Source organism: Verrucomicrobiota bacterium (assembly GCA_027622555.1).
Lineage (GTDB): Bacteria > Verrucomicrobiota > Verrucomicrobiia > Opitutales > UBA2995 > UBA2995.
Genome location: JAQBYJ010000025.1, coordinates 1 through 57,671, shown reverse-complemented (window position 1 = coordinate 57,671; position 57,671 = coordinate 1). Strand labels below are relative to the sequence as shown.

Genomic DNA, 57,671 nt, shown 5'->3' with positions numbered 1-57,671 from the left:
ACCAGATTGAGCCAGATAAACGCCATCTACGCGAACACCTGCACTCTCCTCAGCTGCCATAATCGCTGCATGAGTGCAGTCACTGGCCGCATTGAAGTCGATTATTTCACCCTTCTTAACACCGCGACTTGAGGAGACTCCCATGCCGACAATATTAAGAGTTTTTTCGTTTACGATCTCGCCGATGAGTACGACGGTTTTACTGGTACCAATCTCTATGGCTCCTATGATTTTGGAGTTCACGATAGGAAGAAAAGGGAAGGATTAATATGAGTTGTTAGGATAAGAAGGACTGGCGAATTCAACAGTTGGCTGGTCCAAAACGGAGAGGTTCACCCGGGAGACAAAAGATACAGATGGCCCACCCTGGCTGTCGAGAATGTAATCAAGTTTTTCTAACTGATCAGCAAATTGTTTAGGACTGAATAATATCTCCGGAACACTTAGAGAATGCACCCGGATATACCCTTTAGTAAAATTCTTGCCCCTGATCAATCGATCGGCAAATAAGATACTCCACTCTCGGGCGAGTTCAGGATATTCAGAGCAAGCAACCTTGTATAATTCCGCCAAACAGGGGACAGAAGTAATGGGATGATATCCACTATCGTTCCGTTGAAGATCTACGCCTGCAATAAAGGGTAAATGATTGATCGCTTGATCAGGAAAACGAATATTTTTAAACACAAACCCCTCTTCATCGACCATGTAAATCTGTGATTCACCGATCTCATCCTTAACCTTTATTCGAAAAACGGGCATCCGTTCACGGACCCGAACGTGGAGTTTACTAGGAAACTCCCTTTCGACGGAGGCCTCTTTGATCTGCGGGTAGCTTTCAAGTGCAGATTTTACGGAAGTCATATCGATCTGCAGTAACCCCAAATTATTCTCAAGGGCCATCCGATATTCAATCCAGGACGGGGGAAGCACACCATCCGTTTCGATTTCGATTTCAACAAAAGAAGAGGCAACATCATGAAGAGCCTGTTTTGGGGGAGTATTTACAAAGTAATACCCGAGTAACGATAATCCCAGTACAAGTGAACCTGTTCCCAAACTTATGGCGCTGAGTCGCAAAAGCCGGCGTATGCGCATAATGCGCGATTCTCTTGTAATTGATTGTTTTCCAGCTCTTTGAGGTATTCTTTGCCAGGTTGATTCCGGGGTTTTTTTATTGTTATTCTTTGGCATGATTGGTCAGCAGGTAATTGGGATATCAAGGTTGGGAAACAGGAAGCGAAGTACAAGACTCTTTTGGCAGCGAATCTAAATAATTCTCCCATTTATCACCGAACAAAATGACCTCGGGTTCAAGCTCATATCCGGTTTTCTGGTACACTTTTTTGCGTAATTCGTTTATTAGGGATATAACATCGGATGCAGTCGCAGTTCCGCGGTTCACAATAAAGTTCGCGTGCACATCCGAGACTTCGGCTCCGCCTACTGAAAATCCTTTTAGCCCTGATTGGTCAATCAGCTTTCCCGCAGCAGAACCCTCCGGGTTTTTAAAACTGCAACCAGCGCTCGGCAATCGAGGTTGGGACTCTTTACGTGAATTTTGATAGGCGTCCATAGTGTGCTGAATCGTTTGGACCGAAGACGCTTCACCCGTTTTACAAACAATGGCTAGTCCGATAGCATCATTGAGTTCATGACAATGACGGTAACCAAAATGGAGGTCCTCAACGGAAATGTTCGAAATGTCCCCGCGGTAATTCATAAGAACAACTTCCGAAATTACCTCAGAAACCCAGCCCCCCATTGCACCGGCATTCATGCGCAATGCACCGCCAACGTTACCTGGAATTCCTTCAAGAAATTCGAAACCAGCCACTCCGAGTTTGCGCATAAAGCCACAGAGTTCTTTCAGCCTCACTCCTGCACCCGCTCGAACGCGCCCGTCTTCCATGACTTCTATTTTTTGAAAGAAGGGTTTCGATAGGCGAATAACCAACCCACGCACACCTGAATCGGGAATCACCACATTGGATCCTCTTCCTAGAAAGTGGATTTTCACCCCATATTTCGCTGCTTTGCGCAACAGAACCTGTAAATCGGTTTCACTTGCCGGTTCGGCATAGTAATCAGCGAACCCGCCTACACGAAGCGTCGTTTTGAACGCCAAAGGCTCATTGGATTTAAGCAAAGAATCACGGCCAAGACGTCCCTTTAAATCGGACAGAAATTCATCGTTGGAAATCGCCTCATTATTGTTGAGATTTGATACATACTCGGCAGCAACATTATGAATATTTCCCGCACCTAAAAACAATAAAACGCCAGAGGCTTGTTTCAACTTCGCGAGTTGTTCCAAAACGGCCTTTTGATCTTTGCAGAAATACGATTCTCGATCCGGGGCAATTTCGGAGTAGGCATTAAACAGATCTGTGCCAGTCCCACCTGGAATTGGGTCTTCACCAGCTCCATAAACTTCCATCATAAGTAATCGATCTGCCTGAGAAAGGACCTCCGCAAATTCAGATTTGAACTGGAGTGTTCGGGAATATCGGTGGGGCTGAAAAACCACGCTTATTGAACCACCCTTTAAATGGAATGCTTCAAAGAGTTTTCGAATTTCTGTAGGATGATGACCGTAATCCTCTACTACTGAAAATCCGTTTTTTTCGAAAAGAACTTCCTGACGTCTCCATAGCCCTGGAAATGCGGCTAGCAACGAATCATTTAGTTTTCCTTTTAATAAATGAACAACACTGAGGGCGGCCAATGCGTTTTGAGCATTGAAAGGTTCGTCAAAGGGAACTTTCAATGTACAACTTGGCAATGACCCACTGACTTCCATGGTGCCATTCGAAAAACGGGTAAGTTGAGCTTCACCATTTTCACCAAAGGTATGAATCGCGGCATCGATTCCACTGAGATCCAAGCCCCTTGATAATTCGCAAGAACGGTTCAAGAACACGTGCTCGGACGTGCGTTTTATTAGCTGACGAAAGGTTTCCGTACATTTGTTTTTCGTTTGGTAATAGTCAGCATGGTCCCAATCGACATTTACCAACAAACAAATCGCTGGAACAAAGGACTCTATACTGCCATCGCTTTCATCCACTTCAATTACCAACCACAGACTTTCCTTGTTAGAATGCCCAGGTAGGAGCCTGTCTTCAGAAAAGAGTCCGCCCAGGATGTAGTTGAAGTCGATCCCAGATTGAGTCAGCGCGTAAATCAAAAGACCACAAGTAGTGGTTTTCCCATGAGATCCGGCTATCGCAATTGTTTTAAAACACTTACTGAGTGCCGCCAGGAATTCACCGCGACGCATAGATGGAACTTTTTGAGCCAACGCACTTTTTAATCCCGGGTGGTTCAAACCGATCGCATTTGAATAGATTATACCATCTGCGGATCCCCAATCGGGTTTGTTACTTATTTCAACCCCATTGCCCAAAAGCATTTGATGTACTCTTGGATGAAAATTATCGTCTTCCCCGGTAACCCGACAACCGGCTTGCTTCAGAAATATCGCAAGTGGTGCCATTCCCATACCGCCAACTCCGATCATGTGGAAATGCTTTGAAGCAAGATCTGATTCAATCGTGATCATACTTCTCGAGACGGAAGGGTTGTAGCCGTGGATCTTTCCAACTTTACCGGAATTAAATCCTCAAGGGCATCGGCGATCAGAATTGCCTCTTCAGGTAGATCCATGGAATTAAGATTCTCCTTCAAACGCTTGTTTTCTGATTCTTCAAATAAAAGTCGAATAACTAAATCAAACAGAGAATCGAGTTGGGAATCTTCCAGAACATGTGCGGCATCCTGGCGGGCGACATACTCAGCGTTGGCGCTTTGATGATCATCACGAGCAAAAGGATATGGAACAAGTACTGAAGGAACTCGACAGCGAATAATTTCCCCAATACTTCCGGCGCCAGCTCGAGAAACAACAAGATCGGCTGCAGACAACACAGCAGGCATGTTATCGGAAAAAGGAACGTACCAAGCTTTAACCACACCCCAAGATGCCGTATCGAAATCTGTTTCGATTGGAATATCCTTGTTCATTCCAATCAGGCAATAAATAGAAATGCCACGCTCCGCCAATGCCTTGGCGTTGTCTTTCGCCCAATTGTTAAGCGAACTCGCACCTTGGCTACCTCCAAAAACAACCAACAGTTTTCCAGACGGACTAATTCCAAGAAGCTCACGCGCCGTTTCTTTAATCATAGGTACAAACTCTTTACGAAGAGGCAGACCTGCATATTGAATTTTGCTGATTTGGATACCTCGAAATACAACTCCCTTTGGAAGAAATATCTTACTTGCAAATCGACTCAGTAAACGATTCGATCGACCAACGACCCGGTTAGCCTCATGCAAAGCGAAAGGTATTCCTTTCATACAACCAGGCAATGCAATACCTGCGGAAACGAAACCACCAAACCCAAGAATAAGATCCGGTTTTTTTTGTGACAATAATCGTAGAGCAAAAATGAATGCTGTAATTTGTACCCAGATAAATCTGACAAGCGCAACGGGACGCCATGCAAATGGTGCACCCGGTGCTTCGATAAACTCCATCATCGGGTAGTTCCGGATGAGTCTTGAATCTACTTTTTTTCGAGAGACAACCAAGGTACAATGATGCCTTCGAAGCGTGAGCTCTTCAGCAATGGCGATACCCGGAGTAAGGTGCCCACCGGTACCTCCACATACTATTAGTATCTTGGCCATTAGCCCCGAATCTCAACAAGTTTCCGCCGCTCTGTCCGTATGGGAAGACTTTCCCAACTTCGAAGACAGTTGATCAGCACTCCAGTAAACACACACATGACCACAAGGTTTGATCCACCATAACTAATAAACGGAAGAGACATTCCTTTGGTGGGCAAAAGCCCGGTAACTACACCCATATTGATCAATGCCTGCATGGCAATCATCAGCAACGAACCCAACACAAGTAAGCCTTGGAAGAGATTCGGCGCACGTCTCATCGAGAAAATGATAGTGCAAAAAATGATCATAAATAGTACGACTATAAGGCAGGTGACCATAAAGCCGAATTCTTCACCGATGATAGAAAAAATAAAATCGGTATGCGCTTCAGGCAAAAAGCTGTTTTGAAAACGTCCGTCTCCGGCACCTACTCCCGTCATGCCACCATTTCCCATAGCCATCCGGCCCTGATGGAGTTGATAAGCTCCACCGAGCTTATTAGCTTCCACATCCAGGAACGACATCAGGCGACGCAATCGTACTGCATCCTGGAATATCAAATACACGAATAAAGTTCCACCTCCGATAACGCTAGGAATCAGATAAGTGAGACGAGTTCCGGCTAAAAACAATAGCATCACTCCGACTGCACCATAGAGCGCACACGTACCAAAGTCAGGCTCCAGAATAACTAGTACACAAAACACTCCGATCATTCCAAGGGGAATGGCAAAACCACGCATCAACGTCTTCAAATACCGCTGGTTCGTACTCAGGTAATAGGCTATCAAAAATACAAACGGAATCTTGGCAAATTCGGATGGTTGAAAACCAATCGAACCAAAGGTTATCCAACGGCGACTTCCATTTACCAAATGTCCAATCTTGGGTATGAGCACCGCAATCAATACAACTACGGCAAACAAGGCTGCCAAGGGAACCAACTTTTTCAAACGATCGAGATCCACCAGGGAAACAAACACTCCACTTACGACAGAAATGCCAAGCCACATGATTTGACGTTCGAGGAATTTGTAGGAACCCGCATCCAGTGATTGGGTTGCACTAAAGATGGATATCAATCCAATTAATATGAGCGTAGAAACACTGATAATGATCAGTAATCGTTGATAGAAAGAATGACCAGGATTAGGTGCTTCTTTTTTGGCTTTACTCATTCAGAGCGGTGTGGGAGAGCTTTGGAATTGGTTAGGATCGTGGAACAACTTCGACTTCCGGAAAGTTTTCAAGGTCGCCGAAAACGGAATCTTCAAATTGGTTGGGAGTCGCAACTGGTTGCGTATTGCTTGGCCGGCTCGATGGAGGAACCGCCAGACTCGGTTGTGCAACGCCTAAACGAATCTCCAACTTTTGACCCACTTGAAGTGAACGGGCATTCTGGATACCGTTATCTTTCATGAGTTGGCTCGTGGTTATCCCATACATTTTCGCGATAGCTCCGGGAGTTTCACCGGATTGAACAACATGGATAATTCCATCAAAATTCGACTGTCTGGTTTGAGGAGTCGGAGCTACGGCAGGAGTGCTGTAGGTTTGAGTGGGGGTCGCACTTACTCCGCGTGTGGAAACACTATTAACCGGGATGGTCAGACGCTGACCCAGTTGAATCACATCGGACTTTAAAGCATTGGCAATTTTGATATCATTAACCGTTGTGTTAAATTGCTTGGCGATACGAGAAAGCGTGTCTCCTTTGGTAATGGTATACACCTCGGATTGGCTGTCTTGTTCGGCGACGAAACGTTGAATAGGAGGTCCAGATGTTTCAGATGGGATCACCAGGCTCTGGCCTATATTTATTGTTGAATTTTCGCTAAGCCCATTGGCTGCCAACAAATCTTTTAGAGCGATACTGAAATCTCGCGAAATTTTCCAAAGATTATCGCCCTTTTTAACCGAGTACTGAACAGCTGGAGTCGTAGTATCAAAACCGGTTAAAGGTTGGAGAACCTCTTCGTCTTGTAAATCAGGGTTCAAGACTGGTTGTTGATACGAATCGTACGGACCGCTACCTGGGCGGGTCGGTTGCGCACGGTTCTCGCGCGAGTTAGTCGGCGAAGTTGAGTAAGCATTCGATCCACTATTAAATGCAGAATCAATTCCTCGATTCGACTGAGGCTGATTGTATTCAGTTACGACAATGTCATCATTTTCAGTGGGACGATTAGGTGCTGAATAGCCATCGTAAGTAGAACCTCCGGTTGATGGGGAATTTGTTTGCTCGGGAGACGGTGCGGGTCCACTGCTGCTGGAACAGGCTGACAGCAGGTATAACCCTGCGATAACCACTACGTGGAATGCTAAAACTGAAATAAATACGTGAGCTTTCATGATAAATTATGTCGTTGGCTGTATGCTAACCTGGATGTCTGATATGACTCTCTCAAAACTTTTCCCTCGTTCCGAGTAATTTCTAAAAGGTTTTTGGCTGGCAAAACCCGGACTAAACAGGACGATGGATCCTTCGGTAGCCTGTTGATAGGCGGCTTTAACTGAATTTTCCAAAGAATCAAATGACTCACAAGGGACCTGGATACTTTGAAAAATGGTGCAAAGGTCCTCAGATGTATCACCAGACAGGAATGCTTTCTTGAAACGATGACCGATTCTTTGAGCAAATGCTTCGATTCGCCCGCCCTTGGTTCGTCCACCACCAACCCAATAAATAGGTTTTTGGAAGTGCTTTAGGGCTGCCTCCGCGGATGAGAAATTCGTGGCCTTGGAGTCGTTCCAAAATTCCACTCCATTAATCGTGGCAACTGGGGCAAGGCGATGTGGACTTTGCTTAAAACTTCGAACTGAATCGTGAAGCATTTCCGGATCATAACCCCAGGAACGAAATAAAAGAGCAGCAAATTGGAAATTCTCCCGTTGTGGCCGTAAACTGAAAATCGAACCTTCAGGAACACGAATGAACGACCGGTCCAAAACATACGTTTCCTTGGGAACCGCTAAGCCAATCTCGCGAAATTGGGCATCCACATCCTTGCCAATAAAAACCGTCCTGGCTTTTGCGACATCAAGTAGTCGCACTTTCGCAAGGAAATAGTCTTTCATATTTCCATAACGGTCGAGGTGATCTTCCGAAAAATTTGACCAGACGATACTATCGGCTCTAAAGTATTTCATGAGCTCCGCTTGAAACGAGCTCACTTCGACAACGGCCCACGCATCCGCTGAATTATGTTTTTGAATCAAACTCGCAAATGGAAATCCGATATTGCCGACAGCGTAACCGTCCAAACCGGCGAAAATCAACGAGTGGGTTATAAATTCAACCAAGGTAGTTTTTCCATTGGTTCCAGTTACTGCCACAATTTTCCCTTTCCAAAAAAGACAGGCCAAATCAAGTTCGCCCATAACCTCGCACCCAGCTGCCAGTGCTTTTGCAATCCAGGGATGTTTAGCTGAAAAACCAGGGCTGGCGATTACCAGCGCATGTTTCTCTGCATCCTCTTTTTCAAAACAAAGCGGAAAGTCAGAATTTACCTCATCGTAAACAATCGAATGACCACCTTTGAATTCTACCAACTCAGCAGCAGCCTTGCCGCTGATTCCAGCACCAAAGATAGCGACAGGTTTTTTAAACCAGGATTCAATATCAAAAGACGGATGCATGAGATTAACGTAATTTCAGGGTCCCCAATCCTGCCAAAGCAAATGCCAGTGATAAAATCCAAAACCGGATTACCACTTTAGATTCCGGCCATCCCTTTAATTCAAAATGATGATGAATAGGTGCCATTTTAAACACCCGTTTTTTCCGGATTTTGTACGAAAATACCTGAATGATCACAGAAAGGGCCTCCATAACAAAAATGCCACCCACGATAACCAAGGTAAGAGGTTGATGGACCATAAAAGCAACCACGCCGATCAAACCACCAAGCGCAAGCGATCCGGTATCCCCCATAAAAACTTCGGCTGGATGCGAGTTGTACCAAAGAAAGGCCAGCCCCGCCCCTACCAGACAACCACAAATAATACTCAACTCACCAACTCCTGGGACGAAACTGATAAACAGATAGTCGGCAATCAGTGCATTACCGGCAGCATAGGCCATAATTGAATATACGAGCGCAACCGAAATGGTGCAGCCAATCGCCAGGCCATCGATGCCATCCGTGAGATTAATTGCGTTTGAGGAACCGACCAAAATAAAAAATAGGAAGACAAACAGCACGGGAATTGGAAGCATCAAAAAGAGGGGATTCTTGAAAAACGGCACCCAAAATTCTCGAACCTTATTGGCACTATCTGGATGAAGCAAAAGAAGAGTCAAAGCAGCGAGAGTGATAAGCGTCTGCCAAAGGAGTTTTTGCTTTTTGTTCAACCCTGCGCTGTTTTTCTTGGTCACTTTAGCATAGTCATCCATAAACCCCAACGCAGTTAGCCCAGTGTATACGGCCAAAGCGGTAATAACAAAAATATTAGGGATGGCCCAAAGAATGGTGCTAATGGTAACAGAAAAATAAATCATTAATCCGCCCATGGTGGGAGTATCTTTTTTCCCTGCATGAAGTGCCGCCAATGAACCCACTTCAGATTGGTCTCTCAGCGCTTGGTGGAGTTTAAATTGCCGCAGGTAACTCAACAAAGGTCCGGCAATAAGAAATCCGAAAATTAATGCGGTCGCAGAACCAAACAGCGCCCGAAACGTTATGTAACGAAACAGTCGGAGCGGTCCCCAGTAATTCTCGAAATCTGCCAGATAACTCAGCATGTTGTCTCCACCGGTCGGTGTATTTCTTTCAGTTGATTGTAAATGGTTTCAAGGGCGTAAGCTCTGCTGCCTTTTAAAAAAACGGAGCCTTCCAAATGACGAAGCTCTTTGATCACATCGGTTTGAGAATTAAATAATCGGACACGTTCTTCGTCGCGGCCTGCTGCTCGAAACCCGGCGAGAAATCCTTGCATCTCCTCACCAATCATAAATAGACGATCCACCGACCTGAGTTTAAAAGAACGACCTAACTCATGGTGGTATTCTTCCGTGTACTCGCCCAGATCTTTCATCCCGCCAATGACATAAAAACGGGGCAGATCAGCGGAAGTGGTCGCGTTGAAAAATTCCAGGGAGTCTCGCATGCTCGCGGGATTCGCATTGTAGCAATCGACAAAGAAATCGAGATCACCAACACGGTCCCTTTGACAGCGAAGTTCGGCTGATTCCCAACCGTCCAGGCGCGTTTGCAAAGCATGAGGGTCGAGTCCTAGTTCAAGCCCTAAAAGAAGAGACAAGACCATGTTCCTCGCCATGCCATTACTCGTACGGTCAACGGAGAAACTAAGCACCGAGCCCCCTTTCGGACGAAGCACAATGTCTGTCTTTTTGGCCTGCTGATCCAAACTAAAATCGACAAAGCAAGACCCGCTCGGATAAGAGCGGCCAGGCTCGGGTTTCCCGGCAATCAGGCACGGAGTCTTCAGTTTGGTAAAGGGAGAAAATCGAAAACATTCCACCGGCAAAATAGTAAGTTTACTGGATGCTTCCGCTAAAGCGGCTTTCTCTACTGCAACACCTTCAAGCGAAGGCACTCCTTGCAAATGGACAGGAGCAACCGTGGTTATGATTGAATATTTGGGTTGAAGAATTTTTGCCAATGAAGCGATTTCTCCGGGCGTACTCATACCGACTTCAATCACTGCGTTCGAATACTCATCGCGCAATTGAAGTAATGTTAATGGAACGCCCAATCGATTATTGAAATTTCCTGGAGTCTTCAATGTGTGTTCGCCCAAAAGCACGGCTAACAATTCTTTGGTCGATGTCTTTCCACAACTTCCTGTTACGCCAATAACAGTACCGGAATATTCAATCCGAACTTGAATCGCCAGTTCACGTAACGCTTGTGGCGCATCCTTTACGACCAACTGGGGCAGATCCACCTGCGGCTGATGTTTTGAAACTAACGCAGCACTTGCTCCATTAGCCTTGGCAGCCTCAATAAAATCGTGTCCATCGCGCAGGTCCGTTTTTATAGCTACAAAAACCTCGCCGGGATTGAGTGTGCGCGTGTCTATGTTAAATCCTACTATCTCCTTCGGAGGATCCCCCATCCATTGACCACCGGTCCAGCTTGAAAAATGTTTAGTCGATAAGGGTTTCACTTTTTTCTGTTAACCAATTGTTTGAATTCAAGAAGTTCTCTGGCAACGACACGGTCATCAAAAGGGACGATCCGGTCTTTAAATTCTTGCATGGTTTCATGCCCCTTACCGGCAATCAAAACCGTATCACCCGGCTGGGCGATGTCCAGCACATGGCTGATGGCTGCTCTTCGATCGGCAATAAACGCAACTCCGCTGGGTTTCGTAACGCCTTGTTTCATGTCGGATAAGATATTTTCGACGGATTCACCTCGAGGATTGTCAGAGGTTGCACAAACAAAGTCAGCGTGTTTCTGAGCCACTTCCATCATGGACTTGCGCTTGTCCTTATCCCGATTTCCACCACAGCCAAAGGCAACAATCAATTTGCCACGGGTAATTCCTCGCAACATGCCAAGCGCTTTATCCAGAGCATCGTCGGTATGAGCGTAATCCACGAAAACATCAAAGTCTGTCGCTCCTGGAATTCGCTCCATTCGACCAGGAACTCCAGCAAAGGAATTGAGACGATAAAGAATGGTTTCTATATTCAGACCGAGGCCTTCACATACCGCGAGAGCAGCCAAAATATTACTCAAATTGTATTCTCCCGGTAAACGCGTGCGAACCGTTTGACTGCCTCCGGGTCCTTCCAAAACAAATCGGGAACCTGAGTGGTCACATTCAAATTGTGAAAGATAAAAATCCGCATCAGGGTTCGAAATTGAAAAGGTCACCACCCGACTGATCCCACTTAATTCATCGACCAGTCGTTTTCCAAAAGCATCGTCTAAATTGACCACAGAAACTTTGGGCACTGTGCCAATTTCACCAGTAAAAAGTCTACGCTTTACCTGATAATAAGATTCAAGGTCCTTGTGGTAATCGAGGTGATCTCGGGTGAGGTTTAGAAAAACGGCTACATCGAAGTTTGTACCAAAGATGCGTTGTTGATCAATGCCATGGCTACTGACCTCCATAACGCCCCTTCGACAACCGGCATCTTTCATTTGTTTTAAAAGAGCAAACGTATCAATAGCTTCTGGTGTAGTCTTAAAAGAGGGCAAAGTCCTTTCGCCCAAATCATACTGCACGGTACCAATGAGACCTGTTTTCGATCCGCCAACCAACCCATTTAAAAGATTTTGCACCAAATAGGAAACGGTCGTTTTTCCATTTGTCCCGGTAATGCCGATCAATTCCAAATTTTCATCAGGAGATCCATAGTAGCTTCTCGCCACCTGGGCGACAACTCGACGAATGTTTTCAACCTGAATGGTGGTTATTTGTGGATAGATACGGTCGCTTTCAGAAACGACCGCAACAGCTCCACGGTCAATCGCTTCTTCGACAAAATATGTTCCATTCGTCCGTAGACCGGGAATGGCAAAGAACACAGCTCCAGGGATCACCCTTCGACTATCCGTCACCAAGGCGGATACTTGGTGCTTCAAGTTTCCCGTATGCTTGAGCCGAAGTGCTTCAGGGAAAAGGGTCTCTAGTGTAGCGATCATATGTTTAGTTAAAGACCTCTTTCCGGGTATACCAGTTCCCCAGCGTCTTTGTGTCCGATAATAAATACTAAATGTGTGTGTTTCAAGGTCTGCAAATCCGATCATGTATTATTTACTCCTGTTCGCCCATGGCTAGAAAGCCACGGATCGGGGCTGTAGGTGAAATGCCCAATAAATGTATTAATTGTTCAGCCACTCTTTTAAAAGAGGGGCCCGCTAATTGACCGCCGTAACGTAACCCTTCCTGAGGATCGTAAATGATCACAGAAATTACTAACCTGGGATCACTGGCAGGGAAATAGCCGATAAAGGAAACATCCACGTCGGTCGCCGAATACCCCCCCGTTTCAAGAACTCTTTGGGCGGTACCCGTTTTGCCAGCGACCTCCATCCCCGGAATCTGCGCTTGAGGAGCCGTTCCCTCAGGACTCACCGTTTTTACAAGCATCCGTGAAAGAGATCGTGCTGCGACTGAGGAGATGACCTGGCGAATCGGTTTTGGTTGGTAGTTCGATATAACGTTTCCCTCCGAATCCTCTACTCTAGACAACACCTGAGGAGTCATGAGCACGCCATCATTGGCTAAAACAGACATAGCATAATGCGCCTGCAGTGGCGTGACGGCTATTGCATGACCCATAGGCAACCGAGAGATTGTCAAACCATCCCAATCTGCAGGTTTGTTGAGAATCCCTTCACGTTCGGGACCCAGGAGAATCCCTGTTTTTTCACCAAAACCAAAAGCTTTTGCGTAATTATAAAGTCGCTGTTCGCCTAACATAATCCCAATTTGGGCAGCACCGCGATTACTGGAGTGGGCAATAACATCTTCAATGGAGAGCACGCCATAGTCCTTCCCTCCATGATCTGCAGGTAGATGAACGACCCGACCGAGGTACGGAACGCGAGTGAGCGAACAATTGATCTCCATCATGGGATTGATGATTTCCTCAGACAGTCCAGCCCCGATAGGTACTATTTTAAAAGTAGACCCAGGTTCATAAATATCAGATATTGCCAAATTGCGCTGTTGGGAAACCGGATATTTAATTGTATTAAAATATTCGTTCGGGTCGAAAGTCGGCCAATTAGCCAAGCCCAAAATATTACCGGTGGATGGATCGCTCACAATAATTGATGCTCCCATAGGTCTGAGCTTCGCAATCTCCTTTAGTTCTAATTCAAGCACATGCTGAACCATCATATCCAAGGTGAGAGCAACGTGAAATCCATCTGTAGCTTCTACCTGACGTTTACGGTATTGATACATTTCTTGACGCTTCCCGTCCCACTCCGTTTCAATCCAGCCAGTCTGACCTTTCAGATAGAAATCCATGGCCTTCTCGATACCGGCCACAGCTGTCTCCTCTTTATTCACGTAGCCAAGAACATGAGCGGCGAGAGAAGCTTGAGGATAAACACGTTTGAAGTGCCGGTTGCCGTACACTCCATCGACGCCGAGATTTAATATTTCTCGATAAACCTTTTCATCAATATTATCAGCCAACACACGCCATCGAACCGGCTTAGATGAATCATCCAATACTCGGGTCTCACCCTTCAATTTTTGATAAACTTCTGAATAAGAGATTTCCAAAAGCTTGGCTAATTTATGCCAATTGGGTTTATCCTCAGGTTTTAACGCCTGCGGATCCACACCCACCTGGCGTACAGTGTGGGTGGTGGCAATCAGGTTGTGGTTCCGGTCATAAATGTTACCTCGACGGGCCTCTATCTTTTCAAACTTTGTCCGAATTCTTTCACTCTCTTTGACAAGATCGTCACGCTCCAACACCTGAAGGTCTACCAATTGTACGAGTACGGCACCAAACCCGATCATAAAAGCGACGAAAATCCAAACGAGCCTACTAACAGGTATACAGCCGCGAGTCATAGCTATTGATTTTCCCCGGGATCGTTGTTAGCTAACTCTAAGCGAGTCTGGTACGGATTAGATGGATCAGGTACATTGGTAGAAAATGATCCTTGGTGGTTAATATCCATGGAACGAACCACGATGACCCTATCCTCGCTTGGAGGACCAAGCTGGAGATTAGTTAAGGCAACAAGTTGTTTTAAATAATCGGGATTGAGAGAACTGGCAAGGTCCGTATCGAGAATATCTTGACGTCGCCCCAACTCGGCCAACTCAGATTCCTTTCGGTCCAGACTCGCAGCGATATCACGAATGGTGCGCTTCGAATGAACTGTCATCATCCCAAAAGCAAGCAGGCCCATAAGACTGAAAAAAGTCATGGTCAACAACCAGCGTGTATAAATAAAACCCGATTTCATCCCTCAGGCGAGTCCTACTAGCTTGCGGACGGCCCGCAACTTAGCGGATCGCGACCTGGGGTTCTGAGCAATCTCTTCTGCTGAGGCAGTAACAGGCTTTCGAGTAAGCGCCTTTGCAACAACGGTTCGCAACTGTTGGGGGGTATTATCTTTTCGATCTATAGGCTGCCCGCACAGTTTACGAAAATATCGTTTAACAATCCGGTCTTCCAACGAGTGGAAGCTGATAGCAGCAAGGACCCCATCCGGAGCAAGTAAATTAAAAGCCTTAGGTAAGGCAGCCTCGATAACATCGAGCTCACGGTTAACCGCGATCCGCACACCTTGAAAGGTTTTGGTAGCAGGATTTAATTTACTCCGCCTCCGGATGGGAGCTGGGATTGTATTGGATATTAGCGTAGCTAAAGTTGTCGTATTTTGAAGTGTTTCAGTGCCACGGGCGTCAATGATAGCATCGACGATGCGCCTCCAAGAGGTTTCTTCTCCGTACACTTTGACGGCACGAATGAGGTCTTCCCGGCTTGCGGTTTCTAAAAACTCAGCGGCGGTCTCCCCTTCTCGCGGATTCATTCGCATATCGGGGAGTGCATTCGCACGAAAAGAAAATCCACGACCCGGTTGATCAAAATGGTAGGAAGATACTCCGTAGTCAAAAAGGACTCCGTCGAACTTGCCTTCCTCGACTCGATCAAGCTCCGAGAAATTCAAGTCATAAAAGCGGAAACGACCAGGGAACATTTCGGAAAGTGCGTGAGCTCTTTCCGCAGCTTCAGGATCGCAGTCAATAGCAACGACAGAAACGGTGGGACCGGACTCTAACAGCGCTCGAGTGTGCCCTCCTCCTCCAAAGGTAGCGTCGAGGTAGGTTTTTCGATCGGATGACGCAAAAAGCCCAAGCACCTCCCGGAGTAGTACCGGGAGGTGACCTTTGCCAAATTCGTTACTTTTGGCAGGGCTATCCGATCCGCAAAACATTTTTAACGATTTTCCACCTTGATGGCTTTTCTATCTTTTTAGGTTCCGTAGGTGCCTCCCAACGCTGTTGAGCAATTTGAACGAGACGCGACGCAATATTTCTATCTGTTCGGTAATCCCCGATATCCCATTCGTTACAATGAAGAACCTTTCCATTGTTTAAAACTCCTGAAGAATATAGTGAATTGACTAGTCTCATATTTGGGCGGCGTGGTTTGGGTTAAATTATTCCTGTTTTCCAAATTTTCTCCATGACGTTAAGGAGGCGGCGACCTTGAGGTCCGATATCGAGCGAAAATGCATCTGCTTTAAATTTTTCGTAACGCTCAGGGTTCCAGATAGCCCATGAACCAAACATGCCGACGAGCTTGGCTTGATTCTCCAGGCCGGCATGCTCGATCAAATCCGGGGTAAGCACCACACGACCACTTTTGTCGCAAGTAACCATCTCCGACTTTTCCATGACGTACATGATGAAGTTTTGTCCCTCCAAATCAGACGGCAGGATGGATTCCATCGTTTCTTCCAACTGTTCCACCTTTCTGGGTGGGCAAAGCCAAATATAGCCAACGGGCTGAGGAATTGCCAGGTACGCAGAGTCGGTATCATCGCCGTCGAACCGCCACTTTCTGGGGACGGTTACACGGTTCTTGGAATCAAGGGAATGAAGATATCCCCCTGCAAATTTCCTGTTATTGGAAGATAGCATTAGTCATCATCTTGTGGGATGAGTCGACATTTCGCGACACTTTGCTCCACAAGTCAAGTTATCAGTCTTTTTTTGGCATTTTTTTTTGCTCTTTGTAGGCGGTTCAATGTGGATTCTCGCTGTGGAGAGAAAAAACCGTCGATTAGATGATATCTTGGTTGAGCTGGGACATTGTGAAACCAGGTCCCGAGCAAAGGGCCTCATACTGGCCGGTAAGGTCCGGAGAGGGACGGAAATACTTGATAAACCTGGGAAAACCTATCCACAGGACATTGAGTTAAATATCATCAAGCCTGCTCAGTTCGTTGGCCGAGGGGGCGAAAAACTGGAAGCCTATCTAAAAAAGTTCCCAACTTCAGTTGAAGGCAGTCGTATTCTGGATATCGGCGCATCCACCGGTGGATTTACAGATTGCTTACTTCAGCGAGGAGCTAAGGCGGCTATTTGCGTCGATGTTGGCAGAGCTCAATTGCACCAAAAAATCCTGCAAGATCCCAGAGTGACGAATATTGAAAAAACAAATGCACGCTACTTGACCCCGGAACAACTACCCTACCCTGACTATGATATAGTTGTAATGGACCTCTCCTTCATTTCATTGAAAAAAGTTCTTCCAGCAATTTGGCCGTTACTAAAAACAGGCGGCAAACTGATAGCGTTGGTAAAACCTCAATTTGAAGCGGACAAAGAAACCGTCGATAAATGTCGAGGAGTGATTCAGGACGATGAAATTCGGGAAGCCTTACTTCAGGAAATTAAGGACTGGATCAATAAACACCTCACTGATGTTTTCATCGAAGCCACTATTGAATCACCCATTTCAGGTGGGGATGGAAATCGAGAATATCTTTTGGGCACGACGAAGAAGGGATAAGAACAACCTCAAGAATCCAAAAAAGCGTCATTGCCAATAGAAGATCGGCTCATTAAATCCGTCTTTCAACAGAACTGATACCATGCATGCCCTTGATTCTATAGCATTTTTTATTAACGAGACAAAATATGGAGCTCCGGAATTGGCGGCTGAGTTGATAAAAATTGCAGATCAACAGTGCCGGCACCATCGCGTCACATCGAAATATCCGCTTGATCGGGATTTCCTGAAAGATGTCAGCGCTTGTTGCGTAATAGGAGGTGATGGAACATTGCTCGGAATTGCAGAAGAATGTGCTACTCAATCGGTCCCGGTAATAGGAATAAATCGGGGTGGTTTGGGATTCCTCACCACCTTTTCTGGTGAAGAAGCCGTTCGACTTTTCCCCGAAGTACTCAAGGGAAATTACAGTATAACCGAACGAAGCATGGTTCAAGCGACCGGCTCCAACGGGAAAACAGCTTCCGCATTAAATGATGCAGTCATTAAGGAGATTCACTCAGGTGCGATTCTAAATCTGAACGTGTGCAACGAAGCGGGCACCATAACTGACTACTTGTGCGATGGCATCATTTTCACCACCCCAACGGGTTCAACCGCTTATAATCTATCTGCCGGCGGACCGCTCGTTGCGCCCAATGCTAAAGTCCTGACAATGACTCCGATTTGTCCTCACACCCTGAGCAACCGGTCCATTATTTTTGATTCAAAAGAACGACTAACAGTCAATGATGCCTCTAAAACTAAAACCCTTAAGGTTATTCTGGATGGGGCAGCCCTGTTGACCATAAAACCGGGAGAAAGTGTCGTTCTCGAACTATCACCCTTGAAATTGTCTTTGATTCATCAAATGGAATTTAACCACTTCGAAGTTGTCAGAACAAAATTGAAGTGGAGCGGAAGCCACAAATCTCAGCTATAATAGTTCATAAGCGCCCAGCCTTGAATACTTTGTAAAAAATGGCAGCTGAGTTGCGAAAGCGGGTGTTTTTTCTTTTTACTGTTTGAATTCCCATTGTTAATTCAAGCGACACACCTCCACCTATCTCATCACCATGTCGGAATATTTTATTCGCTATCCAGACTCGGAAGAGGCCAAAGGGCCCTATAACATCGAGCAACTGCAGTCACTCGCAGAATCAAAAAAAGTAACTCCAAACACGCTTTACTACGACGACGGCAAAGAGGTTTGGATCGCTGTAAAGGGAAATGAAACTCTTGCAGACATCCTTTTCCCTGCTGAAAAAAAGCTGGTTTTAAAAAGAAAAGAGAATGAAGACCTTCATCTTTTAAACAAACCGGAGGACCAGGAGACCGACAAGTTGAGTATTGCAGACATCCTGGCAGCCGCTGAAGGTCATACCGAAGAAACAAAAAATAAAAAGGCCAAAGCAATGTGGCAACACCGCACAGTTGGATGCACCAGTTTTGCGCTTACCCTGACCTTTCTGATATCGACAGTAGGGTTTCTTTATCTGCACCTGGGGACCATTCGAACACAGAATCTGGACCTTATTATAAGCAATCCATTCCTGATTACTGTCGTCATTGATTTATTTCTGACTATTTGCCTGGCACTTTCGGTTACCACGATTTATCCGGTCGTACGCTTCAGAGCAGCCGTTGGATTAGCTTTCCTGGCCCTTTATTTCTACAGCTTTGGCGAGCCGATCATGGCGGCTCTGATTTCGATAAGCATGGTTAGCACCTTTATTAATACCTTCACCACTCGAGCTTCTCTATTCATTCTTACGGGTCCCGGATCCGTGGGAGGCATGGCGGCATTTATGTTTCTCTACTACCTGTATCTCAATCCTCCAGCAGTCTGACGCATCGTTGACTTTGGTCACCGGCTTAAGAAGAGTGGCCTGGCAATCAATTTTTGAGAATGAGTGCGCTAGGAACAATATATAGAACAAAGTGGAAAGATCCCTATCGAAGGTTTCGACGAATCCTGAAAAAAGAGATTTGGGAAACCGGGCATGAAGACAGGAACAAAGCGACCGAGTTCGCCTATTACGTTCTTCGTATCTTGTCGCTGGTTAAAACAGGATTTATTCGAAATAACGTTTTTGTCCGATCGGCAGCACTCTGTTATAGCTCCTTACTAGCATTGGGCCCCCTGGCAGCGATTGTCTTGCTAGTCGCTGGAATAATAATGGAGCAGGTGGAGCGAGCTAAAATGCTCGAACTGATGAATAATTTCGTAATCTTCCTGGCACCTCCATTGGGCGAATATTTCGAATCGAGTTCCAACTTGTCACAGAACACGTTGATCAACGAAAACTTGTTAAATGGGCTGGACGGATTTATTGAAAGTGCAAAATCTGGGGCTTTTGGAGTTATTGGCCTGTTGCTGCTGGTCGTGATCGCCATCCAATTGTTCATGGCAATTGAAAAGGCATTTAACGACATTTGGGGCGTTCGTCGCGGTCGCGGCATGTTTCAAAGCGTAGGGTCTTACTGGATTTTCATTACGCTTGGCGGTTTTGTATTTATTGCCGCACTAGCCGTTTATTCCGCAGGGACTTACGTCCAATTAGTTGAGGGCTTGCCTTTCGGGGAACATATTTTGCGACTTATTCAATGGCTGGCACCGTTGCTTTCCCTACTGATCATCTTGATACTTCTTGCAAGTTTCTATCGTTTCATCCCCAACACCCAGGTTTACTTCCTCCCAGCTTTGAGCGGTGCATTCATAGTATCGATTTTATTGGTACTTAATAAAAAACTCTCATTCCTGTATGTTAAGTACGTGGTAAATCAGGAAAGCCTTTACGGATCGCTCGGTATCATTCCGATTCTGATGATAGCACTTTATGTTTTTTGGGTAATCATATTAATCGGAGGCCAAATAACCTACGCCATCCAGAATGCCAATTTCCTGGCCAATCAACAGGCATGGGAAAACACCAGTCGCTCCACTCGGGAAGTGCTAAGCCTGGCGGCCCTTATACTGGTGGCCCGAAGATTCAAGGCCTGTAAACCCGCCTATTCTTCACCAGAATTAAGCAAAAAACTTCGAGTACCTGGGCAGATCCTAAACGAGTCACTAGCCAACCTCATGGATATGGGGTTCATTACGGTCCTTACATCCGAAGTTGGTAGAGGCAATACTGTTAAACGTTACCAACCAGCCAAGCCACTAACGAAAATTAACCTGTTCGAATTTAAGAAAGCATTGGACGATTACGGAAATTCTGAGGGCAAAGAGTTAATTCTTGATGTTGATCCGCTCATTCGCGAATACAGCAATAAGGCTGAGATGAATATACAAAACGATTGGGAGACAAAAACGCTGGAGGACCTCCTTGAAACGGGAGTTGCCTAAGCCATGATCGAAATTCGCCACGCAAGAACAGCAGATGCGTCAGGAATCAATCGGATCGGCAATCATTATATAAACATTACTCCAGCTAACTTTAAAACTGAGCCTCTTACACTAGAAGAAAGAGAAACCTGGATAAACAGTTTTTCAGAATCTGGCCCATATCAGCTTTTTATTGCCGAAGAGGATAACTCTATTCTGGGCTACGCCGGCTCTACTAAATTCCACGACCGAACGGCTTACGACACCTCGGTGGCTACGGCAATTTATCTAGACCCGAATGCTTGCACCAAAGGAATAGGAACCCGCCTGTACACACAACTCTTTCAAGCATTAGCCAAGGAAGATTTGAACCGTGCATTTGCAGGGATAACCATCCCGAATCCAGCATCAGAGGCCCTGCATCTTAAGTTCGGCTTTAAGAAAGTTGGAATTTTCACCGAGGCGGGCAGAAAATACGACAAATATTGGGACGTCTTGTGGCTGGAGAAAAACCTCTAAAAGTAGAATCCAGAGTCACTCTGACAGCTGAATGATACTGGTTAGATTGTAGCTTTAAGATGGCACCTTTAGTCTATTGACAAGCATAGGCCCTTATCTACCGTTTCCGCTTTCGTATTTATACCATGTTCTACTGGATTCAAACCTATCTAACTAAGCACTTTAAGTGGATACTCGTTATTCTCTTAGCGGTAATGATCGTTTCTTTCGTATTTACGATCGGAAATTTCAGTCCAATTGGACCAGGCAGCGGTCCTCGTTACCAAGAGCAACCGTTCCTTGGCTACGATTTATCTTTGGCTAAAGACCAAGAAGAGATCTTTGGGGCAGGCCAGATAAGCCTATCGCTCGTTTACCCATCCTTTTTCGGGCAACCAAGCGGAGGACAGATCCAAGACTATTCGCTATCCAGAGTAGCATTTCTCCATATTGCAGATGAAATTGGTCTACCAGGACCCACCAAAGAGGAATTCAAAGCCCACGTCCAACAACTGACCGGCTTTATGGATTTCAGCACGCAGGGGTTCGACCAATCACGCTTTAATGCATTTGTAGACTCCCTCAAAGCGGGAGGGTTGACCGAGGCTTACGTAACCAAAATTATTGAGGACGATTTCCGCATGAATAAATTGCGCGAAATACTACAAGGTCCGAGTCATATCTTGCCGTTTGAAGCGATCAATGCGGCTCAGGCTAGCAACACAGAATGGACCCTGGAAACAGCGAAAACAAACTACGTTGATTTCACTATTGAAATTGAGCCTGCGGAAGAAGACCTAAACACATACTTTGAAAACAATAAATTTAGGTACCTTGTAGATGCCAAAACCAAGGCGAGTTACATATTATTCGATCCCCGCAAACAAATCGACAACGAGTACGAGCCAGAAGCAGGCGAAAAGAGCATCCATTTCTTCACCAACAAAGCTCGATATCAAGCAGCGGTTCCAAAGCCAAAGATAATAACAAATGAGGATGGTACTATTGAAACGCCTGAAGCCCCTGAAGTAACTTTGGCAGATGTGGAGACGCAGATCATTGAAGAACTTCGACTAAACCGGGCCAATAAAGAAGCTCAAATAATTGCTGAAGAGTTTGCGTATCATTTATTTGATAAAGATATTCAAAACGGCAGTCCGGAATTCGAAGCTGCCCTTTCTGAGGCAGGCCTAGAACTTAGGCCATTAGTTTCTTACCCGCAAAGCACAGTGATCATGCAAGACGGATTGACCATCCAGACGTTGAGTCACGTATTTAATTTAAATGACGACCGCTACTATTCGGACCCCTTACAAAACAACGATAACTACGTGGTACTTATTTACCAAGGTGAAGAAGCTGCATACACGCCTGATTACGCTGAGGTCCAAGCCCAAGTAAAAGCCGATTACATCGAAGGGAAAAAACGGGAATTGTTTGTGGAGAAAGGTGTGGAGATTAAAAAAGCAATCGCCGGTTCAATGGCCAGGGGTGATACATTCGAAGCTTCAGCCAAAGCTCAAAACTTGACCCACGCAGTATTTGAAAGCTTTAAGCGCAATGCACAAACCCCGGAAGGTTTAGCTCAGGGCTTGTTAGCTCATTTGGACAACCTTAACAAAGGTGATCTATCCGATTCGGTTACTACCTCTACCGATGGGACTATTATCTACGTGGTTGAGAAGGTAGTCCCAGAATTCGATTCAGACTCTGAAGAGATCAAAACCTACCTGGACTCACAGGCTGGCAGAGTTTCAAACGTGGAATCAATTATTGGTGATCTGATGACCAAGGCCTTGTCTGGGACTGCTCTGGCACAGGAAGAAATTTAATAGCGAGAAAAGGCACGCTGGTTTAACCAGTTTTTCGAGGTGCCACCGAATACCAATCATCGGGCAAGGCTTTCACATTTGAAACGTCGATAACTGCTTCACGTGAAAGAAATTTATTAAACCAAGTCCGCTGTTTCTTCAGAAGCTTTCTGGTATTCCTCACAATTGTTTCACCCAGCGCACCTTCACTTAATTCCCCTTTCAGATACGCGATGGTTTCACGGTAGCCAATCGCTTGGGCGGCACTTGGATTCCTTTCTATTCCCAAGGAAATTAATCCCCGAACCTCTTCGACCAAACCGGCTGAAAGCATGGCATTAACACGAGAGGCTACTCGATTATGCAACTCTTCCCGCGGGCGGGATAAAACCAACAATTTCTTTTGAAAAGAATCAAATTCTCCAGGCTTTTTGTCGAAATCTCGCCTCAATTCTTCCAAGCTTTTACCAGAACCGATACATCGCAGCCAGGCCTTCAATACACGACGAGGATTCTCGATATCAAGATCACCCAAGCCACCTGGGTTCATCCCCTTAAGTATTTCTACAGAAGCTTCGAGAGATTGGTTTTCAAATTGGTTTTCAATACGCATTTGAACCAACGGATCTATTTTCAGCCCATCTACAACAGCGATAAAAAACGAATTTAAGTAAAAGCCACTTCCGCCAACTATTAAAACCCGCTTCCCGCGAGCATGAATATCAGATATAACCTTCTTTACGGCTTCCGAGTATTTTTTAATCGAATACTGAATAGAGGGTTCCACTACATTAATGAGATGATGCGGCACTTCAGCCAATTCGAAGTGAGTGGGTTTTGCCGTACCCACATCCATGTTTTTATAAAACAAAAGAGAATCACAGGAGACTATTTCAGCATTATTCCTGCGGGCCCAATCGAGAGAAAGGCTAGTTTTTCCAACAGCCGTATAACCGGTTAATATGTAGAGAATGGAGTCCACAATCTCAAATCCTTCAGGATAACTTTGTTTCGGTCAACTCAAGCTGTCGGTCACGCATATTTTATAAAAAACCAATTGAACTCGGAGTCGCATAGCCTATGAGTTTAAGGTCTCTTTTCATTCAGCCTACCTAACTTGAAAATCTGCCTAGTAACAGAAACCTTCCCCCCTGAGATCAATGGTGTGTCAATGACTCTAAACCGTCTGGTTACAGGATTAGTAATAAAAGGACATCAGGTACATGTGATCCGACCAAAACAGTTTAAGGGAGATGGAGAAACTAAACCGGAGGGCTACACGGAAAAGCTTGTTTTAGGCATACCTATCCCCGGCTATGATATTCTGAAAATGGGGGTGGCAGGCTTCAATCAGCTAAAAAGAGAATGGGAGGCATTTGAACCAGATGTCATTCATATAGCAACCGAAGGGCCACTAGGAATGCAGGCACTTTTTTCAGGACGCAGTAACCGGATACCAATTGTGTCTAGTTTTCACACGAACTTTCATTCTTACGGTGAGTACTATCATCTTGGTTGGCTGACAGGATTGGGATTAGCTGGTCTGAAAATTTTTCACAACAAAACGCGACTCACACTCGTCCCGAGTGAAGATCTCCGAAGTGATCTCAAAGCGAATGGTTTTAAAAACCTCAAAATCATGGGCCGAGGAGTAGATACGGAATTGTTTAGTCCCTCAAAAAGAGATCCCGAGCTTAGAGCTTCCTGGGGTGTATCCGAAAATCAACCTGTCATGATATATGTGGGGCGCTTGGCCGGAGAGAAAAACATCCCTTTAGCGGTTAAAGCCTATGAGAAAGTTTTGCCCATTTGTCCGGAAATGAAATTTGTCTTAGTAGGAGACGGCCCTGAACGAACCGCAATTAGTAAGGCGCATCCAGAACTGATATTCGCAGGCATGCAACGTGGAGGGGACTTAGCCCGGTACTACGCATCTGGAGATGCGTTTTTATTCCCAAGTACAACCGAAACGTTTGGCAATGTGGTCACTGAAGCGATGGCCAGTGGTCTCGCCGTATTAGGATATAACTACGCAGCACCTGGCAAGTACATCAACCATGGCAGAAACGGCTGGTTGGCTCCTTTCGATGATTCTGACGCCTTTTTAGAGCTTTCGAAGCAGATGTTTTCGAATCAGAGCGTTTGGGATGAAGTAAGAAAAAGCGCCAGAATAACCGCAGAAGGATTGAGCTGGGACACCATCCTTCAAAGCTACCTTCAGGACGTTGAAGAGGCAAAAAACCATTGTGAATAACTTCTGCTTGGCAAACAAGAAAATGCTTGATACTCCACTCGATTCTTTATTTCAGGAGGTAAAATCGGATTTTATTCACAACTCCGATTTCGATGAGAAAAAGTCCGATTATCCGACCTCATTCAGGCCGATTTCAAAACTGAAATCTGCCCTAAAATGGCCGAATTCGTAACAGAAAACTCCATACACTGCGCGAATCGGGGTCGTTTTTTCATAACAGAAATTCGAATGTTTCGGGAAGATTAAAGAGTTTTCCCAGGCAGATAGTGTGATCGAATTAGAGCTCAAAAACGCGCAATTTGCAGTTATTGCCAACTTATTCACAATGCCGTGTAAAAAACCGCGCTGCCATTAAAAACAATAATTTTGGCGGAAATCCACCTTGGTACGAGAAATAGCAAAGCCAAGAAAGTTTCCCATTTCCAGAAGCATTCGCACTGCAAAACTCACACTTTAAACGGCAACATTATTGATGCTGGGAGCCAAAATGCCGCAACGGAACCGGAATGAGCACTGTACACCCTTCATTCACATGGTTTTAGAGTAAATTGAGCAAAAATGACTCAAGTCATCCACTTTTGCGGAAAGCATGGTGAGGTCCTTTGAAGATTCAGCCCATCCATTTTAGAGCTTTAGAGATGAGGAAGACTGCTTACTCAAGTATAAGAATCGAAGATTTCTAGTGGTGAATGGACTTATACTTGGTACGGTTACCTCGAACTATGCGATTATCGCCCACCAGGGGAATGTAGGGTATCATCTCTTTCTGGCTTTATTCCGAATCTAAAACGATTACACAGACTGCCACCGCAAAGATTACTGCGCTAAAAGGAAACTCGTAACGGCACGGATCAACAATGCGGTCAATTTCATCTTAAAGCTCGAGACTTCATTGGTGGGATTAGCAATGAACTAAGATTATAATGGAGTCATGGTCACATACATACAACTGAGGAAGCACCATTACCTAAACTCCGATGATTGGGCGGAATCAATGAGCGAAATAGTCGAGAATGAAAAAGATGAAATTGAACTTATCGACTACCCCACCTTCTTACACCGCCAGGTGAAAACTTAACTCATCGACCGAGAAATCCTACCTCTCAAAGAAGAACTGGAATATAGAAATAAGCACTTCCTGAAAACTTGCTTACAGAACAACCCCTGCTGAAAGCTCCTTAACGAAATTCTTTAGACCTGAGAGCATCGCCTCTTTATCATCCAAACGGTCGGCGATGACATTGACGATCGCACTACCGACAACCACGCCGTCAGCAATCTCGGCAACTTCACGAACCTGGGTTTGCCTGGAAATCCCAAAACCAACAACTACAGGTTTATCTGTATTTCTTTTTATAATACGGACTTTCTGTGGAAGGCTTTCTTCCAGAGAATCCCTAACCCCGGTTACTCCTTCGCGCGATACATAATAAACGAATCCCGTTGACGCTTCGGCTATTTCGCCAATTCGATTTTCAGGCGTTGTCGGTGCAACAATGAAGACGGTTTTCATCCCCACTTTAGCGCACAAATCGAGATAGCTCTCCGCTTCAACAGGAGGCAGGTCCAACGCAAGCAGAGCATCTACTCCGGCGTCCAGGGCTTCCTGTAAGTAAGCCTCAACACCTTGGGAGAAAATCTGATTGTAATAGACGTAAAATACTATCGGAACGACCTGATTTATTTCGCGAATTCTTCTAACCAGAGTGAAAAGATCTTTCTTCGTAAATCCGCTGTCGAGCGAACGCTTGGCAGCACATTGATTGGTCCAACCATCTGCTAAAGGATCGGAGAATGGAACACCCAGCTCAAGAATGTGAACGCCTGCGTCAAGAAGGGTCTTACAGGCTTCCAGGGAAGTCTCACAATTCGGATCTCCGGCGCAAACATAGGCGATGAAAGTTTTGCGGTTTTCCAATTTGGCTCGTTCAAATTCTGCGACTATTCGGTCCATGGCTATTATCAAGATCCTTGAAGGTGTGATTCCCCTGCCATGCGTCAATGTGAAATAAAAAAGGATTCGCTCGAATCTCTTCTTTAGATAACCCCGGGTAAGTTTCATCCACTTGAATGCCTGTGCAGCCAGTTTTAAATTAAAATGGTTATAATTTGAAGCTGCAGGGGCCAGCCGGATTTCACGATCGTATCGGTTTTGTCAAATCCAGTATCATTCGAACCTTCATATGCTGCTGTGCGATCTATGATCTTGAATCCATCCGTTTGCCGCCTCTAGATTTCGCAGGATAACCGAAGACGCCAGCTTCAGACTCCTGCCTTCCTCTTCCCTAAAAAATGAGTCCACAAATCGTTGTTCTCACCATACCGGAGCTTTACATGTTGCTGCTAATAAAAGTCTGACGCCAAAACACCGACGGATACGGCTTATGTAAGGCACAAAAATTTATGATTGGCAGCTGGAAATAAGTCTCCAAGTGCCAAAACCATCACCCAGACGTCCAGACTTCTCAGTTTCTTTATCAAATCTGTATTTAGGCTAAACATGGGTAACTGAAACTGTGTTTCAATCTGACCTTATTGATATTTAGTCTTATTATCTTATGTTTTAAAGTTATTTAAAACTGCCTGACCTAAAATTGTGACTAAATTTCTAAGCACGGTTATTGACAGGATGCCTGCAATTAGAAGGTTAAGCGTATGGCTAGAAAAGCTTCCTTGATCCTTAATCTCGGTTCTCCCGATTCAACGTCCGTCTCTGATGTCCGTCGCTACCTTAAAGAGTTTCTCTTGGATGGACGCGTTCTCGACTCATCTCCATTTGTTCGAAACCTGGTTGTCCGGGGATTGATATTACCTACTCGACCCAAAAAATCTGCAGAAGCGTATACCAAAGTTTGGACCAAAGAAGGAAGCCCTCTCATTGTAACCAGCAAACAAGTGCAAAAAAAAGTCCAGGAAAAGGTCGAAATCCCTATCGAGTTGGCGATGCGTTATGGATCGGATTCCATCCCCGAGGCAATCACTCGATTGAAAGCAAAAGGAGTTGAGAAGCTATTTATCCTCCCGATGTATCCTCACTATGCTATGTCCAGTTATGAGACAGTATTGGTTCGGGTAATGGAGGAGTTGAAACTCCAGGCGCCCGGTATCACATGCTCGGTGATGCAGCCTTTTTATAAAGATGAGGATTACATCAACGCCATGGTCGAAAACGCAAAACCATATATAAAGGATGATCTGGATAAGGTTCTTTTCAGTTTTCATAGTATCCCTGAAAGGCATCTAAAAAAAGCCGACTCATCTAAAGCCCATTGCATGACTACACCGGATTGCTGCAATGTTTGTCATCCCGTACAGAGTACATGCTACAGGCACCAGTGTTTTGAAACAGTGAAGGCCATGACAAAGAAACTCGGACTACCGGTGGAAAAATTTTCAGTTTCATTTCAATCTCGGTTAGGCCGCGAACCCTGGCTCAAGCCCTATACCGATCACGTTCTTCAGGAGTTCCCAAAACAAGGAGTCAAAAAGATCACCGTTATTTGTCCGGCATTTGTGGCGGACTGCTTAGAAACTCTGGAAGAAATAGAAATGGAAGGCCGCAAAGAGTTTCTTGAAGCCGGAGGAGAATCATTCACGATGATTCCTTGCTTAAATGAACACCCTGCCTGGATTTCGGTAATCGCCAATAGAATCCAGGATTGGGCCTTGAGTTAGGAAATCCAAGAAAATTGCCCATCATTATGAATCCAAATATAGACGTCTTGTGGATAGGTATAGGCAACCTGCTATACACACTCGGATTTATTACGGCAATTTTTTACCTGCTGCGAGGCAGGCATCATCCGAGATGGCTGCTCTATATGCTGATAGCTGGCGGATACGCTATCCATACCTATGGCCTTTATTTGAGAGGACTCGAGGTTAGCGGCTGCCCAGTCGGAAATACCTTTGAAATTGTCCAGTTTGTTATCTGGTCATTGACCTTCTGCTTTCTGGTTTTAGGCCCGGCATTTCGGATGAGTTTGTTCGGTTTTTTCACAGCTGGGCTAGCAGTACTATTGTCAATTTTATCCTTCGCGAATCCGACCTGGGACTCAGCCTACCCTGCGCATATTTCAAAAGTCAGCGCTTCGATTGAGTTTCATGCCTCCCTGGCCGTTTTCTCATATGGCATATTTGGAATGCTAGCGGTAAGCTCCACGCTCTACCTGCTGCAAAATTTCGCATTAAAAAGACATCAATTCAAAGGAGTATACGCTTTTCTACCTTCACTAGTTGAGTCTGAATCAATGAGCCTGCGAATGCTGGCGGCGGGTACCGGCGTATTAACTGTTTCCCTGTTGGTTGGCTCAATATATTGGAGTCAAAACCTCGCTGAAGTAAACGCTCCGAAATTCTTTTCCAGCATAGCCGTATGGTTAGCTTATTTGATCGTATTTGGACTCCGTTTAACCAACCGATTATTCGCCCGCAAACTAGCGCTTACCTGCGTGGTCCTGTTTTTAATTGCAATTCTATCCATTTGGCCGGTCGGGAAAAATCGCTCCTTGAGTGACCCCAATAAGTCAATTTCGGAATTAGTTCCTTCGGAATGATTGACCCAAAACGCATATTCTTTTGCTGGACGGTCAGTCATCATTCAGCTCCCATCGAGTACCGGGAAAAAATAAGTCCTGCTCCCGATCAGTTGGATCAAATCTACACGCTATTAAATAATGAAGATTGGATCAATGAATTGACGATTTTAAGCACCTGCAACCGACTGGAGATTTATGGAGTCTCCTACGAATCCAACTATCAAATCCTCGCCGCAATTGTAGCAAAGGTTTTGAAGGTTGAACCAGTGGAACTTTTTGAAAAATCAAAAACCTTAGAAGGGAAGCAAGCATTGACACATCTGTTTTCCGTCACTGCTGGTCTCGATTCTCAAATCGTTGGAGAGACGGAAATAACCGGCCAGGTGAAACAGTCATTTCTCTATGCGGCAAAACAACGCTGTGTCGGCACTCAGCTCAACAAAGCGTTTCAAAAGAGTTTTCAGTCAACCAAATGGATTCGTTCCAATACCAATATTGGGAAAGGCCAAATCAATGTGGCTACTGTCGCTGTAGATCTTGCGATTAAAGTATTCGGAAAACTCCACAACTCGACTGCACTGGTTATTGGAGCTGGGGATATTGCTGAAAAAACGATTGCAGCTCTCCGAAGTCGCGGAGTGAAAAACCTGACAATAAGTAACCGAACATTTGAAAAGGCCAGGGACCTCGCAAATACGCACGGAGGTAAGCCAGTTCCATTTGAAAGCCTCGATTGCCACCTGCTCGAAGCCGATGTAGTGCTCTGTTCCACCGCTTCTCCAGATTTTATTCTCACAGAATCCCGCATAAAATCCTTTCTCAAAAAGCGCGCCATCCGCCCCCTTTGCTTACTCGATCTCGCCCTACCCCGCGACATCGACCCGAACATAAGTCATCTTCCCAATATATTTCTCTACAACCTTGATGACTTGGCCGAGATTGCGGATTTGAATCTTAGCGCGCGTAAGCGGGAACATGGAATATGTATGGAGCATATCGAAAGGAAAGTCGCTCACCTTATAGATAATCAGAGGTCGTCAGGGGATAATAGTACTACCGAATCAAAAAGCGTCCAACAGACTTAGATTGTGAACTGTTCCGAAGGCGATTCTAGTCAATAAAACGGACAACCCAACTCCACGGCGTTTCCGAATTCCCAGGCTGAAGAAGATTCTTGAGCTCCTCGCTCCCTTCCTGCGCCTCCCTGATCACCGAACTATCTGAAAGACATCGATGAAGTTCATCCGCTAACACATCCGGTTTAGCCTTACCCTGAATAAACTCGGGGTAAAACGGCTTCTTGAGTAATAAATTGGCGATTCCAATATACGGGATAGTCAGGACCATGCGCCCGAGAACATAGGAAAATAAATTAACCGCGTGAACAATTCGACCCGGTATTCCAGCCAATCCACAGCGCAAGGACATGGTTCCAGAGGTAGTCAGCACAGCGCTTGCGGAAATGCTGCCCTCGTTTCGAACAACATGAACCTTATCTTTGAGATCTGGAAAAGAATCTAAAACGATTGTTATCTCCTCTAAAATCGTGTCGCTCGGATATATAAGGGTAGCATCTTTCGAATCATACTTTTTCAGATAACAGGTATAAGAATTCAGTAAGAGCGGAAGAACCCGTTTCACGTTCGCAATTCGACTACCTGCGAGGAGAAGGATCTTACCTTCCGGATCATAGACCAACTCACAATCTTGTTTACTTTGAAGAAAAGGATGTCCGACGAAAGTGGTTTCCAGATTCGTATCAGCGAAACATTCAACTTCGAAAGGAAAAATAACCGACAAACCATCCAACCATTCGGCCATTTCATATTTCCGCTTTTCTTTCCATGCCCAAATCTGCGGACTTATGTAGTAAAGCAATAAAATATCGCCCCCGGCTTTTTTCGCAATCCCTGCTTTATTCAGTGCCTTGGCAAGTCGAAGGTTAAAACCAGGGTAGTCAACGAAGACGACCGCCCGTGGTTTGTATTTATTTATCCAATTTAGAACTGCACCAAATAATTTTTTAAAATATTTGTAGTGCTTCAACACTTCCACAAAACCCACTACCGAAAGATCTGTTAAATCAAACAGTAACTGGGCACCAGCCGCTTCGAGTTGAGGACCGCCGATGGCAGCAACTTTTAGTTCAGGACGATTTAAAAGTAACTCTTTAACCATCACGGCAGCATGCTCATCACCCGAGTGTTCGCCAGCGATCACCAGGATATCTACCGAAGATTGAACCGGTGCGTCCAGTTCGGCAGCCAGTTCAGGCACAAAACTCATCCAGCAGAACGTTCGCGAATTTGCTCCGTAATACGGATCGCCAATTCCAAAGCTTGCTTGCCAAGCGTGGCATCTACCTTGGGATTTTCCATGTTGGTAATACAGTCGAGAAATGAAGCCAATTCGATTTTCAGGGGCTCACCCTTTTCAATCGGGATTTCTTCTTTATGGAGCTGCAAGCCGTCGCGCTTCACAAAATGACCCTGTTGATTCATGAAATCAATAGACAGATAGGCATTATCTTGAAACACCCGGATTTCCCGAACTTTCTTTTCGCTTACCCGACTGGTGTTTACATTTGCAACCGCACCATTTGCAAAGGTAATTCGGGCATTGGCTATATCTTCCGTTGGCGAAAGAACGTTTACTCCAACAGACTCCACTTTTTTAATGGGTGACCGAACCAGGTGAAGAATCACACCCAGATCGTGTATCATAAGATCGAGTACTACACCAACTTCGGTTCCGCGTGGAGTAAAAGGGGCCAAACGATCCGCAGTTATGAAAAGTGGTTTTTCCACCGCTTTTTCGAGGTAGCTGGTTACGGGATTGTAGTGTTCAATATGGCCAACCTGGATAAGGCAATTATTGCGATTTGCAGCTTCCAGGATCACCTCCGCTTCGGCACTACTTACACAAAGTGGTTTTTCGATCAGAAGGTGGCATCCTTTCTCCAGGAGAGGCACGGCAACCTCCCGGTGTTTATCCGTTGGCACAACAACACTGATCGCATCACAAGCATCTGCCAATTCATCGAGTGATTGAAAAAGCTTACAGCCAAATTTATCAGCGATTTCCTGGCCCCGGACTGGATCCACTTCATAAACACCAACAAGCTCACTCTGCTCTAGCTCAGAATAAATACGGGCATGATGCTGACCCAGGTAGCCAACGCCAGCGACTCCACATCGAATGGGTTTCTCAGGATTCATTTGTAACTTGTTCTAATTTTCCAAGATGCAGCCGATACTGGACATCCGTTTTCGCGGCGTGTGCCGAATTATGAGTAACCAGGATCAAACTTGCGCCTTCCTCCCGGGCAATACTCAGCAATAATTCGATAATTGAGTTGCCGGTGCTCTCATCCAAATTTCCGGTTGGTTCATCTGCGAGAATAAGTTTGGGGTTATTCATCAACGCCCTCGCAATTGCCACACGCTGACGTTCTCCACCAGATAGTTTTTCAACTGAAAAACGCATTCTGTCCTTCAAGCCAACTCGTTCAAGTAATTGGCGGGCACGCTCTTTGCGATTGGAACCCGAGCGACCTAAAAGCCTGGATGCAAGTATTACGTTATCCAATACATTGAGTTCAGGCAACAAATAGTAGGCCTGAAAAATGAGTCCCAACTCTTTGGCCCGAAGCGTGGCTAAAGAAGAAGCAGACTGTTTCCCTATGGACTGCCTGTTCCAGTTTAAGAGGCCGCTATCAAAGGACTCCAATCCGGAGATAATATTAAGAAAAGTCGTCTTGCCACAACCCGATTCACCTTGGATCGAAACAGTCTGACCTTCCAATAATTTGAAAGTAACCCCGTGTAATACCTGAATAATGTCTCCCCCATTTGGAAAAGATTTTACGATCTCTTCCGCCTCGAGTATAGCTAGACTGTTTTCTTCTACTTGCACGCCCTACATTACTGAGGAGACGCCTCCGGTGTTGGCAAGCCGTAAACTTCTCTTAGGACAATATGGAGTGTGGTTTTGAAAAATGTCTAAATTCTGGCCAGCGGATCCAACGAATACCCCAAGTCGAGTGAATTGCTTAGGGTCTCCCCGCACCGAATTCTTTGGGCTGATTCACCAAAGAAATAGTCATCCTCGATTTTTTGTAGGAACAACTTGAGTCGCGACCCCTGGGAACGCAAAGCCCCAGCTTGGCATTTGAACAAAAGCTCGCGAATAAAGTTGCTCCTACTACTCATCTAAAACCAATCAATTTATTGGTATCAGTTGGTCCACTTGATAATCCAACTTTTGATCCAGCCGGCTGTCCCAAGCGAATAATCAAAGAAATCGGGATGGACTATTTGTCGAGATCCAAGACGTGACCCTTATCTCTTCGCTAAGATTGTTCTTGGTAGAGTGATGTGATTTATTTGTATAACTTCATTCACTTTTCTACTGAGAGAGATAGGGCAAATTATTATGAATATGAAATATGAACATCGACCCCATATGGACAACCCCAATCCATCAGAGACTTCAGCGTTAGGTGAGAATAAATGACTCAGCCCCAATAATCCCGATGAAATTGAGTAAACTTACCCCCCCTTATCCTTTGCGTATTACTCTCAGGTTGCACTGATCGTCTGAGCCAGGAATCGGACGCTCAACACGCAATCGAATCGATGTACGCGCAACGCCTTCAATCTTTTCAGAGTGCGCCCAGCCCAAGTGAAATGGCAGACGCCTACGTTGCCGATGTCGCGGTGGACGCGGTATGGATGCCGCAAAACTCAGCACCAATAGTGGGGCGAGATGCGATTCGGGATTGGTCTGTAGATTTCTTCAGCAGTTACGAGCTAGAAATTCGGGCGCAAAATATCGCGCCCCTTGAAATCGGAAAGGAAATGGCGCTTCGTCGATTCACTACTACTGGTGTGTACGTAGATCGCTCAACTCAAACGCAACACCCTTTCGACCAGAAATATGTAGACATCCTAAAACTTCAGCCGGATGGCACATGGAAACTGACTTTGCACATGTGGAGCAGTAATGGCAGCGGTCAGAGCATCTGGTAATGAGGGAGAGGAGAAAGAGGGTCAATAGTCAATAGTCAAGAGCCGGTCCAAACCCATAGAGATTTCGCCAACACCGCTAAGTCCAACTTTTTGCGGCGCTACTCTGGCAACAAAGAAGTCGGAAGCCTTTTGTGTTCGCTACTCCAAAAATCATTCGGGGGTCAGTAGTGCCGTCGCCTGCTCCACTCGACCAGCGTAGGCCGATATGGCATTGGCAGCAAACTGAACCTGCTCCTCCGCCTCACTCCATTTACCTTCCTCAATCGCTTCCCGGATGCCCGGAAAGGTTTTGACGCCGTAACCCGTGTAAAAGCCTGGTGCATATACCTGATGTCGAAACCAGGGCCTGCGCGGTAATCCCTCTTCTCGAATCAGGGCCTGTTCCGACTGGTACAAAAGTTTATTCAATTGTTCAGTTTTTTCACGGCTCAAAGTAACCGTTCCGGAAAAGTACTTGTCCCAATTCTCCTGGAAGTTGCTACTGACTATTTCCAAACGTTTCAATCCGTTGAGCAAGGGGGCAAAATTTAGAAAAGGTGCCTCGTCCTTTGTGGCTGGATTCACGAACGACCAGGTCGGATCTGCCGCATTTTTTATATGCCCCTGATTTACGAGTGTGTTGTGTAATTCAATCGCTTCGCGTTCCTTATCCAGAAGCTTCACGAGTTCATCAGCGTAGCCGGAATACGTCTTGCTCGCATTGGAAAACTGAATCGGCACAACTTCAGCATCCGCAATTCGCATGGTCAATCGGCCGCAAACTTTCGTTAAGGCAATGCCGTATTCATACCCGGGGTCCACAAACTGGTTAAAATGATCAAAGGTATCAAAACTGGTGTGGTACTCGCCGCCAATTCCTTCTCCACCAAAAGCCACGTTAAAGGTTGGGATTCCCAGATGCTGCAGGAATACCGTGTAATCCGACCCGGAGCCCAAGGCGCTCAAAGGTAACCCTTTACTTGATTGAATGAGCTTTCGCAGCTCAGGAGATCCGTTCACAAGAATCTCAGACCGCTTTCGATCTGAAACCGATACTTGAGTTTGCGGATCCAAAACATCCTGGGAGACTTGCGCTGCCATACGCTCTAATGAGTGAGCGCCACCAATGCTTAAAAACCCTCGCGAGCAACCATCGGTGTTTATGTAGGCAACCGTCTTCTCTTGAAGTAAAGCCGCATGGTCCTCTGCCCATTCCGTGGATCCCAGCAAGCCGGGTTCTTCTGCATCCCAACCGCAAAAAACAAGCGTCCGTTTGGGTTTCCAGCCTTGTTTGATCAGTTCGGAAAATGCACGCGCTTGTTCCAGCACAGCTACCATTCCACTTATCGGATCTCGTGCGCCGATTACCCAGGCATCGTGGTGATTTCCACGAATGACCCACTCGTCCGGAAATTCGGATCCACGGTATTTGGCAATTACGTTATAAGCCGGAATTTGGTCCCAATGAAAAGCCACATTCAACCGGACCACCGTTCCTCCGCCTCCTCCAAACCGATAGGTTAACGGAAGTGCTCCTCTCCAGGAGCTTGGGGCCACCCGCCCGTCGAGCGTCTTCATTAGTATGGCGGCATCCGCTTCCGAAATCGGCAATACCGGAATCTTCATCACTGTTTCAGACTCTAAAACAGACAACCTTTCAGCATCCCGCGTAGCACCGTAGTTGGGCGTTAGGGGATCGCCTGGACGAACGGGAAGATCTACGACCGATCCACGTTGAACGGCAGATTCATGTTTGAAGGCACCGTCCGGATAAGCCGCACCTTCAGCAAAACCATCGGCGGAAGGATCATTGAAAATGATGCAACCAATCGCTCCATTTTCATAGGCAACCTTGGGTTTGATTCCACGCCAGGATCCGCCGTATCGCGCCAGGACAATTTTGCCCCTCACGTCTATTCCGTTTTGCTCCAAAACTTCGTAATCCCGGGGAAGTCCTTCATTTACATAAACTACGGTTCCAACCACGTCACCATCGGCCGAATACGCATTAAATGGCGGTAAGCCTTCCTGACGCAGCGCCTCGGCGACAGAATCCGAATCCATCACCTCCTCGGTAAGTGAAAGTTTCACGGGTATAGGTTTCAATTGATGAAGCTCCCGAAGCTTGGGCGTGGGGAACAGAACGTGGTACGTTTCGATAGTGGTATCATACCCCCAAGACCGAAAGAGATTTGCCATGAACTCCGCATTTTCCTTCGTCTTCGGAGATCCGGCATGATGAGGCCGATCGGTCATGTGTTTCATCCAACTGCGAAGATTATCTGCATCGAGTAGCGTATCGTAACGCGCTTCGAGGGATTTCATTTTGGAAGCCTCGTCAGGGCGGTAACCCACGACCTCGGAATCAGCGGAGATCGAGCCCGTGGATACAATCCCGATTGACAAAATTAACAGAGAAAACAGGGGATGTTGCTTCATACGAAAACATCCTAAACGACATTAGCCATCAGTCACGGCAAATCGGGTATCTCTACACACTTCCGAGCACGCGTCGAAGCATCGACTCCCGTGCCTCAATACTTTCACAGAGCTTCATTTGGACGCGACCGCGATTCAGATTCTGCGACTCGTAATTGATTTTAAAATATACGTCCCCAGCCAGGTAATCCGTAAAAAAACGCAGGCCCAACTCGAAAGAAATCAACCGGACCGAGTCGTAGAGGTATTTGTGATCCCAATCTGTGAGGAAATTTCGAGCCTGCTTAAGGTAACCCCGAACCAAGGCCTCAAAAGAATCCAAATCAACAAGCACGTTATTGAGGTCCTTTGCTTCTTCACCAACCGGATTGCAAACAGATCGAACACAATCTCCAAAATCGTAATGAATCAACCCTGGTTTCACGGTATCCAGATCAATAATTGCAGTCCCTTTCCCGGTGATGTTATCCATCATGATATTCGTTATCTTGGGATCCCCGTGGATCGGCCGGAGCTTGAGCTCACCTCGTGCCAGTGCGTCTTCAAGGACAGGCACAAAATCACGGCGCTCCTGAATAAATGCTTCAATACGCCGGGCTTCAAACGAAGCGGCAAGTTTTTGCTGGGCTCTATCGGTTTGTACAACCTTATCGTGGTAACTCAAATAACCCGGCGTGATATGAAAACCGGGTAAGGTATCCGCTAACTGATCAATTGGAAAATCCGCGATGATTCTCTGAAAATGTCCTAATACATAGCCTGCTTCATGAGCATGCTCAACGTTCATCACTTTTTCATAGGATGTTGCAGAAGCGATCATCGACAAGGCCCGCCAATAACTTCCTCTCGCATCTACGAAAAAATCTTTTCCGTCCAAAGTAGTGATAACTTTTGGCAGCTGCCAAATACGGTTTGAATTTGTCAACTGCTGCTCCAAACGTTCGTGGCTATAATCTGTAATCGCCCTCATGTTCGCCATGACCAACTCCGGTTCGGGAAACACGGCCTGGCTAATCCGCTGCAACACAAATTGGACCTCGGAATACGTAGTCCGTTTTATAACCCGGTAGGTATCGTTCACATTTCCAGTATCAATACTCAGTACAGTTACGACCTGGCCAGGCACATCAAATTCAGCAGCAATAGATTCGGGAGTCACAATAGTAGATTAACAAACCATCCAAGCTAGCCAGCATCTTTTTCCGCTGTCTACCCCAATTCTAGTTTCCAAGCAGAGTTAATGATCAAAGTCATTCTACTGGACCGGAATGTTGCACTTGAAAGCAAGTTGGTTGCCTGAAGGATCTTTAAAGAAGGCCATCCATACATCAAAACCGTTCCAATTCTTCGCGATACAATGTGGGGAGTCTCCCACAGAGGCATTTTCCAATTTAAGTCGATTATAGGCCGATTGAATCGCAGCTTCAGTATCACCGATATTTAGATAAAGAATGGAATTCGGAGAAATTTCTTTCTTTAGTCCCAATAACAGATTCACTCCCCCACAATCGAAAAAAAGCATTTGCCCAGGAACTTCGCCCACTTTCTTTAGCCCGAGAATATCGCCATAAAAACGTTCCGTTTCTTCAAGATTGGCACAATCCAACCAAATCTGATCAATCCCTAAAACCTGGATATTCTCTTCGTACATCGGTTTTGAAATGGCATTCCTCTCCACTTGATTCTTTAACTCGGTCCATGAGTTACATCCATTTTCATGGGCAATGACTCGTTGAGCATCCGCGAGTTTGCATGCTCCAGGTTCACCATGTTTCCCCAACAGAGATACATTGGCCCGGGAAAGACGATTCACCCCATGAGGATTATTCTCCTTAACCTGTTTCAGAAGGCTCTTCGCCTGTTTCTTCAGGTTATCAAAACTTGCTCCTGGAACGGTAAAGCTATCGATTTTTTTAGTCATGATTTTCGGCTCCTAAATAGCTGTCGTTCGCTCAGGACAGATAATTTTTAAATTAATGGAGCCGGTGGGCTATGCCCTTCCCGCGAACTGGAGGCTTCCGGAAAACCAAAATTAAAGAACTCAAAATATTTGTACATGTCAAGATTTCAGACCGGAATCCAATGCTTAAGGGCGTAACCAAAAGTTCGGGGAGTTCGGAGATTAACGCAATTGATTTCCGGTTTTCCACAGACAAACAGGTAGGGCGGGTGCGGTCCCTGTCGCACCGTGCCGTAGCCTTCCGCGAAGGCAGGCACCGCCGCCGAACGTCCCGGAAAACAGGGTGATTCTCTGACTTTTAATTCTGCGTTTAAGTACTGACCTTTCCTTATCAGCTGGTTGACTAGCCCCAATGCCACCATCCCGAAAACCTTTCAAATGTCCTCCCAAACGATATCAACCAAGAGGGGTTCCTGTTATCTACGAAGATCACGACCTGATCGTGGTCGATAAGGTGAGCGGGTTATTAACTATAAGCACGGATCGACCTCGAGAAAATACAGCCTACTTCCTACTAAATGACTATGTACGAAAAGGAGATCCAAAATCCAAAAGGCAGCTGTACATTGTGCATCGCCTGGACAAGGATACCTCAGGAGTGATCGTGTTCGCCAAGAACGAACCCGCTAAACGATTTCTCCAGGACGAATGGCCGAACTTTCAGAAAAAATATTTCGCGGTGGTCCACGGAAAACTTGATGATAAAAAGGACGTCATCACCTCTTACCTCGCCGAGAATAGCGCCTATAACATGTATTCGGTGAAAGACCCTGCGTTGGGGAAATTGGCGAAAACCGGTTATAAGGTTTTATCGGAATCCAACAAATACTCGCTACTTGAAATAGATCTGCAAACGGGAAGAAAAAACCAGATCCGCGTTCATTTTGCTGAAAAGGGCCATCATGTTGTCGGAGATAAATTATACGGAAGGAAGGAAGAGAAATCCGTTAAGAGACTCGCTCTCCACGCTGGGTCTCTGAGTTTAAAACATCCCTTTTCCAAGGAAAAAATGACCTTCGATTCGCCTATCCCTTCCTACTTCAGATCGCTTATGCAGGAATCGAAGCAGGTCTAGTTTTTAGTCCAAAGAAACGCGTGTATACGGGCTGGAAACATAGGTCGAATACTTCTCGGACTGGTAAGTAATCGTCTTTCTATGATTACTGAAAAAAACGATGTGCGATGCGTCGTCTTTCAACTCAATTTCCACAAAGCCGGAAAAATTGAATATCTGGTTTTATTTATTGTCGTCTTCTCTTGGCCTGTACAAAGTTTATCTCGATATTTCGCAGAAAACCAATGATTCACCTCCAACCCTCCACGCAGCATTTAGTTTTTGCCAAGGAATTCTTCCTTTTGGCCTTTGAGACCCATGCTGTCATTATCAAAAAACTCCCATAATATAAAACAATGAAATCCAAATTATTGTACCTCATTCTTCTATTCGCCGCCTTCGCAGTTTCACTAAACGCTCAAGAAGCGTCTGAAGGTGCAGAAGCTGAGCTTACTCCTTTCCAGAAAGAGCTACAGGCAATGAACTGGCAGAATGAAGGGACTGGGGATCTCGATGGTCTTGCCACCATAGAAATACCCGAGGGTTATAGTTTCATCCAGAAGAAGGACACTCGGCGCTTGATGGAGTTGTTTGGAAATATTCCAACCGAAATCGAGAGCGGACTCATTTGTCCAGAAGACCTGAGCTGGTTTGTCGTTTTTGAATTCAGCAAAGAAGGCTACGTCAAAGATGATGAGAAGGATTCGCTTGATGCGGATGCAATTCTCAAAGATCTAAAGGCTGGGAACGCGGCAGGAAACGAACGGCGGCAGGAAATGGGGCTTGAAACGCTCACGCTTGTCGGATGGGCCGTACCACCAAACTACAACCCGGCAACCAATAATTTGGAATGGGCAATACAACTCCAAGGTGAGGACGGTGGCATCACCGTAAACTTCTTTACCAAGCTATTGGGACGACGTGGAATCATGAACGCCACCCTTGTTTGCGACCCTAACGCTTTGGAATCCATTTTGCCTGATTACCAGCAACTCCTTACAAATTACAGCTATACATCGGGCAACACTTATGCTGAATTCAAAGAAGGCGATAAGATCGCAAAATATGGGTTAACCGGCCTAATTGCTGGAGGGGCACTTTTCGCAGCAGCCAAAACGGGATTTCTCGCCAAATTCTTAAAACCTATTTTGATTGGTTTAGCGGTGGTCGGAGGAGCCATAGCCAAGTTTTTCAAAAAAATAGTAGGCCGAGAATAAAAGTCCTGTGCCTCGAGTTTATCTCATATGAGTGACGGTCAGTCCTTCATTTTAATTCTTTCTGCTTTTTACCTGTGGGAAAGTATTTATTGGGTAAGACCACATTCAGTCAGTTTCGTCAGGTATTTTAATCGATGGAAGCAATCCGTTGCGACGGATCTGCTTTATGGCCGCAGACGAGCGATTTTCTTTTCGCCTCTTCCAGGATTATTCTTTCCACAGTTTATCGGATCTGAGCTCCCTTATACATTCAACTCGGCAACTCTTAAGCTCACTGGAGGCGCATTACTTTCCTGGGATGAACTTCAAATCAAACAGGAAGGGTCCACACTCTACTTTAACAAGAAATATAAATTTGATTTTCCAAGTGGAATTCAGGCAGCTGCTTCGGCACAGTTGCTACACGATTTTGCCCAAACACCTGAGGTAAAACGAACCAAGCATATTCGAGAATTCTACCGGAAACAATTAAGTAGTACTCGATCGAAACGAATTATTCAAAAAGCTAAAATTGCCACGAGTACGCTTCGTTTCAATGGTGTATTTCTCATACTGCTTTGTTTCGCGATTATCCCCTACTCCTATATTTTCAATAAAGGTTCTCTTCACTTTGCCATCACTCTCGCCATCACTATTTGCTTTGTGATTTTTCAAGCCTTCCTGGCCTACTTTGTAGCTCGTAGGCTTTACCCGGGTAAACGGAAATACAGTTTGATTATCGGCCTCAGTTCTCTTTTTCCCTGGCAGGCCATCCATGTCGGTCAACACTTGTTGAGTAATGCCCTTTCCCTGCAGCATCCTTTGGCAATATCCGCGGCCTTACTTTCTCCTAAAGATCTTTGCGCACAGATTTCGTCTTATTGGCGCAAAATGGAATACGGTCCCAATCAAAACCTCAGCCCATTGTTTAAAAATGAGCTGCAGGAATTTCTTAAGCGGGAAGGAATTGAAAAAGAGTCTCTGTTTTTAGCTCCTGAAAAATCAAGTAAAGAAACCGCCAGTTATTGCCCCTGTTGTCAGGCCCAATTCCGTGAAGGCTTTTCCACCTGTTCCGATTGCAAGGAAGTGTCTTTGATTACATTCAACAAGGAATAATCCATTCCAGTTGTTGGCACTTTGTTATTGCTCGGATTTTACCAAAAAGAGAAATTTTACTCCATGTCGAATCCCACTATGGAAGGTAAAGTCGCGATTGTTATTGGAGCTAGTAGCGGAATGGGCAAAGCCATTGCCAAAACGTTTGCTCGAGCAGGAGCTCAATTGTCAATTGCCGCTCGACGAGCTGACGTTCTCGAGAAACTCGCAAATGAGTTGGGTAATAATTGCTTAGCCTGTCAAACCGATGCACGCGATCCTGCCGAGGTCCACCAGTTGATTACGCAGACTCTCGAACGATTTGGGCGCATAGACATTCTCGTTTATGCCACGGGTACAAATATCCCACAAAGAAGTCTGGAAACGCTAACTCATGAGACGTGGGATATGATGTTAGCGACTAATACCACCGGTGCTTTCAACTGCGTAAAAGCCGTCCTGGCACCCATGCAAAAACAACAGGAGGGACTTATTATTTTCGTATCTTCTACCTGCGTGCAATCACCGGATGTCTCGGGCGTTTCTTATCAAGCTTCCAAACATGCCTTATCCGGCCTTGCTCACGGCACCTTTAAAGAACAACAAAAGCACGGTATTCGAACCACGGTTATTTATCCCGGCTTATGCGACACACCCTTAGTACTTCAGCGCCCTGTTGCTACCCCGGACGATGTTCTCGCCATGGCACTGCAGCCACAAGATGTCGCCGACGCCTGTCTTTACGTTGCAACCGCTCCCTCGCGTGCACGAATCGCTGAGCTCGTTTTGCAACCAGCCGGACTGTAGAAAAGGTTTAACAGTTGGATGTCGTCTTCCCGGTCTGGAGCACAAGCGGATTCCCGACTAAAGTCGGTCCTACATTTTTTTTCGATGAATACTAGCCTATAGAAGAATCGGACCCATCCTGCCACTCCTTCAAAGGGATCAAAACAACTATGATTCTGTACCCATTATTCTGTTATAAAGAAATGCTTTCAGTTTTCTGCGTAATTTAGCGATTTTCGTAGTAAAAAGATTTTTAGTTGTAGTTTCTTAACCACAGATAAACGCAGATTCACACAGATAAGAAGGTAGGGACCGACACGCCGAGCGGTCCGATATTCAGAAAGGTTGGTTCGTCGAATTTCAATCACCATCCAAGATGCCAAGCTGGGGCTTGGCGTTCCCAGGGGAATGCAGTTCCCGACTAAAGTCGGTCCAACATTTGTTTCCGATGAATACTACCCCGTAGAAAGAATCGGACCCTCTATAAACCACTTCACTAATTCTTACTTCAAAATCCGTCCGAAGACCATTATCTCTCCATCCAAACGGAAGCTAACAGGTATCAACATAACACTTTATCAGCAAACTGCTCCTTAATGTCTTGCTTCGAATGTTGGGTTTGAAATCATTAACCCACCTATGGAAAGTACACCTTTAAGAACGTCGGTCATCGGCAGCTACCCGTTCCCCGGATGGCTCGAATTCGCTAGTCAGAATCTCACGCAGTTTGGCGAAAACGACATCAAAGAGATGCAAGAGGACGCGGTTATCGCTGCGATCCATGATCAAACCACTGCTGGACTGGATGTAATCACCGATGGCGAGCAAACGCGCTTCGACTTCAATCTGTCCTTTTACGGATACATAAACGGGATCGAACTCGAAAGCGCGTCACCGAGGATCTACGGACCTCCCGCTCATGACCAGCGTGGTAAACACGCCATCTCCGGGGAGCTCTCCGCTCCCAACGGACTGGGTGCAGTTGAAGAATTTGAACGCCTAAAACGACTGGCTCCGGAAGGTCAAGCACTCAAGGCGAGTATCCCAGGTCCATTCACCATGAGTGGTCGTCTGCTCCCCAACGATCAGTATCCACATCGTTACGCTATTACCGAGGCGCTTTTACCCATTGTGCAAAAAGAGATTGAAGATCTTGTCGCCGCAGGATGTAAAGAAATCTGCGTCGATGAGCCTTCAATGAGCTGCTATGCTTACAAAGCGGATCCAGAAGTATTCGTAGATCTCTTCAACCGCACCGTGGAACCCGCCGTTGGGAAAACCCGCATTTGCTCTCATTTGTGTTTTGGAAACTATAAAGCAAGAGGTGTAGGCAAACGCACACCGCGCGCAATGTTTCCTGCGTTTCTCGATATGCATGTCGATGAGATGCACATCGAAACCTGCACCACCAATTTCGTCTATCTCGATCTCATCGAAGCCATCAGCAAGAAAATGGATGCGGCCGTGGGTATCATCGATGTGAAGAGTTATTACATCGAAACACCCGAAGACGTTGCCGCGATTATCAAACGCTGCCTGGAATTTGCTCCCGCCGACCGACTCGTATTCGCTCCCGATTGCGGTCTGTCTCAAACCGCCCGCTGGGCGGCCAAACAAAAACTGCAGAATATGGTAGCTGGAGCAAAGATCGTCCGTAAGGAGCTCGGCCTACCGAACGCTTGATGAAAGAGGCTTTTCAAAAGGACGACGCGCTACTCGCAGATATAGCGGCAGCGCGTGATGATGAATCCCACGCACTCCACACCTGGTGGCTCGGTCAAAGTGGATTTCTTGTCATGTGCAATGGAAGGACCGTGCTATTCGATCCTTACCTGTCCGATTCGCTAACGCGCAAATATGCTGAGACGGACAAACCACATAACCGAATCACCGAACTTGTCATTGACCCCATTCGCCTGGAAGGAATCGACGTTATCACTTCCAGTCACAATCACACAGACCATCTCGACCAGGAAACGCTCCTCGCATTATTTGAAGCAAATCCTAAAACACAATTTATCATTCCCGAAGCGAACCGTGAATTCGTCGCAACGCGGATGGCCTGCGATCCCGATTGGCCGATGGGACTCAACGATGGAGTATCGATCGAGCTTGAAGGAATCGCATTCCATGGACTTGCATCAGCACACGACGAATTAAAAACAAACGACAAAGGCGAACACCACTTTATGGGTTTCGTAATCGAGCTCGGCCCCTGGACCATCTACCACAGTGGTGATACACGCCTCTACGACGGCCTGACCCATCGCCTGAATCGATTCTCAATCGATTTAGCATTTCTCCCCATCAATGGCTACAAACCTGAACGCCGCGTCGCCGGAAATTTAAATACCGAAGAAGCTGCCCAGCTCGCCTCCGATTGCAACATAGGCACAGCCATCCCCCACCACTACGACATGTTCGAATTCAACACCGCCGACCCCATTGATTTCGGAACGGCCTGCGCAAAACAAAACGTCAACTGCCACATCCTCCGCAATGGAGAAAAAGCTACATTCTCAAAATCCTGACACCTGAACACTGACACCTTTTTTATCCTTTCATCCATGACACCTACACAACAATACCTCAAAAAATCTCGCGGACTCATTGATGCCGTGGCAGCACAGGAAAACGCCATCAATCAGGCTGCCGACTGGTTCGCCGAAACCATATTGGCAGGCCGCATGGTTCACTTATTTGGATCCGGTCACAGCCGAATAATGACGGAAGAAATGTGGCCGCGCTATGGTTCATTTCCCGGCTTTAATCCGATTGTCGAACTCTCGCTCACGTTTCACAACCTGGTAGTCGGTGCCAACGGTCAGAGACAAGCTATGTATCTGGAAAACGTCTCCGGATTAGCTGAGCAGATTCTAAGAAACTTCGATCTAAGTGACCAGGACAGTGCCCTGGTCGTTTCATCGAGCGGTTGCAATCGTGTTCCCATCGAGATAGCAGAACAATTTCAAAAAGCAGGTGTAAAAGTGGTTGCACTCATCAGTAAGCTTCACTCGGAAGCATCGACGACCAAGGACGATCGCGGAAAAAAACTCTCCGATTTCGCCGAGCTGGTTTTGGACTCAGGTGCACCCGTTGGCGATGCCATGGTTTATGTCGAGGGATTGGATACACCGGTCTCCCCCGGTTCCACCATCGGAGGCTGCCTTCTGGTGAACTCTATTAAGGCTGAAGTGGCCCAGAGATTAACCGCTGCAGGGCACCCTCCCAAAGTACTTACCGCAGGAGCAATTGTCGGTGCCGAAAAAGCGAACGAATTATTTCAATCCGCCTACGATGAGCATGGACGCCGTATCGCGAAGTATTACGCCAACCTGGGCAAACCTTCCATTCAACCGCCTTCAAGAGCCAAAGTAATTGAATGAATACACGAAGTTTCATTCCTAAAAAACATAACATGCTTGAAACCTCGATTGTCTTAAAAAGGCTAAGATCGACAAGCGCGACTAGCTGCGTTTCAGCCAGTAACTCCTTCGGTCACATAGACAACTATGCTCCCTCTGTGAGTTCCAGTCTGTGGCCTTGCTATTCATCACTTCTCAATCTTTTGAACAAGAAGGCATGAGCAAGATCTGGAAAATAGCCGGCATCAATTTCGATCACTTTCACATGGGCGATCTGCTCAGGCAGGCGTTTGATCATCCTCATGCAGAGATCGTGGGCATCTGTGATGAGGATCCATCACGTATGCAGGCTGCAGTAGAAAATTTTCCCATTCCTTCTGATCGAGTGTTCACAGATGTGGATGCCTGTATGCGCTCCACCGATCCGGATCTGGTTGTCATTTGCGCTTCCACCGCCCGCCACGCTGATTACGTTGAAAAAATCGCACCCTACGGAAAACATCTCTTTGTCGAAAAACCCTTTGCCGACAACTTGAAGAATGCCGACCGCATGCTCGCTGCTATTCAGGAAGGACAGCAATTGATAATCAATTGGCCTTTGCGTTGGTACTCATCGCACGCCACGGCATTTCGGCTCGTCAGCGAAGGGAAGATTGGAACCGTCCGCGAAGTTCACTTTTACGACGGGAACCGAGGCCCACTCGCCCACGGGGCAGACAAGGTGACATTGGATGTCACCGCCGAAAGGAAAGCAGAAAGCTGGTTCTATAAAAAAAGCGAAGGCGGAGGATCACTCCTTGATTACCTGGGTTATGGCACGACCCTGGCAGCTTGGTATAATGGCGGACAAGTCCCCGAAGAAGTCACAACGATCACCGGTGGCGACCCAGCGTTGGAAGTAGACGAACACAGCATCACGATTTGCCGCTATGCCGACGGAACACTTTCAAAATTCGAAACCAAGTGGGGTACCTTTACCGATCCGTGGACGCATCAACCCCAGCCGAAGTGCGGCTTCAACATAGTAGGTTCCGAAGGCACCATTGCTTCCTACGATTTGGAACCTACCATCCGTTTACAAACTCGTGAAAACCCTGAAGGTAAAACCATTCCCTCGGACGATCTTCAACATCCCTTCCATGCCCCGATTCCCTACGTGATCCACTGCCTGGAAAACAAGCTACCCATCGATGGCCCGCTCAGCGCTGAGACCTCCAGAATTGGTCAACTCGTGGTCGATGCTGCCGCCAGAAGTGCTGAAACCAAATCAACAGTATCTATTAAACTGTAGGAGCGGCTTTACGCCGCGATCCATATGTGCAATCTCAAAGCAATCGCGGCGTAAAGCCGCTCCTTCAAAACATCACTCTCAAGCATGTCCGACGACACCAATTACACCCTCACCTCCGACAGTAAGGTAAAACAAATCCCAGCTCCAGAACTGGACTACCGACCACGCCTGCCCAAAACCTTTCGCCCCAAGATCGGGCTCATTGGTTGTGGCGGAATTACCTCTCACCATTTGACCGCTTACAAGGAAGACGACCTGGAGGTCGTAGCTCTCTGCGACTTGAATATTCAGGCAGCAGAAGACCGGAAAAAAGAATTTTATCCTGAGGCAACCTGCTATACCGATTACAATGATCTGCTGTCGGACGTTAGAATAGACGTAGTCGATATCGCCCTACATCCGGGTCCCAGAGCTGCAGCCGTCGAAGCCGCCCTCCATGCGGGAAAACACGTACTCAGCCAAAAGCCCTTCGCGCTCGACATCGATGTCGCCGCCAAGCTCGCAGACCTAGCCGATGAAAAAGGCCTGAAGCTAGCCGTCAACCAGAACGGTCGCTGGGCTCCTTATGTGCGCTACATACAGCAGGCAATTAACAAAGGCCTTATAGGAGAAGTTCACTCCGCAAATATTTTTCTGAACTGGGACCATACCTGGATCAAAGGGACTCCATTCGAAACCATCCATCACATCATCCTTTACGATTTTGCTGTTCACTGGATTGATATGGCCGTCAATTTCTTCAAAGGCCAATCAGCCGAACTGGCAACCGGAAGTCTGCGCAAAGCAAGCGAGCAAACCATAGATCCACCCATGATGGGCGGTGCCGTTCTTCAGTTTGCCAATGGATTCGCCACCCTTGGATTTGATGGACACAGCAAACACCGAAATCTGGAACGTTTTACCATAACGGGTTCCAAAGGAACTATCAACGCCTCCGGCACAGTCTGCAAAATCGATGAAGTAAAACTCGAAAATGAGGAAGGTGTTGCCACCGCCAAGCTTGAAGGCGAATGGTTCAACGACGGATTTCGTGGAACGATGGGCGAGTTGCTTTGCGCGATAGACGAAGGCCGCCAACCATTCAACTCAGCGAGGAATAACTTGGACACACTCGCAGCCGTTTTTGCGGTCATCGGGTCCGCAGATTCAGGACAAACCGTAAAGGTCGGTAGTCATCGGCAGCTGGATGATCGATGTCAGCCTAAAACGAATAGTTAAACTCCGGCGGCATAGCCAGCCTACGCTAGAAGCTTCGGCAAGGTGCGACTGGAAGCTATCCACCCTTCCCTTTAAGACCTGCAAGCTTCTGACTTGCCTGATGCACTTCCTCGTCCACCATCGTGACCATCGAATTAATCGGAAAAGTCATCGTCATCATTGGCGGCACCACTGGCATAGGCGGTAGTGCTGCTAAAGCCTGCGTAAAAGCCGGAGCCAAAGTGGTCGTGGTCGGACGCTCGGAAGAAAGCTGCAAATCCATCGCAACAGAACTCGGCGAAAATGGGATCACATTGGCCGCCGACGCCACCGCTCCTGATACCGCAGATAAAGCCATCGACTTGGCACTGGAGAGTTTTGGTGGCTTCCATGGTCTTTACCACGTCGCCGGAGGAAGCGGCCGGAAATTTGGCGATGGACCTCTCCATGAGATCACCGACGAGGGTTGGGAAAAAACCCTGAACTGGAACCTGACTTCTCTCTTTCAATCCAACCGCGCCGCGGCACGTCGTTTTCTCGAACTGGGTACCGGAGGATCTGTACTAAACCTGGGTTCGGTACTCGGCTACTCCCCTTCCTCAAAATATTTTGCCAGTCACGCTTACGCGGCATCGAAGGCAGCAATCATTGGTTTCACCAAATCAGTAGCAGCTTACTACGCTGACAAAAACATTCGTTTCAACGTGCTTGCCCCTGCGCTGGTTGAAACACCCATGGCACAACGCGCTGCTGAGGATGATACCATTCAGAAATTTATTGCCACCAAACAACCGCTCGATGGAGGACGCATCGGTCGACCCTCTGACCTGGATCAAGCCGCCATCTATTTCCTAAGCGACAGCTCCAGATTCACCACCGGCCAGATACTTTCAGTCGATGGCGGCTGGAGTGTGAGCGAAGGTCAGTATTAATTTCTAGGTAATCTGGGAACACCGAACTCCAGCTCGGCACATATTGAAACCGGCAAACATTTCATCCATTGTTTGTTCAATTTTTCTATTACCGGTTTTTTAGGGAACGAAATCTCACTGCACCTTCCTTTCCCGAGTTTGAGCATCCTCACGAAAGCCCCAGCGATTCTCGATGAATTCATAAAGGCTCTTGTGGAAGCCTCCCTCGTAATGGGGCGTGTCCAAGGTTTGCATCCATCGTTCCAAAGGTAGTTTACGTCTGTCGCCGGGAAGCTCTTCCCGTTTACAGCGAAATTGGACCAGTACTGATTCCCTGTTCCCTGCGCATATTCATCGTAGCCAAACGCCTGGGACCGATGGTTGCTAACGACCGATTCTGGCACGTCCGCCATGCTCTTGTAGCCGTTCTCGGCGAGCCATTTTGTGGTCTCCCGGTTGGGCTCAAGATGCCACTTGCCCACATGCCCGGTTGTATAGCCGAAGTCTTTCAAACGAGAAGCAATGGATTTCTGCGAAGCGGGCAGCGGGCCCTCTCCGTTGGCATCAATGCCAAAACGCTGTTGATATCGCCCCGTGACGATGCCCGCCCTCGACGGCACGCATTGCGGAGCCGTGCAGTAAGCCTGGGTCATCAATACACCGTTGGTCGAAAGCCGGTGCACATTAGGCATGTCTACCTCCTTTCGCAAATCCGTCGCCTGCAAATCATTGTGACCATGGTCATCGGTTACAATGAAGATGATGTTGGGCTGAGCCGCTTCTAAACACGTGGCCGCCAGAAACAGCATGAGTATATAATAGACACCATATTTCTTCATATCGATAACTCCGTTCTGCAAATTGGAATTGCTAATCATTTGCGGGTACAAGTTCGAATTTTTGAAGGGTCATAGAATGGCCCGCTGAGCCTCGTTTGCTCGGAAGCAGAATAAATTGCCGAATAGCGCCTTCGTATCCTGGTTTCCCTTTCAGCTCAATGGTATAAGTTCTCAATTTACCGTCGGGAACGATTTTGAAAGCGATGGATTTTGGCGATTCGGCTTCCGGATCAAAAGGCATCCATTGGAGGTATGCGCGTTGCTCATCTGTTTTGAAGGCGGCGGTGATAGAGATCGCGGGATAGTCATCGGCATTCCAGCAACCCAGAGGACTGATTAATCGCGGCTGGTCCTGATCGAGTTTTACCTGGAGTCCGGCGCGGACAGGCCACCCGGAGTCTGAGGCGTTCTCATAAGTCCAGTGTTGGCGGTCTGAAGAAAAGTCGAAGCGCTTTACCGGACCGGAGGAATTACCGTAAACATAGTCACGAATCTCTTCGATGGTCCCCGCGATCAATTGATAGCTGTACTCATACTGAATGTTGTGATCGAGAATGTCGTCGTGCAACGGGGCAATGTATCCTGTGGGCCCATCCTTGGGACCTCCCATACCCGGCTTGCCATGGAATCCTCCCAGAAACTTGCTCGAACCGTAATTCCAGACTCCCAAGCCATGTCCCTCTTCATCGACCAGCGCAGCCCAGTTTTCTGTAGCCTGAAAGCGGGACCAGGGAAACTCGCCCGGCTTTTTATCTTTGATGGGGATCTCTGTCAGCTCATCTCCGGAAAACGGTTGCGGACCTTGGTAGGTGATTAATCGATACCAGGGCCCGTTAGTGTAGACGGCCGGCAGCTCCTGGGAGCGAGCCCGATATTGGGCCGTATCACTGCGATGGTTGTTGAGGCGCGATCTGACTTTGGCCGTGGCGCCTTCCAACTGAATCCAGGTTTCGAAGGTACACTCCCCAGGCTGGTTATCCAGAGGCCAATGCATGGGAATGCACTTCACATACAGCGTTTCACCATCGTTGGTGAAATCAATCACCTGGGAACGGTTCTCAAAGACGTCACCGGATTGAATCGGATTCCAGCCCAATCCTTTCCAACGTTCCAAAGGTTTCTTACCATTGGGTTCAAAGGGCCTGGGATAAGAGTAAAAGGACATCTGTATCTGCCTTCCCCAGTCATGACTGTTGACCATGTTGATGCCCCTTTCTTGGTCGGCGAAATAGGTGATGGCTCCGCCGATGGAAAGGTCTATCCCAATTCGAACAACACCGTTGTCGAGGTATTCGACGCGGCTGTTCTCTGCAGTCGTCGGGTCATCGCGATTACCTGTTTCAGCCGAGAGCATTGGAATACACAATCCAAGTATCGGTGCCCCCATCCACCTTACCGGTACGTTAAGTATTTTACGGATTGTCATAGGTTCGGATCGGAGTAACTTCATCGCACACTGACTCGGGGCTTGGTGGAGTCTGAGTAAGGCAGATAATCAAAGCTATCCGTTAGTCTTGGATCGTTGGTAGCGAGCATCACTGCATCGACCTGCTGTCTCAGTTCTTTCAATACGGCTGCCCTGGATGGCTCTTCAGCCAGATTGTGTAGTTGGTCGGGATCGGTTTTTAAATCGTAGAGCTCTTCCACTGGCCGTTTGCCGAGGGTGAGTTCGAAGTGATCATCAAGATGGGTGAACATATAGGCCTTGGTGAGGCTTGCATCCAGGTCGGTCGTGGTAACGGCTGTTTGAGTATGCAGCTCGTCGTAGGTGGGCTTCTGGGCTGTATTCCAGTTATAGGGATCTCCCATAGGCCAACGTTCGGGCTTAAAGTTTTTGATATACAGGTAGTCTTTATTCCGAACCGCTCGCATAGGGTAAGGTAAGTTACCGGCTCGCGCACTGTGATAGTGGCGCTCCCGGCCTACGAAAACATGGTCTCGTTGGGGATCAATCCAGCCACTTTGCTTGCTCTTGATTTGTTCGAGAAAACTGCGCCCGGTCATACTTTCCGAAACTTCTGCCTCAGCAAGTTCAAGTAGTGTAGGTCCTAGATCCATCAGATTGACAAAGTCGTCTACGGTTCGGCCAGGCTGTATGTGTCCTGGCCATCTCATGAGCAACGGTGCCTGGATTGCCAGATCGTAACAGTTGGTTTTACCTCGCGGAACTCCAGGAATACCATGATCGCCCGAGAGATCTTTGGTTTCACCAAGGTCGTTCTTGAGGTTGTATAGCTCAAATCGATCGGCTCCGTTGTCACCATCCGCATGGAAGCGGATGAGTTTCCAGTCGCCTTCCCGGTGATAAGTGGACGGGATGTTGCCCGATTTCGGATAATAGTGGGGAACGAAACAGGTGAGATCGGAACGGGGATTGTCCGTTCCTTTTAGTGCCGGTACTTGGCTAACTCCGTCAAAGCGCAGTTCCGCCGGTTTTGGAAGGGAGAGCATTTCCAGGATGGTGGGATACCAGTCGGTACTAGTAAGAAAGGCATCCGTTTCGCTGCCGGATTGAAGGTGTCCCGGCCAGATGACCGCGCAGGGCACCCTCGTACCTCCGTCGTAGATGGTCGCCTTGCCGCCGCGAAGAGGGGCATTGCTGGTAGGAGGAACTCCATCGATGAGACTGAACAGGATACCGCCATTGTCAGAGAAGAAAATGATAATGGTGTTTTCGCTGAGTTGGAGACGGTCCAAAGCATCGAGCAAGGTGCCGACCGCGTCATCCAGGCTTTCAACCATGGCAGCATAGAGGGGCACTCGCTGTGGGTTGTTCGGATCGGCCTTGGCCGCGTACTTATCGATGAGCGATGGTTTTGCGTCGAAAGGCGTGTGTACCGAAAAGGCCCAATAGTTTAAAAAGAAGGCCTCGTCGCGGTGTGCTTCGAGGAAGGCGACGGCTTCTTTCGCCATGCGGTCTTCGATATGCTCGTCGGGAGTGGCCGGATCAAAATCCAGTTCATTGGGAAACTTCCAGGGGGCAACATAGGAACCGGCTGGACCGGGACCGGGCCAGTGAGGCACATCGATATCGAACCCCTGTTCGAGCGGTGAATAGGGTTCTTTGCCCAGATGCCATTTACCAAAATGGCCCGTCACGTAGCCCGACTGCCGCAAGGTCTCTGCCAGGGTAACATAGTCGGTGTTGAGCCGGGTAACGGACTGCGGAGTCAGCGCTTTGCGGTCGGGTCGGGCACGAGTAGGTAGCGAGGCTTTGAGAACAACTTGCTCCACATGGCCGGCGGCTGAGGTAAATCCTATCCGTCCCGGTTCTTGTCCCGTCATGATACTGGCGCGGGTCGGGGAACAGAGCGGGTGTGCCGTATAGGCGTTGCTAAAAAGCATACCCCTGTTGGCCAGACGCTCTATATTAGGCGTTTCGTAGAAGCTGGTATTTCCGTAGAGAGTGGTATCACTCCAGCCCAAATCATCGGCCAAAATGAACACCACGTTCATCTTTTCGCTAGCTTCGGAGCATAACGGCCATAAAACCGCTAAGCAAATCACCTTCCAACCATTGGATGAAAGAGTCATTACCTGGAGCTCCCTTTTTCTGATCGCACCCGGTAGTGGTCGAGCGCTGCTTCATCGACTTCAAGCCCCAGCCCCGGACCCTGCGGGATAGACATCAATCCATCCTCGACGCGGAATACGTCTTTGTTTTTCAGGAGCCGCTTCCCGGGAGCGAGGGTCTCCTCGGGCAGCATGCCCGGCGAAGTCATCACCAACTCTTGCCAATTCGTGGTGGGTGAAAAGGCCGCCACCTGGAGGAAGCCGGCCAGTGGAAGACCATGGATACCGTGGGGCACCATCCTGACTGGTTTGTCAAACGCCCGGACCATATCGGAAATCTGCTTACACACCAAAATACCTCCGGCTAAAATCACATCCGGTTGCAGAATGTCGAAGGCGTCATGGGCCAAGTACTGGGCAAACAAACGCGTATCGTTGTCCCCTTCCCCACCGGTAATGCGTAGTCCAACTTCCTGGCGCAATTTGGCCGAACGGGAAATCGATTGGAAGGATGGAGATTGCTCCAGCGGAAGTAGATCGCGAAAAGACGAGGTGTAGTTTTCCCTCTCAAAAGGCTCTTCAATCCAATAGGCCCCATGCTCCTCCATGCCGCGAGCCACCTTCAGGGCTTCATCGTAAGACCATACCCAGGGCGCCCGCTGCCCGGTGCGATCGAACATAATCGGGAAGTCGGGCCCGACCGCGCGCCGGATCTCCTTCAAGGCTTCCACGTCGTCCATGATCTGGGGCCGCCAGCAACGGATCTTTACGCCTTTGAATCCCCGGTCCTGGAAAAATTTGATATCCTCGGCCTGCCGCTCGTATGACACATCCGACTGGTCATCCTTGCCCGGCCAGACGATGGTCAGGTAAACCCGGATCTTGTCCCTGACCGCTCCGCCCAGCAAACGATGAACCGGCATATCCAGAGCTTTGCCTTGCACATCCCAGACGGCGTGTTCCCAACTACCGACCTGGCAAAGTCCCCCGGCAAGAAATTGATCCACCGCAAACGGATCTTTTCCAAACAGAATCTCCCGAACCCTTGGCAAGTCCTCAAGCGGATGACCGCGCCCGAAACTGTAGCCGGTTATGCCTGAGTTGGTGGAAATTTTATAGACAAAATGCCGCCGGACTTCTCCGCGCCGAATCTCTTCACCTTCGTCCCGCACATCGACCACAAACTGTTCCGCGTTGGTGATAATCAGATCCGACTTTTTGCCGGATCGAATACGATCCTGCTCATCGGCCAATACGGATAATTCCGAAGCCACCAGACAACCCATCCCGGACAAAGCTCCGAGCTTAATAATCTGGCGTCTGGAATAATTCATAGGGCTGGCAAATGGGGGTATAAACTTTATCGAGAATGGGTCATTTATGGCAATGTATCACCGAAACTAAAAAGAATCTAAGAAATTCCCTTACTTATGCAGGTTGTTCACGCTGTGTCTGGGCTTAGGCTTAATCTTGTATGAGTCACCCAACAGCAAAGCACGGTAATCGACAAAGGGATAGGAACGCCCATCTGAAGCCGGATTGTAACCCGGGTTCAAGGTCGGCAGATACTTATCCGCGACATTCTCGCCAAGCCATTCATTGAGTTCGGAAAACAAGGCGCGCGTCAGTTCGGGTTTTGCACCGGCCAGATTTTGTGTTTCGGAAATATCCTCATCGATATTGTACAACCAAAGCCGGCCCGACCAATCGTAGATGAGTTTATGCGGGCCCTTCCGAATGGCCGAGTGCGGGGCGAGTGGCATGCCGTCCACCGGGTTGTGCACAATCACGTTGAACGGGTAATGCCAGAAGAAAGTGTCGCGGTCATAAGATGTTTGTTCTCCGGTGGGATTCTCAATTAAACCCACCAGACTTTGCCCATCGATGGCGGGACCCAGGGAAGGTTTTTGGTACGGCTTCACGTCCACACCGGCCATTTCCAGGATGGTAGGAAAAATGTCATTGCAATCGACTGCCCGATCCACCCACTGGCCACCTTTGATCTTTCCTTTCCAGTAGAAAAAGAGCGGCACACGGATACCGCCTTCAAAAAGCATGGCTTTGCCGCCTTTGAGCGGAGCATTCCAGGTGGCCCTGGAATCATCGGCCCTTGTTTGTTGATTCATGGGCCATGAAACGCCGCCGTTGTCGCTCATGAAAACAATCAGAGTGTTTTCCAACTGGTCCGTTTCTTTGAGAACGTCCACCAGGGAACCCACCGACTCGTCCAAACTTTTAACCATGCCCGCATAGGTCGCATTGGTGTGATTATTCCAACCTTTGGTGGGTTTTGACTCAAAGTAATCAACATCTTCCTTTTTTGCCTGGATCGGACCATGCAAAGCCAACTGGCAGAAATAGAGAAAGAAGGGTTGACCGCCACGCGTCTTAACGTGCGACCGGATGAAGGCAGAGGCTTGCGCCGAGAGATCATCTGTTAGATATTTCTCGCCGGTTTCCTTGCCAGACTTTCCATTATAGAGCTTGTCTTGGGGCATGCGGGGATGAACCGGTTTATGATTGTCCCAAATTTTACGCCAATCGAAATAGACTGATCCTCCCGCATCAATATAGGCAATTTCCTCAAAGCCCTGGTCGTGGGGTTCATAGCCCTTGGAGCCATGCCCTCCGAGGTGCCACTTCCCGATGAAGGCGGAGCGGTAGCCATCCTGATTGAGTGCCTCGGCCAAGGTGATTGCATCGCGTCCCAGATCATTTGCCTGGCCGGAAGGCAGAGCCTGCAAGGAAGAGCCATTCCAAAGCGCCTGTTGCTCCCGGATGGAATCCCCCCAGTAGATGGCATCTTGTGCCAGGTATCCGGGAGGGGGAGCTATTCCCTGGTTGTAAAAGGTCCGCACACTGCCCGGCGTCGCGGTGGTGAAGCCGATCTTCCCGGCATAGCGGCCTGTTAAAATACTGGAACGCGTGGGCGAACACAACGGGCAGGCGTAGGCTTGCTGAAAAGCGGTGCCTTCGCCGACCAGTTTATCCAGATTGGGTGTTTCGTATAACTGTTGATGGGTGGGTGTGCCTGTTATTCGCTCGGCAAACGCACCCAGGTCCGTATACCCGGTGTCATCAGCAAGTATCAATAGGATGTTTGGCTTTTTTGCGGCAGATAATCCGCCAAGCAAAGCCAGGGAGGCATACGTCACCCATGAGTATATTTTTAACAGATCCTTTGTCATAAAATGGGGAGTGTTGTCGGACCATGGTCATGTCCGGGAGAAAACGACGAGTTCCAAACCAGCCCGGCACCACCATGACCATACAAAACACAAGCCTTAGAACCTAAATGTGTTGGTCAGGAGGAAAGTCCGTGGATCCTGGTAACTCCAACGAACAACCTTCCCCGTCCTGGGTCCATCAGTCTGGAATGGCAGGAGATCGGTTTCATCGAGCAAGTTTCGGATATTCATCTGGACACTCCAATCTACCTTTCCATCAAAG

50 protein-coding genes (1 of these 50 running past the window's edge) are annotated in these 57,671 nt (G+C 47.2%); 23 read left to right on the top strand and 27 right to left on the bottom strand.

The window, feature by feature from the left end:
• The 14 genes from ftsA to O3C43_08835 form a co-directional block, all read right to left on the bottom strand.
• A protein-coding gene (gene ftsA / locus O3C43_08900) for a cell division protein FtsA (GenBank protein ID MDA1066606.1) crosses the window boundary here: on the bottom strand, window positions 1–243 show its 5' portion. Its footprint begins 969 nt before the window's first position; the window shows 243 of its 1,212 coding nt (coding positions 1–243); its start codon is at window positions 241–243; its stop codon lies off the left edge, out of view.
• Between the two features lie 21 nt (window positions 244–264).
• On the bottom strand, window positions 265–1,194 hold the full coding sequence (locus O3C43_08895; protein MDA1066605.1) for an FtsQ-type POTRA domain-containing protein: 930 nt from the start codon (window positions 1,192–1,194) through the stop codon (window positions 265–267).
• Window positions 1,195–1,219: 25 nt separating this feature from the next.
• A complete protein-coding gene (gene murB / locus O3C43_08890) occupies window positions 1,220–3,565 on the bottom strand; it encodes a UDP-N-acetylmuramate dehydrogenase (protein ID MDA1066604.1) in 2,346 nt (781 codons plus the stop codon).
• Entirely contained in the window at window positions 3,562–4,695 is a 1,134-nt protein-coding gene (locus O3C43_08885; protein ID MDA1066603.1) for a UDP-N-acetylglucosamine--N-acetylmuramyl-(pentapeptide) pyrophosphoryl-undecaprenol N-acetylglucosamine transferase, read from the bottom strand. The genes murB and O3C43_08885 overlap by 4 nt, the downstream gene beginning before the upstream one ends.
• Window positions 4,695–5,855, bottom strand: a complete 1,161-nt coding sequence (locus tag O3C43_08880) for a putative peptidoglycan glycosyltransferase FtsW (protein MDA1066602.1) — start codon at window positions 5,853–5,855, stop codon at window positions 4,695–4,697. The genes O3C43_08885 and O3C43_08880 overlap by 1 nt, the downstream gene beginning before the upstream one ends.
• A gap of 31 nt (window positions 5,856–5,886) precedes the next feature.
• Window positions 5,887–7,029 carry a LysM peptidoglycan-binding domain-containing protein gene (locus O3C43_08875; protein MDA1066601.1) on the bottom strand — a complete coding sequence of 381 codons (1,143 nt, stop codon included), beginning with the start codon at window positions 7,027–7,029 and terminating at the stop codon, window positions 5,887–5,889.
• Between the two features lie 6 nt (window positions 7,030–7,035).
• Window positions 7,036–8,316, bottom strand: a complete 1,281-nt coding sequence (gene murD / locus O3C43_08870; GenBank protein MDA1066600.1) for a UDP-N-acetylmuramoyl-L-alanine--D-glutamate ligase — start codon at window positions 8,314–8,316, stop codon at window positions 7,036–7,038.
• A gap of 4 nt (window positions 8,317–8,320) precedes the next feature.
• Window positions 8,321–9,421 (bottom strand): phospho-N-acetylmuramoyl-pentapeptide-transferase, encoded by a 1,101-nt coding sequence (mraY, locus tag O3C43_08865; protein MDA1066599.1) that lies wholly within the window; start codon window positions 9,419–9,421, stop codon window positions 8,321–8,323.
• On the bottom strand, window positions 9,415–10,809 hold the full coding sequence (locus O3C43_08860; GenBank protein MDA1066598.1) for a UDP-N-acetylmuramoyl-tripeptide--D-alanyl-D-alanine ligase: 1,395 nt from the start codon (window positions 10,807–10,809) through the stop codon (window positions 9,415–9,417). The genes mraY and O3C43_08860 overlap by 7 nt, the downstream gene beginning before the upstream one ends.
• Window positions 10,806–12,302: a UDP-N-acetylmuramoyl-L-alanyl-D-glutamate--2,6-diaminopimelate ligase gene (locus tag O3C43_08855; protein ID MDA1066597.1), complete on the bottom strand. Its 1,497-nt coding sequence runs from the start codon at window positions 12,300–12,302 to the stop codon at window positions 10,806–10,808. The genes O3C43_08860 and O3C43_08855 overlap by 4 nt, the downstream gene beginning before the upstream one ends.
• Window positions 12,303–12,414: 112 nt before the next feature.
• On the bottom strand, window positions 12,415–14,196 hold the full coding sequence (locus O3C43_08850; GenBank protein MDA1066596.1) for a penicillin-binding protein 2: 1,782 nt from the start codon (window positions 14,194–14,196) through the stop codon (window positions 12,415–12,417).
• A gap of 2 nt (window positions 14,197–14,198) precedes the next feature.
• Window positions 14,199–14,597, bottom strand: coding sequence for a hypothetical protein (locus tag O3C43_08845; protein ID MDA1066595.1), 399 nt, complete (start codon window positions 14,595–14,597; stop codon window positions 14,199–14,201).
• Window positions 14,598–14,600: 3 nt separating this feature from the next.
• Window positions 14,601–15,572, bottom strand: a complete 972-nt coding sequence (rsmH, locus tag O3C43_08840) for a 16S rRNA (cytosine(1402)-N(4))-methyltransferase RsmH (GenBank protein ID MDA1066594.1) — start codon at window positions 15,570–15,572, stop codon at window positions 14,601–14,603.
• Between the two features lie 220 nt (window positions 15,573–15,792).
• On the bottom strand, window positions 15,793–16,281 hold the full coding sequence (locus O3C43_08835; GenBank protein ID MDA1066593.1) for a hypothetical protein: 489 nt from the start codon (window positions 16,279–16,281) through the stop codon (window positions 15,793–15,795).
• Window positions 16,282–16,387: 106 nt separating this feature from the next.
• Between O3C43_08835 and O3C43_08830 the strand changes: the two genes are divergently transcribed.
• The 6 genes from O3C43_08830 (at window position 16,388) to O3C43_08805 (ending at window position 22,795) form a co-directional block, all read left to right on the top strand.
• Window positions 16,388–17,155 (top strand): TlyA family RNA methyltransferase, encoded by a 768-nt coding sequence (locus tag O3C43_08830; protein MDA1066592.1) that lies wholly within the window; start codon window positions 16,388–16,390, stop codon window positions 17,153–17,155.
• 82 nt (window positions 17,156–17,237) lie between these two features.
• The gene (locus tag O3C43_08825; GenBank protein ID MDA1066591.1) at window positions 17,238–18,077 is read left to right on the top strand and encodes an NAD(+)/NADH kinase; all 840 of its coding nucleotides are present in this window, start codon (window positions 17,238–17,240) and stop codon (window positions 18,075–18,077) included.
• A gap of 133 nt (window positions 18,078–18,210) precedes the next feature.
• The gene (locus O3C43_08820; GenBank protein ID MDA1066590.1) at window positions 18,211–18,984 is read left to right on the top strand and encodes a GYF domain-containing protein; all 774 of its coding nucleotides are present in this window, start codon (window positions 18,211–18,213) and stop codon (window positions 18,982–18,984) included.
• Between the two features lie 59 nt (window positions 18,985–19,043).
• On the top strand, window positions 19,044–20,486 hold the full coding sequence (locus tag O3C43_08815) for a YihY/virulence factor BrkB family protein (GenBank protein MDA1066589.1): 1,443 nt from the start codon (window positions 19,044–19,046) through the stop codon (window positions 20,484–20,486).
• A gap of 3 nt (window positions 20,487–20,489) precedes the next feature.
• Window positions 20,490–20,984: a GNAT family N-acetyltransferase gene (locus O3C43_08810; GenBank protein ID MDA1066588.1), complete on the top strand. Its 495-nt coding sequence runs from the start codon at window positions 20,490–20,492 to the stop codon at window positions 20,982–20,984.
• Between the two features lie 194 nt (window positions 20,985–21,178).
• Window positions 21,179–22,795, top strand: a complete 1,617-nt coding sequence (locus tag O3C43_08805; protein MDA1066587.1) for a hypothetical protein — start codon at window positions 21,179–21,181, stop codon at window positions 22,793–22,795.
• A 22-nt stretch (window positions 22,796–22,817) separates the two neighbouring features.
• Here O3C43_08805 and miaA read toward each other — a convergent pair whose 3' ends face one another.
• Complete coding sequence (gene miaA / locus O3C43_08800; GenBank protein MDA1066586.1) at window positions 22,818–23,756, bottom strand: tRNA (adenosine(37)-N6)-dimethylallyltransferase MiaA; 939 nt, start codon at window positions 23,754–23,756, stop codon at window positions 22,818–22,820.
• A gap of 135 nt (window positions 23,757–23,891) precedes the next feature.
• On the opposite strand from miaA, the gene O3C43_08795 reads away from it, so the two are divergent.
• The 3 genes from O3C43_08795 to O3C43_08785 all read left to right on the top strand — a co-directional run bounded on the left by O3C43_08795 (window position 23,892) and on the right by O3C43_08785 (window position 26,106).
• A complete protein-coding gene (locus O3C43_08795) occupies window positions 23,892–25,028 on the top strand; it encodes a glycosyltransferase family 1 protein (GenBank protein MDA1066585.1) in 1,137 nt (378 codons plus the stop codon).
• Window positions 25,021–25,200, top strand: a complete 180-nt coding sequence (locus O3C43_08790) for a hypothetical protein (GenBank protein MDA1066584.1) — start codon at window positions 25,021–25,023, stop codon at window positions 25,198–25,200. The genes O3C43_08795 and O3C43_08790 overlap by 8 nt, the downstream gene beginning before the upstream one ends.
• Window positions 25,201–25,959: 759 nt before the next feature.
• Window positions 25,960–26,106 (top strand): hypothetical protein, encoded by a 147-nt coding sequence (locus tag O3C43_08785; protein MDA1066583.1) that lies wholly within the window; start codon window positions 25,960–25,962, stop codon window positions 26,104–26,106.
• A 72-nt stretch (window positions 26,107–26,178) separates the two neighbouring features.
• Here O3C43_08785 and trpA read toward each other — a convergent pair whose 3' ends face one another.
• The gene (gene trpA / locus O3C43_08780; protein ID MDA1066582.1) at window positions 26,179–26,982 is read right to left on the bottom strand and encodes a tryptophan synthase subunit alpha; all 804 of its coding nucleotides are present in this window, start codon (window positions 26,980–26,982) and stop codon (window positions 26,179–26,181) included.
• Between the two features lie 701 nt (window positions 26,983–27,683).
• Between trpA and hemH the strand changes: the two genes are divergently transcribed.
• Genes hemH through hemA form a run of 3 tightly spaced genes read left to right on the top strand, consistent with a single transcriptional unit; the run spans window position 27,684 to window position 30,651 of the window.
• The gene (hemH, locus tag O3C43_08775; GenBank protein ID MDA1066581.1) at window positions 27,684–28,703 is read left to right on the top strand and encodes a ferrochelatase; all 1,020 of its coding nucleotides are present in this window, start codon (window positions 27,684–27,686) and stop codon (window positions 28,701–28,703) included.
• A 26-nt stretch (window positions 28,704–28,729) separates the two neighbouring features.
• Window positions 28,730–29,584, top strand: coding sequence for a cytochrome c biogenesis protein CcsA (gene ccsA, locus O3C43_08770; protein MDA1066580.1), 855 nt, complete (start codon window positions 28,730–28,732; stop codon window positions 29,582–29,584).
• A complete protein-coding gene (hemA, locus tag O3C43_08765) occupies window positions 29,581–30,651 on the top strand; it encodes a glutamyl-tRNA reductase (GenBank protein MDA1066579.1) in 1,071 nt (356 codons plus the stop codon). The genes ccsA and hemA overlap by 4 nt, the downstream gene beginning before the upstream one ends.
• A gap of 25 nt (window positions 30,652–30,676) precedes the next feature.
• On the opposite strand, the gene O3C43_08760 is transcribed toward hemA, so the two are convergent.
• The 3 genes from O3C43_08760 to O3C43_08750 are packed head-to-tail and all read right to left on the bottom strand — an operon-like array spanning window position 30,677 to window position 33,481.
• Complete coding sequence (locus O3C43_08760; protein ID MDA1066578.1) at window positions 30,677–31,852, bottom strand: lipid-A-disaccharide synthase; 1,176 nt, start codon at window positions 31,850–31,852, stop codon at window positions 30,677–30,679.
• Complete coding sequence (locus tag O3C43_08755) at window positions 31,849–32,784, bottom strand: Gfo/Idh/MocA family oxidoreductase (protein ID MDA1066577.1); 936 nt, start codon at window positions 32,782–32,784, stop codon at window positions 31,849–31,851. Before O3C43_08755 ends, O3C43_08760 begins: the two co-directional genes overlap by 4 nt.
• Window positions 32,774–33,481, bottom strand: a complete 708-nt coding sequence (locus O3C43_08750) for an ABC transporter ATP-binding protein (GenBank protein ID MDA1066576.1) — start codon at window positions 33,479–33,481, stop codon at window positions 32,774–32,776. Before O3C43_08750 ends, O3C43_08755 begins: the two co-directional genes overlap by 11 nt.
• Before the next feature lie 722 nt (window positions 33,482–34,203).
• Between O3C43_08750 and O3C43_08745 the strand changes: the two genes are divergently transcribed.
• Window positions 34,204–34,596, top strand: coding sequence for a hypothetical protein (locus O3C43_08745; protein ID MDA1066575.1), 393 nt, complete (start codon window positions 34,204–34,206; stop codon window positions 34,594–34,596).
• A gap of 150 nt (window positions 34,597–34,746) precedes the next feature.
• On the opposite strand, the gene O3C43_08740 is transcribed toward O3C43_08745, so the two are convergent.
• The 3 genes from O3C43_08740 to O3C43_08730 all read right to left on the bottom strand — a co-directional run bounded on the left by O3C43_08740 (window position 34,747) and on the right by O3C43_08730 (window position 38,935).
• Window positions 34,747–37,014, bottom strand: a complete 2,268-nt coding sequence (locus tag O3C43_08740; GenBank protein MDA1066574.1) for a M28 family peptidase — start codon at window positions 37,012–37,014, stop codon at window positions 34,747–34,749.
• A 52-nt stretch (window positions 37,015–37,066) separates the two neighbouring features.
• Window positions 37,067–38,173, bottom strand: a complete 1,107-nt coding sequence (locus tag O3C43_08735) for an aminoglycoside phosphotransferase family protein (protein MDA1066573.1) — start codon at window positions 38,171–38,173, stop codon at window positions 37,067–37,069.
• Window positions 38,174–38,269: 96 nt separating this feature from the next.
• Entirely contained in the window at window positions 38,270–38,935 is a 666-nt protein-coding gene (locus tag O3C43_08730; protein ID MDA1066572.1) for a VOC family protein, read from the bottom strand.
• A gap of 391 nt (window positions 38,936–39,326) precedes the next feature.
• Here O3C43_08730 and O3C43_08725 point away from each other — a divergent pair, with 391 nt between their 5' ends.
• The 10 genes from O3C43_08725 (at window position 39,327) to O3C43_08680 (ending at window position 49,890) form a co-directional block, all read left to right on the top strand.
• Entirely contained in the window at window positions 39,327–40,049 is a 723-nt protein-coding gene (locus O3C43_08725; GenBank protein MDA1066571.1) for an RNA pseudouridine synthase, read from the top strand.
• Between the two features lie 335 nt (window positions 40,050–40,384).
• The gene (locus tag O3C43_08720; protein MDA1066570.1) at window positions 40,385–41,245 is read left to right on the top strand and encodes a DUF2167 domain-containing protein; all 861 of its coding nucleotides are present in this window, start codon (window positions 40,385–40,387) and stop codon (window positions 41,243–41,245) included.
• A gap of 27 nt (window positions 41,246–41,272) precedes the next feature.
• Complete coding sequence (locus tag O3C43_08715) at window positions 41,273–42,340, top strand: hypothetical protein (GenBank protein ID MDA1066569.1); 1,068 nt, start codon at window positions 41,273–41,275, stop codon at window positions 42,338–42,340.
• Between the two features lie 63 nt (window positions 42,341–42,403).
• Window positions 42,404–43,126, top strand: a complete 723-nt coding sequence (locus O3C43_08710; protein MDA1066568.1) for an SDR family NAD(P)-dependent oxidoreductase — start codon at window positions 42,404–42,406, stop codon at window positions 43,124–43,126.
• Window positions 43,127–43,744: 618 nt separating this feature from the next.
• The gene (locus tag O3C43_08705; protein ID MDA1066567.1) at window positions 43,745–44,788 is read left to right on the top strand and encodes a methionine synthase; all 1,044 of its coding nucleotides are present in this window, start codon (window positions 43,745–43,747) and stop codon (window positions 44,786–44,788) included.
• Window positions 44,788–45,636, top strand: a complete 849-nt coding sequence (locus O3C43_08700) for an MBL fold metallo-hydrolase (protein MDA1066566.1) — start codon at window positions 44,788–44,790, stop codon at window positions 45,634–45,636. The genes O3C43_08705 and O3C43_08700 overlap by 1 nt, the downstream gene beginning before the upstream one ends.
• A gap of 36 nt (window positions 45,637–45,672) precedes the next feature.
• Entirely contained in the window at window positions 45,673–46,491 is an 819-nt protein-coding gene (locus O3C43_08695; protein MDA1066565.1) for an SIS domain-containing protein, read from the top strand.
• A gap of 196 nt (window positions 46,492–46,687) precedes the next feature.
• Window positions 46,688–47,761, top strand: coding sequence for a Gfo/Idh/MocA family oxidoreductase (locus O3C43_08690; protein MDA1066564.1), 1,074 nt, complete (start codon window positions 46,688–46,690; stop codon window positions 47,759–47,761).
• Between the two features lie 84 nt (window positions 47,762–47,845).
• A complete protein-coding gene (locus tag O3C43_08685; GenBank protein MDA1066563.1) occupies window positions 47,846–48,979 on the top strand; it encodes a Gfo/Idh/MocA family oxidoreductase in 1,134 nt (377 codons plus the stop codon).
• A 128-nt stretch (window positions 48,980–49,107) separates the two neighbouring features.
• Window positions 49,108–49,890, top strand: a complete 783-nt coding sequence (locus tag O3C43_08680; protein MDA1066562.1) for an SDR family oxidoreductase — start codon at window positions 49,108–49,110, stop codon at window positions 49,888–49,890.
• Here the strand turns inward: O3C43_08680 and O3C43_08675 are convergent.
• The 5 genes from O3C43_08675 to O3C43_08655 form a co-directional block, all read right to left on the bottom strand.
• Window positions 49,887–50,747 carry a sulfatase-like hydrolase/transferase gene (locus O3C43_08675; protein ID MDA1066561.1) on the bottom strand — a complete coding sequence of 287 codons (861 nt, stop codon included), beginning with the start codon at window positions 50,745–50,747 and terminating at the stop codon, window positions 49,887–49,889. The genes O3C43_08680 and O3C43_08675 overlap by 4 nt on opposite strands.
• Window positions 50,740–52,134 (bottom strand): hypothetical protein, encoded by a 1,395-nt coding sequence (locus O3C43_08670; protein MDA1066560.1) that lies wholly within the window; start codon window positions 52,132–52,134, stop codon window positions 50,740–50,742. Before O3C43_08670 ends, O3C43_08675 begins: the two co-directional genes overlap by 8 nt.
• Window positions 52,135–52,154: 20 nt before the next feature.
• A complete protein-coding gene (locus tag O3C43_08665; protein MDA1066559.1) occupies window positions 52,155–54,242 on the bottom strand; it encodes a sulfatase-like hydrolase/transferase in 2,088 nt (695 codons plus the stop codon).
• On the bottom strand, window positions 54,242–55,555 hold the full coding sequence (locus tag O3C43_08660; protein ID MDA1066558.1) for a mandelate racemase/muconate lactonizing enzyme family protein: 1,314 nt from the start codon (window positions 55,553–55,555) through the stop codon (window positions 54,242–54,244). Before O3C43_08660 ends, O3C43_08665 begins: the two co-directional genes overlap by 1 nt.
• 90 nt (window positions 55,556–55,645) lie before the next feature.
• On the bottom strand, window positions 55,646–57,409 hold the full coding sequence (locus tag O3C43_08655; protein ID MDA1066557.1) for a sulfatase: 1,764 nt from the start codon (window positions 57,407–57,409) through the stop codon (window positions 55,646–55,648).
• Window positions 57,410–57,671: the final 262 nt, after the last annotated feature.

Bases quoted from the DNA above. Each gene is read 5' to 3' on its own strand.
- O3C43_08895 (MDA1066605.1), bottom strand. From the start codon at position 1,194: ATGCCAAAGAATAACAATAAAAAAACCCCGGAATCAACCTGGCAAAGA.
- murB (MDA1066604.1), bottom strand. From the start codon at position 3,565: ATGATCACGATTGAATCAGATCTTGCTTCAAAGCATTTCCACATGATC.
- O3C43_08885 (MDA1066603.1), bottom strand. From the start codon at position 4,695: ATGGCCAAGATACTAATAGTATGTGGAGGTACCGGTGGGCACCTTACT.
- O3C43_08880 (MDA1066602.1), bottom strand. From the start codon at position 5,855: ATGAGTAAAGCCAAAAAAGAAGCACCTAATCCTGGTCATTCTTTCTAT.
- O3C43_08875 (MDA1066601.1), bottom strand. From the start codon at position 7,029: ATGAAAGCTCACGTATTTATTTCAGTTTTAGCATTCCACGTAGTGGTT.
- murD (MDA1066600.1), bottom strand. From the start codon at position 8,316: ATGCATCCGTCTTTTGATATTGAATCCTGGTTTAAAAAACCTGTCGCT.
- mraY (MDA1066599.1), bottom strand. From the start codon at position 9,421: ATGCTGAGTTATCTGGCAGATTTCGAGAATTACTGGGGACCGCTCCGA.
- O3C43_08855 (MDA1066597.1), bottom strand. From the start codon at position 12,302: ATGATCGCTACACTAGAGACCCTTTTCCCTGAAGCACTTCGGCTCAAG.
- O3C43_08850 (MDA1066596.1), bottom strand. From the start codon at position 14,196: ATGACTCGCGGCTGTATACCTGTTAGTAGGCTCGTTTGGATTTTCGTC.
- O3C43_08845 (MDA1066595.1), bottom strand. From the start codon at position 14,597: ATGAAATCGGGTTTTATTTATACACGCTGGTTGTTGACCATGACTTTT.
- rsmH (MDA1066594.1), bottom strand. From the start codon at position 15,572: ATGTTTTGCGGATCGGATAGCCCTGCCAAAAGTAACGAATTTGGCAAA.
- O3C43_08835 (MDA1066593.1), bottom strand. From the start codon at position 16,281: ATGCTATCTTCCAATAACAGGAAATTTGCAGGGGGATATCTTCATTCC.
- O3C43_08830 (MDA1066592.1), top strand. From the start codon at position 16,388: ATGTGGATTCTCGCTGTGGAGAGAAAAAACCGTCGATTAGATGATATC.
- O3C43_08825 (MDA1066591.1), top strand. From the start codon at position 17,238: ATGCATGCCCTTGATTCTATAGCATTTTTTATTAACGAGACAAAATAT.
- O3C43_08820 (MDA1066590.1), top strand. From the start codon at position 18,211: ATGTCGGAATATTTTATTCGCTATCCAGACTCGGAAGAGGCCAAAGGG.
- O3C43_08815 (MDA1066589.1), top strand. From the start codon at position 19,044: ATGAGTGCGCTAGGAACAATATATAGAACAAAGTGGAAAGATCCCTAT.
- O3C43_08810 (MDA1066588.1), top strand. From the start codon at position 20,490: ATGATCGAAATTCGCCACGCAAGAACAGCAGATGCGTCAGGAATCAAT.
- O3C43_08805 (MDA1066587.1), top strand. From the start codon at position 21,179: ATGATCGTTTCTTTCGTATTTACGATCGGAAATTTCAGTCCAATTGGA.
- O3C43_08785 (MDA1066583.1), top strand. From the start codon at position 25,960: ATGGTCACATACATACAACTGAGGAAGCACCATTACCTAAACTCCGAT.
- trpA (MDA1066582.1), bottom strand. From the start codon at position 26,982: ATGGACCGAATAGTCGCAGAATTTGAACGAGCCAAATTGGAAAACCGC.
- hemH (MDA1066581.1), top strand. From the start codon at position 27,684: ATGGCTAGAAAAGCTTCCTTGATCCTTAATCTCGGTTCTCCCGATTCA.
- ccsA (MDA1066580.1), top strand. From the start codon at position 28,730: ATGAATCCAAATATAGACGTCTTGTGGATAGGTATAGGCAACCTGCTA.
- hemA (MDA1066579.1), top strand. From the start codon at position 29,581: ATGATTGACCCAAAACGCATATTCTTTTGCTGGACGGTCAGTCATCAT.
- O3C43_08760 (MDA1066578.1), bottom strand. From the start codon at position 31,852: ATGAGTTTTGTGCCTGAACTGGCTGCCGAACTGGACGCACCGGTTCAA.
- O3C43_08755 (MDA1066577.1), bottom strand. From the start codon at position 32,784: ATGAATCCTGAGAAACCCATTCGATGTGGAGTCGCTGGCGTTGGCTAC.
- O3C43_08745 (MDA1066575.1), top strand. From the start codon at position 34,204: ATGTACGCGCAACGCCTTCAATCTTTTCAGAGTGCGCCCAGCCCAAGT.
- O3C43_08740 (MDA1066574.1), bottom strand. From the start codon at position 37,014: ATGAAGCAACATCCCCTGTTTTCTCTGTTAATTTTGTCAATCGGGATT.
- O3C43_08730 (MDA1066572.1), bottom strand. From the start codon at position 38,935: ATGACTAAAAAAATCGATAGCTTTACCGTTCCAGGAGCAAGTTTTGAT.
- O3C43_08725 (MDA1066571.1), top strand. From the start codon at position 39,327: ATGCCACCATCCCGAAAACCTTTCAAATGTCCTCCCAAACGATATCAA.
- O3C43_08720 (MDA1066570.1), top strand. From the start codon at position 40,385: ATGAAATCCAAATTATTGTACCTCATTCTTCTATTCGCCGCCTTCGCA.
- O3C43_08715 (MDA1066569.1), top strand. From the start codon at position 41,273: ATGAGTGACGGTCAGTCCTTCATTTTAATTCTTTCTGCTTTTTACCTG.
- O3C43_08710 (MDA1066568.1), top strand. From the start codon at position 42,404: ATGTCGAATCCCACTATGGAAGGTAAAGTCGCGATTGTTATTGGAGCT.
- O3C43_08705 (MDA1066567.1), top strand. From the start codon at position 43,745: ATGGAAAGTACACCTTTAAGAACGTCGGTCATCGGCAGCTACCCGTTC.
- O3C43_08700 (MDA1066566.1), top strand. From the start codon at position 44,788: ATGAAAGAGGCTTTTCAAAAGGACGACGCGCTACTCGCAGATATAGCG.
- O3C43_08695 (MDA1066565.1), top strand. From the start codon at position 45,673: ATGACACCTACACAACAATACCTCAAAAAATCTCGCGGACTCATTGAT.
- O3C43_08690 (MDA1066564.1), top strand. From the start codon at position 46,688: ATGAGCAAGATCTGGAAAATAGCCGGCATCAATTTCGATCACTTTCAC.
- O3C43_08685 (MDA1066563.1), top strand. From the start codon at position 47,846: ATGTCCGACGACACCAATTACACCCTCACCTCCGACAGTAAGGTAAAA.
- O3C43_08675 (MDA1066561.1), bottom strand. From the start codon at position 50,747: ATGATTAGCAATTCCAATTTGCAGAACGGAGTTATCGATATGAAGAAA.
- O3C43_08670 (MDA1066560.1), bottom strand. From the start codon at position 52,134: ATGACAATCCGTAAAATACTTAACGTACCGGTAAGGTGGATGGGGGCA.
- O3C43_08665 (MDA1066559.1), bottom strand. From the start codon at position 54,242: ATGACTCTTTCATCCAATGGTTGGAAGGTGATTTGCTTAGCGGTTTTA.
- O3C43_08660 (MDA1066558.1), bottom strand. From the start codon at position 55,555: ATGAATTATTCCAGACGCCAGATTATTAAGCTCGGAGCTTTGTCCGGG.
- O3C43_08655 (MDA1066557.1), bottom strand. From the start codon at position 57,409: ATGACAAAGGATCTGTTAAAAATATACTCATGGGTGACGTATGCCTCC.